Source organism: Jiangella anatolica, assembly GCF_003236295.1.
GTDB classification, from domain to species: Bacteria; Actinomycetota; Actinomycetes; order Jiangellales; family Jiangellaceae; genus Jiangella; species Jiangella anatolica.
The window spans coordinates 1-57,671 of record NZ_POTW01000016.1; the positions used below are offsets into that span (position 1 = coordinate 1).

48 protein-coding genes and 1 tRNA gene (1 of these 49 running past the window's edge) are annotated in these 57,671 nt (G+C 73.2%); 18 read left to right on the forward strand and 31 right to left on the reverse strand.

Features of this window, described 5'->3' with window-relative positions:
* Positions 1-229: 229 nt before the first annotated feature.
* The 12 genes from C1I92_RS08770 to C1I92_RS08820 form a co-directional block, all read right to left on the reverse strand.
* A complete protein-coding gene (locus C1I92_RS08770) occupies positions 230-982 on the reverse strand; it encodes a hypothetical protein (protein WP_146605064.1) in 753 nt (250 codons plus the stop codon).
* Positions 983-1,091: 109 nt separating this feature from the next.
* Positions 1,092-2,573 (reverse strand): 30S ribosomal protein S1, encoded by a 1,482-nt coding sequence (rpsA, locus tag C1I92_RS08775; RefSeq protein WP_111254292.1) that lies wholly within the window; start codon positions 2,571-2,573, stop codon positions 1,092-1,094.
* A 352-nt stretch (positions 2,574-2,925) separates the two neighbouring features.
* On the reverse strand, positions 2,926-5,193 hold the full coding sequence (gene pgfA / locus C1I92_RS08780; RefSeq protein WP_111254293.1) for a cell envelope lipid trafficking protein PgfA: 2,268 nt from the start codon (positions 5,191-5,193) through the stop codon (positions 2,926-2,928).
* A 174-nt stretch (positions 5,194-5,367) separates the two neighbouring features.
* Entirely contained in the window at positions 5,368-6,354 is a 987-nt protein-coding gene (locus C1I92_RS08785) for a TIGR03557 family F420-dependent LLM class oxidoreductase (protein ID WP_158564052.1), read from the reverse strand.
* Positions 6,351-6,926, reverse strand: a complete 576-nt coding sequence (locus tag C1I92_RS08790; RefSeq protein WP_111254295.1) for a type 1 glutamine amidotransferase domain-containing protein — start codon at positions 6,924-6,926, stop codon at positions 6,351-6,353. The genes C1I92_RS08785 and C1I92_RS08790 overlap by 4 nt, the downstream gene beginning before the upstream one ends.
* Entirely contained in the window at positions 6,854-11,299 is a 4,446-nt protein-coding gene (locus tag C1I92_RS08795; protein ID WP_111254296.1) for an alpha-(1->3)-arabinofuranosyltransferase domain-containing protein, read from the reverse strand. The genes C1I92_RS08790 and C1I92_RS08795 overlap by 73 nt, the downstream gene beginning before the upstream one ends.
* The gene (locus C1I92_RS08800) at positions 11,296-11,889 is read right to left on the reverse strand and encodes a class I SAM-dependent methyltransferase (RefSeq protein ID WP_233506895.1); all 594 of its coding nucleotides are present in this window, start codon (positions 11,887-11,889) and stop codon (positions 11,296-11,298) included. Before C1I92_RS08800 ends, C1I92_RS08795 begins: the two co-directional genes overlap by 4 nt.
* Before the next feature lie 159 nt (positions 11,890-12,048).
* Positions 12,049-13,224, reverse strand: a complete 1,176-nt coding sequence (locus tag C1I92_RS08805) for a glycosyltransferase family 4 protein (RefSeq protein WP_199521080.1) — start codon at positions 13,222-13,224, stop codon at positions 12,049-12,051.
* Between the two features lie 16 nt (positions 13,225-13,240).
* Positions 13,241-13,384: a hypothetical protein gene (locus C1I92_RS33715; protein WP_158564053.1), complete on the reverse strand. Its 144-nt coding sequence runs from the start codon at positions 13,382-13,384 to the stop codon at positions 13,241-13,243.
* Between the two features lie 31 nt (positions 13,385-13,415).
* The gene (locus tag C1I92_RS08810) at positions 13,416-15,167 is read right to left on the reverse strand and encodes an MmpA family trehalose lipid delivery protein (RefSeq protein WP_146605065.1); all 1,752 of its coding nucleotides are present in this window, start codon (positions 15,165-15,167) and stop codon (positions 13,416-13,418) included.
* Positions 15,168-15,282: 115 nt separating this feature from the next.
* On the reverse strand, positions 15,283-18,090 hold the full coding sequence (locus C1I92_RS08815; protein WP_111254300.1) for a hypothetical protein: 2,808 nt from the start codon (positions 18,088-18,090) through the stop codon (positions 15,283-15,285).
* Positions 18,087-18,665 carry a hypothetical protein gene (locus tag C1I92_RS08820; protein ID WP_146605066.1) on the reverse strand — a complete coding sequence of 193 codons (579 nt, stop codon included), beginning with the start codon at positions 18,663-18,665 and terminating at the stop codon, positions 18,087-18,089. The genes C1I92_RS08815 and C1I92_RS08820 overlap by 4 nt, the downstream gene beginning before the upstream one ends.
* A gap of 398 nt (positions 18,666-19,063) precedes the next feature.
* Between C1I92_RS08820 and C1I92_RS08825 the strand changes: the two genes are divergently transcribed.
* The gene (locus C1I92_RS08825) at positions 19,064-20,299 is read left to right on the forward strand and encodes a lipopolysaccharide biosynthesis protein (protein WP_111254302.1); all 1,236 of its coding nucleotides are present in this window, start codon (positions 19,064-19,066) and stop codon (positions 20,297-20,299) included.
* Here C1I92_RS08825 and C1I92_RS34350 read toward each other — a convergent pair.
* Positions 20,292-21,917, reverse strand: coding sequence for a lytic transglycosylase domain-containing protein (locus C1I92_RS34350; RefSeq protein ID WP_199521081.1), 1,626 nt, complete (start codon positions 21,915-21,917; stop codon positions 20,292-20,294). The two genes, C1I92_RS08825 and C1I92_RS34350, sit on opposite strands and share 8 nt — an antisense overlap.
* Positions 21,918-22,057: 140 nt before the next feature.
* Positions 22,058-24,748 (reverse strand): DNA polymerase I, encoded by a 2,691-nt coding sequence (gene polA, locus C1I92_RS08835; RefSeq protein ID WP_111254303.1) that lies wholly within the window; start codon positions 24,746-24,748, stop codon positions 22,058-22,060.
* 62 nt (positions 24,749-24,810) lie between these two features.
* Between polA and C1I92_RS08840 the strand changes: the two genes are divergently transcribed.
* The 6 genes from C1I92_RS08840 to C1I92_RS08865 all read left to right on the forward strand — a co-directional run bounded on the left by C1I92_RS08840 (position 24,811) and on the right by C1I92_RS08865 (position 30,264).
* Positions 24,811-25,233 carry a PaaI family thioesterase gene (locus tag C1I92_RS08840; protein WP_111254304.1) on the forward strand — a complete coding sequence of 141 codons (423 nt, stop codon included), beginning with the start codon at positions 24,811-24,813 and terminating at the stop codon, positions 25,231-25,233.
* Between the two features lie 7 nt (positions 25,234-25,240).
* Entirely contained in the window at positions 25,241-25,990 is a 750-nt protein-coding gene (locus C1I92_RS08845) for a DUF554 domain-containing protein (RefSeq protein ID WP_111254305.1), read from the forward strand.
* Positions 25,991-26,168: 178 nt separating this feature from the next.
* The gene (locus tag C1I92_RS08850) at positions 26,169-27,536 is read left to right on the forward strand and encodes a branched-chain amino acid ABC transporter permease (protein ID WP_199521082.1); all 1,368 of its coding nucleotides are present in this window, start codon (positions 26,169-26,171) and stop codon (positions 27,534-27,536) included.
* A gap of 19 nt (positions 27,537-27,555) precedes the next feature.
* Positions 27,556-28,545, forward strand: coding sequence for a branched-chain amino acid ABC transporter permease (locus tag C1I92_RS08855; RefSeq protein ID WP_111254307.1), 990 nt, complete (start codon positions 27,556-27,558; stop codon positions 28,543-28,545).
* Complete coding sequence (locus C1I92_RS08860; protein ID WP_111254308.1) at positions 28,535-29,488, forward strand: ABC transporter ATP-binding protein; 954 nt, start codon at positions 28,535-28,537, stop codon at positions 29,486-29,488. The genes C1I92_RS08855 and C1I92_RS08860 overlap by 11 nt, the downstream gene beginning before the upstream one ends.
* Entirely contained in the window at positions 29,485-30,264 is a 780-nt protein-coding gene (locus C1I92_RS08865) for an ABC transporter ATP-binding protein (RefSeq protein ID WP_111254309.1), read from the forward strand. Before C1I92_RS08860 ends, C1I92_RS08865 begins: the two co-directional genes overlap by 4 nt.
* A 71-nt stretch (positions 30,265-30,335) precedes the next feature.
* On the opposite strand, the gene C1I92_RS08870 is transcribed toward C1I92_RS08865, so the two are convergent.
* The 3 genes from C1I92_RS08870 to C1I92_RS08880 form a co-directional block, all read right to left on the reverse strand.
* Positions 30,336-31,622 (reverse strand): ABC transporter substrate-binding protein, encoded by a 1,287-nt coding sequence (locus C1I92_RS08870; RefSeq protein ID WP_111254310.1) that lies wholly within the window; start codon positions 31,620-31,622, stop codon positions 30,336-30,338.
* 144 nt (positions 31,623-31,766) lie between these two features.
* A complete protein-coding gene (locus C1I92_RS08875) occupies positions 31,767-32,909 on the reverse strand; it encodes an ABC transporter substrate-binding protein (protein ID WP_111254311.1) in 1,143 nt (380 codons plus the stop codon).
* 1 nt (position 32,910) lies between these two features.
* Positions 32,911-33,522: an ANTAR domain-containing response regulator gene (locus C1I92_RS08880; protein ID WP_233506896.1), complete on the reverse strand. Its 612-nt coding sequence runs from the start codon at positions 33,520-33,522 to the stop codon at positions 32,911-32,913.
* 67 nt (positions 33,523-33,589) lie between these two features.
* Between C1I92_RS08880 and C1I92_RS08885 the strand changes: the two genes are divergently transcribed.
* From C1I92_RS08885 to C1I92_RS08895, 3 genes are all read left to right on the forward strand, one after another.
* Positions 33,590-33,663, forward strand: a tRNA-Leu gene (locus C1I92_RS08885).
* A gap of 431 nt (positions 33,664-34,094) precedes the next feature.
* Positions 34,095-36,107, forward strand: a complete 2,013-nt coding sequence (locus C1I92_RS08890; RefSeq protein WP_146605067.1) for an NHL repeat-containing protein — start codon at positions 34,095-34,097, stop codon at positions 36,105-36,107.
* Positions 36,108-36,200: 93 nt separating this feature from the next.
* On the forward strand, positions 36,201-36,671 hold the full coding sequence (locus tag C1I92_RS08895; protein ID WP_111254313.1) for a GNAT family N-acetyltransferase: 471 nt from the start codon (positions 36,201-36,203) through the stop codon (positions 36,669-36,671).
* 15 nt (positions 36,672-36,686) lie between these two features.
* On the opposite strand, the gene C1I92_RS08900 is transcribed toward C1I92_RS08895, so the two are convergent.
* The 3 genes from C1I92_RS08900 to ykgO are packed head-to-tail and all read right to left on the reverse strand — an operon-like array spanning position 36,687 to position 37,636.
* Positions 36,687-37,280, reverse strand: a complete 594-nt coding sequence (locus C1I92_RS08900; RefSeq protein WP_111254314.1) for a DUF1707 SHOCT-like domain-containing protein — start codon at positions 37,278-37,280, stop codon at positions 36,687-36,689.
* A 38-nt stretch (positions 37,281-37,318) separates the two neighbouring features.
* On the reverse strand, positions 37,319-37,483 hold the full coding sequence (rpmG, locus tag C1I92_RS08905; RefSeq protein ID WP_111254315.1) for a 50S ribosomal protein L33: 165 nt from the start codon (positions 37,481-37,483) through the stop codon (positions 37,319-37,321).
* Positions 37,484-37,513: 30 nt separating this feature from the next.
* Positions 37,514-37,636, reverse strand: coding sequence for a type B 50S ribosomal protein L36 (gene ykgO, locus C1I92_RS08910; RefSeq protein WP_111254316.1), 123 nt, complete (start codon positions 37,634-37,636; stop codon positions 37,514-37,516).
* Between the two features lie 182 nt (positions 37,637-37,818).
* Between ykgO and C1I92_RS08915 the strand changes: the two genes are divergently transcribed.
* Positions 37,819-39,063, forward strand: coding sequence for an MFS transporter (locus C1I92_RS08915; protein ID WP_111254317.1), 1,245 nt, complete (start codon positions 37,819-37,821; stop codon positions 39,061-39,063).
* Between the two features lie 3 nt (positions 39,064-39,066).
* Here the strand turns inward: C1I92_RS08915 and C1I92_RS08920 are convergent, their stop codons facing one another.
* The gene (locus C1I92_RS08920; RefSeq protein ID WP_111254318.1) at positions 39,067-39,636 is read right to left on the reverse strand and encodes an NADPH-dependent FMN reductase; all 570 of its coding nucleotides are present in this window, start codon (positions 39,634-39,636) and stop codon (positions 39,067-39,069) included.
* A gap of 114 nt (positions 39,637-39,750) precedes the next feature.
* On the opposite strand from C1I92_RS08920, the gene C1I92_RS08925 reads away from it, so the two are divergent.
* Positions 39,751-40,674 carry an AraC family transcriptional regulator gene (locus tag C1I92_RS08925; RefSeq protein ID WP_111254319.1) on the forward strand — a complete coding sequence of 308 codons (924 nt, stop codon included), beginning with the start codon at positions 39,751-39,753 and terminating at the stop codon, positions 40,672-40,674.
* Here C1I92_RS08925 and C1I92_RS08930 read toward each other — a convergent pair.
* Entirely contained in the window at positions 40,616-41,197 is a 582-nt protein-coding gene (locus C1I92_RS08930; protein ID WP_111254320.1) for an NADPH-dependent FMN reductase, read from the reverse strand. The two genes, C1I92_RS08925 and C1I92_RS08930, sit on opposite strands and share 59 nt — an antisense overlap.
* Before the next feature lie 210 nt (positions 41,198-41,407).
* Here C1I92_RS08930 and thrS point away from each other — a divergent pair, with 210 nt between their 5' ends.
* On the forward strand, positions 41,408-42,655 hold the full coding sequence (thrS, locus tag C1I92_RS08935) for a threonine--tRNA ligase (protein ID WP_267896727.1): 1,248 nt from the start codon (positions 41,408-41,410) through the stop codon (positions 42,653-42,655).
* A gap of 261 nt (positions 42,656-42,916) precedes the next feature.
* Here thrS and C1I92_RS08940 read toward each other — a convergent pair whose 3' ends face one another.
* The 7 genes from C1I92_RS08940 to C1I92_RS08970 all read right to left on the reverse strand — a co-directional run bounded on the left by C1I92_RS08940 (position 42,917) and on the right by C1I92_RS08970 (position 52,306).
* Entirely contained in the window at positions 42,917-43,750 is an 834-nt protein-coding gene (locus C1I92_RS08940; protein ID WP_111254322.1) for a SigB/SigF/SigG family RNA polymerase sigma factor, read from the reverse strand.
* Between the two features lie 153 nt (positions 43,751-43,903).
* Positions 43,904-45,859, reverse strand: a complete 1,956-nt coding sequence (locus C1I92_RS08945) for a glycoside hydrolase 5 family protein (protein WP_199521083.1) — start codon at positions 45,857-45,859, stop codon at positions 43,904-43,906.
* On the reverse strand, positions 45,846-47,912 hold the full coding sequence (locus C1I92_RS08950; protein ID WP_111254323.1) for a hypothetical protein: 2,067 nt from the start codon (positions 47,910-47,912) through the stop codon (positions 45,846-45,848). The genes C1I92_RS08945 and C1I92_RS08950 overlap by 14 nt, the downstream gene beginning before the upstream one ends.
* Positions 47,913-47,914: 2 nt before the next feature.
* Positions 47,915-48,739 (reverse strand): carbohydrate ABC transporter permease, encoded by an 825-nt coding sequence (locus tag C1I92_RS08955; RefSeq protein WP_111254324.1) that lies wholly within the window; start codon positions 48,737-48,739, stop codon positions 47,915-47,917.
* Positions 48,736-49,662 carry a carbohydrate ABC transporter permease gene (locus C1I92_RS08960; RefSeq protein ID WP_199521084.1) on the reverse strand — a complete coding sequence of 309 codons (927 nt, stop codon included), beginning with the start codon at positions 49,660-49,662 and terminating at the stop codon, positions 48,736-48,738. The genes C1I92_RS08955 and C1I92_RS08960 overlap by 4 nt, the downstream gene beginning before the upstream one ends.
* A 2-nt stretch (positions 49,663-49,664) precedes the next feature.
* Complete coding sequence (locus C1I92_RS08965) at positions 49,665-50,951, reverse strand: ABC transporter substrate-binding protein (protein WP_111254326.1); 1,287 nt, start codon at positions 50,949-50,951, stop codon at positions 49,665-49,667.
* On the reverse strand, positions 50,948-52,306 hold the full coding sequence (locus C1I92_RS08970) for an FAD-dependent oxidoreductase (RefSeq protein ID WP_111254327.1): 1,359 nt from the start codon (positions 52,304-52,306) through the stop codon (positions 50,948-50,950). The genes C1I92_RS08965 and C1I92_RS08970 overlap by 4 nt, the downstream gene beginning before the upstream one ends.
* 203 nt (positions 52,307-52,509) lie before the next feature.
* Here C1I92_RS08970 and C1I92_RS08975 point away from each other — a divergent pair, with 203 nt between their 5' ends.
* From C1I92_RS08975 to C1I92_RS08995, 5 genes are read left to right on the forward strand one after another with little or no spacing between them, the layout of a single operon-like run.
* Positions 52,510-53,238 carry a GntR family transcriptional regulator gene (locus C1I92_RS08975; RefSeq protein WP_111254328.1) on the forward strand — a complete coding sequence of 243 codons (729 nt, stop codon included), beginning with the start codon at positions 52,510-52,512 and terminating at the stop codon, positions 53,236-53,238.
* Positions 53,239-53,255: 17 nt separating this feature from the next.
* Positions 53,256-54,218 (forward strand): phosphotriesterase family protein, encoded by a 963-nt coding sequence (locus C1I92_RS08980; protein WP_158564054.1) that lies wholly within the window; start codon positions 53,256-53,258, stop codon positions 54,216-54,218.
* Complete coding sequence (locus tag C1I92_RS08985) at positions 54,215-54,982, forward strand: sugar isomerase domain-containing protein (RefSeq protein ID WP_111254329.1); 768 nt, start codon at positions 54,215-54,217, stop codon at positions 54,980-54,982. The genes C1I92_RS08980 and C1I92_RS08985 overlap by 4 nt, the downstream gene beginning before the upstream one ends.
* A gap of 6 nt (positions 54,983-54,988) precedes the next feature.
* Positions 54,989-56,413, forward strand: a complete 1,425-nt coding sequence (locus tag C1I92_RS08990) for a xylulokinase (protein WP_111254330.1) — start codon at positions 54,989-54,991, stop codon at positions 56,411-56,413.
* Entirely contained in the window at positions 56,406-57,152 is a 747-nt protein-coding gene (locus tag C1I92_RS08995) for an SDR family NAD(P)-dependent oxidoreductase (RefSeq protein WP_158564055.1), read from the forward strand. Before C1I92_RS08990 ends, C1I92_RS08995 begins: the two co-directional genes overlap by 8 nt.
* Before the next feature lies 1 nt (position 57,153).
* On the opposite strand, the gene C1I92_RS09000 is transcribed toward C1I92_RS08995, so the two are convergent.
* Both C1I92_RS09000 and C1I92_RS09005 read right to left on the reverse strand, forming a co-directional pair.
* Entirely contained in the window at positions 57,154-57,543 is a 390-nt protein-coding gene (locus tag C1I92_RS09000; RefSeq protein WP_111254332.1) for a type II toxin-antitoxin system VapC family toxin, read from the reverse strand.
* On the reverse strand, positions 57,540-57,671 hold the 3' portion of the coding sequence (locus C1I92_RS09005; RefSeq protein WP_111254333.1) for a FitA-like ribbon-helix-helix domain-containing protein. It continues 117 nt past the right edge of the window; only the last 132 of its 249 coding nucleotides appear in the window; its start codon lies beyond the right edge, outside the window; its stop codon occupies positions 57,540-57,542. The genes C1I92_RS09000 and C1I92_RS09005 overlap by 4 nt, the downstream gene beginning before the upstream one ends.

Genomic DNA, 57,671 nt, shown 5'->3' on the forward strand with positions numbered 1-57,671 from the left:
CTGGTCGGCGGCGAGGACACCGGCACGGCGACGTCCGCGCCGACGTCCGCACCGACCGACGGCGCCTCCGCGACGCCGTCGGCCACCGCGCCCTAGCGTTCGCGCGCCCGCCAGCGGGGGGCGTGAACGCCAAGGGGCGACGGGTGAAGGGGTTGCACAACTGCGCCACCGCCGGACGCGGAGCCAAGCAACGGCGGGTGAAGGGGGCCGCCTGCCGGGCGCGCGAACGCTAGGGCGCGGTGGCCGACGGCGTCGCGGAGGCGCCGTCGGTCGGTGCGGACGTCGGCGCGGACGTCGCCGTGCCGGTGTCCTCGCCGCCGACCAGGTGCGTGGCCAGGGCGACCAGCACGACCGGCTCCGCGGCCGCCGTCACCACGCCGTGCCGCAGCGTGATCACGTAGGTGCGCACGTCGGCGGCCACGACGAACGAGACGTCCTCGGCGTCGGACAGCAGGAAGCCGTCGTGGCCGGCCACCGGCTGCGCCGTCACCACGGAGCCCGCGGCCTGCGCGTCGTCGACCGTGGACTCGATGCGGCCGGCGGCGGTCTCGGCGTCGGTGTAGCCGCTGACGGCGATCTCCAGCGGCACCGGCGGCGGCGTGGGCGGCGGCGTCTGCCCCTCCGGCACCTCGGGAACGCCGTAGCTGCAGGTCAGCCGCCCGGTGCGACCGGAATCGGGGAGGAACTCGTCGTTGTAGACGCGGACCGTCTCGCCCTGCATGGGCACCTGCAGGATCTGCGCGACGTCGCCGGCGGAGGCGAGGTCGCCGCAGAGCTCGGGGACGCCGGTCGTCGAGGTCGGCGACGCCGTCGGATCGCCGGCCGCCTCGGTGCCGTCGCCCTCCGTCGGCTCGCCCGAGGTCGGCACCACCGGCACCTCGGGCTCGTCGCCGTTCGAGCAGCCGGGCAGCACCAGGAGCAGCGGCAGGAACAGGGTCGCCGCCGTGGCCGGCCCGGTCGGCCGGCGGTCTCTGCTCGTCACGAGCACACCGTAACCTCCCGCGCCGCCGCGGGCACGCAGGCGACGCGCCGGGAACATGCGACGAGCCCCGCACCCGGGATGGGTGCGGGGCTCGTGCGATGCGGTCGGCTCAGTTGCCGGTGAGCTTCTCGCGCAGCGCCTGCAGCGCCTCGTCGGACGCCAGCGTGCCGGCGCCTTCCTCGGCCTCGCCCGAAGTGTAGGTGGACGGGTTGTCGGCCTTCGCCTCGGCGTCGGCCTCCTGCGCGCTCTCGATCTGGGTCTTGTGCGCCTCCCAGCGAGCGTGCGCCTCGGCGTACTGCCGCTCCCACTCCTCCCGCTGCTTCTCGTAGCCCTCGAGCCAGTCGTTGGTCTCGGGGTCGAAGCCCTCGGGGTACTTGTAGTTGCCCTGGTCGTCGTAGTCGGCGGCCATGCCGTACAGCGTCGGGTCGAAGTGCTCGCTGACGTGCGCGGCGGTGTCGCCCTCGTTGGCCTGCTTCAGCGACAGCGAGATGCGGCGACGCTCGAGGTCGATGTCGATGACCTTGACCATGACGTCCTTGCCGACCGTCACGACCTGCTCGGGCACCTCGACGTGGCGCTCGGCCAGCTCGGAGATGTGCACGAGGCCCTCGATGCCGTCCTCGACACGCACGAATGCGCCGAACGGGACGAGCTTGGTGACCTTGCCGGGCACGATCTGGCCGATCTGGTGGATCCGGGCGAACTGCTGCCACGGGTCCTCGAGGGTGGCCTTGAGCGAGAGCGAGACGCGCTCGCGGTCCATGTCGACGTCGAGCACCTCGACGGTGACCTCCTGGCCGACCTCGACCACCTCGGACGGGTGATCGATGTGCTTCCAGGAGAGCTCCGAGACGTGCACCAGGCCGTCAACGCCGCCGAGGTCGACGAACGCGCCGAAGTTGACGATCGAGGAGACCACGCCGGAGCGGATCTGCCCCTTCTGCAGCGTCTGCAGGAAGGTCGACCGGACCTCGGACTGGGTCTGCTCGAGCCACGCCCGGCGGGACAGGACCACGTTGTTGCGGTTCTTGTCCAGCTCGATGATCTTGGCCTCGATCTCCTTGCCGACGTACGGCTGGAGGTCGCGGACCCGGCGCATCTCGACCAGCGAAGCCGGCAGGAAGCCGCGCAGACCGATGTCGAGGATGAGGCCGCCCTTGACGACCTCGATGACGGTGCCGGAAACGACGCCGTCGGCCTCCTTGATCTCTTCGATCTTGCCCCACGCACGCTCGTACTGCGCGCGCTTCTTGGACAGGATCAGGCGGCCTTCCTTGTCCTCCTTCTGCAGGACGAGGGCCTCGACATCGTCGCCGACGGCGACAACCTCGGAGGGATCGACGTCGTGCTTGATGGACAGCTCACGCGAGGGGATGACGCCCTCGGTCTTGTAGCCGATGTCGAGCAGGACTTCGTCCCGGTCGACCTTGACGACGGTACCGGAAACGATATCGCCGTCATTGAAGTACTTGATGGTCTCGTCGATCGCGGCGAGGAAGGCTTCCTCGGACCCGATGTCGTTGACCGCGACCTGCGTGGTCGTCCTGGGGGCCGTCGAGGTAGGCGTCTCGGCCTCGATGCTGCTCGTCATGTGGAAGGGGACTCCGGACAAGGTTCGGTGGTGTGTAGTTCGCGCCAGGACCCTTGGATCGCTGTGCCATCACCGACCAGGTCCTACGTACCCCTGTGCCGCCAACCGACAATAACGAGCGCGAGCCTGCTCCGTCCGAGGTTCGCGCAGGCCCACAGCGCATGCATAGATTACCTGTACGCGACGACCAGGGTCAATCGGCGCAGGGTCGCGAGTTGATCACGGCAACGGATTCAGCTATGGCCTCACCTGACGTCGGGCCCCCGTTCGCTCGGCTCGGACCAGGATACTCCCGTCCGGCCGGATCGGCTGGAACGTATCGATGCTGGCCGGGACGGGTGCGCGGCCGTGGTCAGTAGCGGTGCAGGCTGCCGGCGGACTGGCCGTCCTCGTCGAACTCGTCGAACAGGCCGTCGTCGTCGCGGACCCGGCGCCGGCCCTGGGTGGGCGTGGCGGGGCGGCTGGTGTCGGACTCCGGCGCCGCGTGCTGGGGCCGCGGGGACGCCGGGCCGGTGGACTCGGCGGCGGGCTCGGACGCGGTGCCGGCGGTGCCGGCCTCGCCGGTGAGCGGCTCCGGGCGGGACGGCTCGGCCTCCTCCGGGCCGGCGGCCTCGGTGCGCCCGGGCTCGGTGCCGCCGGGCTCGATGCCGCCGGGCTCGGCGCGGCCGGCCTCCGTGCGGCCGGCCCCGGCCAGGTCGGGGTGCTCCTGCGCGAATCGGGCCAGCTCGGCACGGGCCTTCTCGAGCCGGGCGAGGTCGAGCTGGGCAGGCCCGGTCGACGGGTCGCCGGTCGCGGGGCTCGGTGGCTGGTCGGGCGGCGACTGACTCAGCAGCGAGTGTCCCGGCTGCGCCTGCAGCTGCGCCCGCCCCACCGGCGGACGGACGGCGGACGACTGCGGGAGGCGGCGGGGCAGTGGCTGCGCGGTGCGCTCCTCCAGCGGCCGCTCCCCCGGCGTCTCGGCGAGGGACTCGGCAGCCGACGACGCGCGTGCGGCATGGGTCGTCCGGTCGGCCGCGGCGGTGTCGGCCCAGCGGGCATCCTCGGCCCAGCCGGCGTCCTCGACCCAGCCCGCGCCCTCAGCCGAGGCCGGCGACGCAGCCGGCGACGCGTGGGCGGCCGGCGATCCGTGGGCATCCGGCGATCCGTGGCCGGTGCGGGTCACCTGGTCGAGACCGGCGTCGTCCGCCCAGCCGAGCTCCTCGGCGGGACCGGCGGACGAGGCGTCGTCGGCCCACCCGGCCCCGTCCGCCGCAGCCTGGGCGGCCCGGTCGGACACGCTGTCGTCGGCCCAGACGGCCGCTCCCGCCGGAGCGTGGGCGGTCGGGGCCGGCGCGCCCTCGGCGGACCAGACGGCCTCGTCGGCGCGGGCGGCCTGATCCGCGCGGGCGGCGTCGATCCGTGCGGCACGCGTGACCCTGGCCGGTCGGACGGTCTCGGTGTGCGGGCGCGGCGCCTCGGCGTAGGGGGCGGCCGCAGCATCGTCGACGGGGGTGTCGTAGCGGGAGCCCCGGAGGTCCGCGGCGGCGCTGACAGTCGGCGCCACGTACGGGACCGGTGTCACGGCACGTGGCCGCACCGGCTCCTCCTCCGTCCGCGCGAAGACGCCGGAACCGCCTGGCCCACCGGGGCCGAGGTCGTCGTCCGGCAGCGGCGCCCGCCGCTTGCCGGTGTACGCGCCGCGCCGGGCCAGCAGCAGCCCGAACACCACGAACACCAGCCCACCCGCCGCGGCCGCCACCGGGATCGTGTCGCGCACCAGCGCCAGCCGGTCGGCGGTGGAGGAGAACTCGTCGACGTTGGCGCTGACCTGGTCGCGGGTGTACTCGATGGTGCCCTGGACGATCGTCGGGCCGCGGGTGCCCTCGAAGTCGAGGTAGGAGTCCTGCTGCTCCTCGCCCTTGATGATCGCGCCGGTGCGCGGCTCGACCCAGATGGTGCGGGTGTTGCTGTACATCCGGTCCGCGACGATGGAGCCGGGCTGGCCGAACAGCGCTCCGGGGATCTCCAGGGCCGACACCGGCGTCGGCTCGATGACCTGCTCGAACACGTAGACGGGCAGGCCTTCGAGGGTGGTCTCGCTCTGGAACTCCATCGGCCGGGTCTCCTGGATGGTGGAGTCCCAGAACGGGTACGAGCGCTGCTCGGTGCCGAACGGCAGCTTGAAGTAGTAGCCCTCGTGGTCGACCTCGACGCGGTCGGCGCGCTCGCCGGTGGGCGTGTAGTACTGGTCGAAGCCGTCGACGGCGTCGCCGCCGCGGCGGTCGAAGGCGACCCGCTCCTCGAAGTAGGAGAGGACGTTCTCCTCCGGTGTCGCGCCGGCGCCCTGCTCGTCGAACGTGGTGACGCTGGTGTCCCAGACAGCGGTGTCGTCGGTGCTGTCGCCCTGGTCGGGGATGATCCGGCGGACGGTGCGGACGTCGGTGACGCGCTCGACCTCGGCGTCCTGACGCACGACGGCGCCGAGGTCGAGGACGGTGACGCCGGCGCCCGTCGAGACCCGTTCGGCGACGTCGTTGGGCACGACCGCGAGGCGCGGATAGGCGTACCAGCGGGACAGCGGCGCGAGCACCAACATCAACACACCCAGTCCCACCAGGACCAGGCCGATACTGCGCCGCATGGGCAAAGCCTTCCGGATCGGGGTCTCCGCGCGGCCCGTGTGTCACCACCGCCGGGCGCGGCCCCGGGGCGGCACAGGGGCTCCCCGTGAACCTACCCTCCGAGCCGAGCCCGTGCATGCCACTCGGCAAGATCGCCCCCGATCAGAGCCCCGGACCGGCCCGGACGAGACCGGTCAGCCGCCCCGCAGCGCGGGCAGCACCCGCTCGCCGTAGACGTCGAGCGCCGCCACCGGATCCGCGCCGGACGCGTTCTGCAGGCACACCACGGTCGCGCCGAGCTTCTCGACCTCGCGGATCCGCTCGACGTGGACGTCCGGGTCCGCCGACAGGGCGTAGCCGGCCGCGAGCTGCTCGTCGGAGACGGTCTCCTCGCCGTGCCGGTACATGGCGGCGGGGTCGTGCCAGTCGTCGGAATAGTGGTCCGGCGGCTGGGCGCCCTTCCAGACCCGGGCGGCCTCGAACGCCGCCGAGTCGTCCGGCGCCCAGGAGAACCCGGCCTGCAGGATGATCTCGCCCGGCTCCTTGCCGAGGTCGTCGCAGGCCGACCGGTACGCGTCGATGATCGACGGGGCCTGGTCCGGCTTCGCCAGCGTCCAGAGGCCGTCGCCGAAGCGGGCGGCCAGCCCGGCCGCCTGGTCGCCGAACGCGGAGACGTAGACGGGCACCCGCCGCCGCGGCATGGAGTGCAGCCGGGCGGCGACCGTGCGGAACCACTGCCCGTCGAAGTCGACCGCCGAGCCGTCCAGCAGCCCGGTGATGATCTCCAGCGCCTCGGCCATGCGGTCCAGCTGCTCGTCCGGCGGCGGCCAGTTCATCCCGCACGGGGTCTCGTTGAGGCTCTCCCCCGAGCCGATGCCCAGGAACGCCCGCCCCGGCGCGAGCAGCTCGAGCGTCGCGAACGCCTGCGCCACGACCGCCGGGTTGTACCGGTACACCGGTGCGGTGACGCCGGTGCCCAGCGGGACCCGGGACGTCGCGTGCGCGATCGCGCCGAGCACCACCCAGGCCTGCGGCGACTCCCCCGGCTCCCACCACGGCTGGTAGTGGTCGCTGAGGTTGACGGCGTCGAAGCCGGCCCGCTCCGCCGCCACCGCCTGGTCGACGAGCGACGACGGGCCGAACTGCTCCGTGGCGAGCTGGACCCAGTACCGCGCGGTCACGGCGCGGACGAGGTCTGGGCCGGGTGCCGGCCCTCGGCGAACTCCTCGACCATCTTCGCGCAGAAGGCCGGGAGGTCGTCGGGCTTGCGGCTGGTGACGAGCCCGTGGTCGGTGCAGACCTCCTCGTCGACCCAGGTGGCGCCGGCGTTGCGGAGGTCCGTCTGAAGGCTGGGCCAGGACGTCAGCGTGCGGCCGCGCACGACGTCGGCCTCGACCAGCGTCCACGGGGCGTGGCAGATCGCGGCGACCGGCTTGCCGGCCGCGAACATCGCGCGCACGAACTCGACCGCGTCGGGCGACATCCGCAGCTGGTCCGGGTTCACGACCCCGCCGGGCAGCATGAGCGCGTCGTAGTCGTCCGGGCTCGCCTCGCCGACGCCGCGGTCGACCTGGAACGTGTCGCCCTTGTCCAGGTGGTTGAAGGCCTGCACCTCGCCGGGCTGCGGGGCGATCAGCGACGGCCGCCCGCCGGCGTTCTCGATCGCCTTCCATGGCTCGGTCAGCTCGACCTGCTCGACCCCCTCGTTCGCGACGAGGACCGCGACCCTCGTGCCGTCGATTCGCTCAGCCATGTCGATTCCCTCCCGTTCTCGGGTTCGGTCGTCCTTACGGGCGTCCCGTACCCAGCCACGGGGTCGAGCATGGCGTCGATCCGGACGTACTCGTCGTCCTCGGGGACCGAACCGGGTCGCTGCCAGGCGACCGAGCCGACGACGGCGAGCGCGATCGCGACCAGGACCAGCCCCTGCGCCAGCGCCGAGTGCGCGCCGGGATCGGGGCCCGGCCACGGCCGCAGCGCGACCACGATGCCTGCGAGGAGAACGCAACCCGCGGCCAGCGCCGGCGCAAGCCGGGTCAGCCAGGGCCGCCGCGGACCGGCGAGGAGGACGACGGCGCCGACGGCGGCCGCGGCCAGCCCGGCCGCGCCGCCGAGCAGCACCAGCACCCCTGCCCCGAGCAGGATGACCGGCGCGGCCCGCTGCCGGCGGTGCCGCGCGGTGACCGGCGCCCGATGCGGCCCCGACGGCGCCAGCGGCACGGTCCGCCGGGCCCGCCGCCCCGCCGGAGCCGACGCGTCCAGCGGGAGCCGCTGCGCCGGTACCGCCGACGGCGTCAGCGGAACCCGGGTGCCCCGCCACGCCAGCACGCCCACGACCAGCACGAACCCGATCCCGGCCAGCAGCGCCCACCGGTACGGCGCGTCCGGCCCGTACGTCAGCTCCACGACGCCGGCCGCGCCGACCGGCAGCACGAACCCCTGCGACCAGCCGTCCAGCCGGACCGGCTCCAGCGACTCGCCGTTCAGCGTCGCCGACCAGCCGCTGTTGAGGTTCTCCGCGACGGCGAGGACGGCGGGCCGGTCGCGGGCCGGCACGACGACCTCCCGCTCGGCCGCGCCCCAGGTCTGCACCGTGATGTCGAGCGGCGCCGGCGCCTCCGGCAGCTCACCGGCCGGGCGCAGTGTCAGCGACTCCGGCCGCACCGCGCCGGCCGACGCGACGGCGACGGTGTGCGACCCCGCCGCCAGCGGCACCGGGCCGGCGCCGTCGCCGCAGGGCCGGACGTCCAGCCGCCGCCCGTGCAGCAGGTCGCCGACGGTCGTCTCCACCCGCGTCGAGACCGACGTCCCGTCGACGACCAGCGCCGGCCCGTCGCCGCATGCGATCGAGACCGGCCGCGCCTCGTCCACCGGCAGGCGCAGGTCGTCGGCGCCGAGCACGACCACCTCGGACACGCCCGCCGGCAGCACCGAGCGCAGCCCGAACGCCGGGTCGCGGTCCTCCACCTCGGCGACCTCGACGATCTCGATGGTCAGCTCGTCGGTGCGGACCGGCTCCGGGAACGTCACCGTGCCGTCATCGTCGACGCCCGCCTGGAACCGCGCGTCGCCGGCGCGCACCTCGACCAGGCTGGGCCGCGACGCCGCCAGCCACGGCTGGACCTGCAGCCGCAGCCCCTCGACGGTGCGCCGCGGCCCCCAGGTCAGCGTGAGCGCCGGCGCCTCGTCGCCGGGCGCGGCCACCCAGCCGGTGCCGGGGTCGCGGTCGACGGCGGCCTGCGGACGGCCCAGCGGGTCGGAGACGGCGCGCGAGCCGGCCGTCGCGACGATCGCGTCCGGGTCCTCCGGCGCGAGCAACGCCTCCAGCGACCGGCCCGGCCGCGGCCGCCCGGTCAGTTCCGCCGAGTACTCCGCGGCGGCGGACAGCTCGACGGCGCGGCGCAGCTCCCGGTTCTCCTCGCCTGGCCGGGCCAGCTGCCGGGCGCACCGGGCGACGTCGGTCTCGCCGGACCGGGTCGCGACGCACTCGCCGCGGCGCCCGTCCGCGACGGCGAACACGAGCGTCGCCGGGGCCACGTCGCCGGATGCCGCGCCGCCGAGATCGGCCTCCGTCACCTCCGGAACGTCCAGCGTCCGCGTCACCGTCAGGTCCGGGACGGTCAGCTCGCGGATCCCGACGCCGCTGACGGTGCCCTCTCCGAGGCCGACGACGGTCACCCGCAGCGTGCGGGTCTCGCCGGACGGGACCGCGAGCACCTGCGGCTCGTCGCCCGGCTGCAGGTCGCTCTCCAGGACGCCGGTGTCGGTCTGGACGGCGACGCGCTGCAGCGGCGCGCTGACCGGCCCGCCGACCAGCGGCGTCAGCTCCACCGACGGCACCCGCCGCGGCTCGTCGAACTCCAGCTCCAGCCACTGGCCGACGGCGCTGCCGTACTCCCCCGACACCCAGCTGGTCGCGTTGTCGCCGTCGACCGCGGCCCACGGTGAGTTCTCCGCGCCGCGCGCCATCGTCGCCCGCGGGTCGGACCCGGACGACGACGCCGTCACGTCGGCGACCCCGGACACGACGGCCACGGTCTCCCGGGAGACCGAGTCGACGGGTAAGAAATCGCGCACCACTCGCCCCAGCCCGCCGGACTCGTCCGCCGCCAGCACCTCGGTCGTGTTGTCCCGGCTGACGCCGAACCAGACGGCCCGGCGGCGCAACCCGTCGGTGACGACGGGGACCGGCGCGGGGTCGGCCACCCCGGCGCCGTCGCCGGCCACGAACGCCGCCCGCCCGTCCAGCAGCCCGGCGTCGCCCGCCGTCAGCAGCGACTCCGGCCCGCCGGACAGCCGGAGCGTCCCCTCCAGCGGATACGCGGCGACGCGGTGCTCCTCGACGCCGGGGTCGGCGATCGCGAAGACCTCGACCGCGGGGTACTGGACGTCCAGCCGCGAGTCCGACGCGGCCGCCGGGTCGTCCGTCGCGCCGGTCTTCGGGCCGAACGTCGCGACCCGCTCCGCGCCAGGCAGGTCGGCGATGGCCTGGTGGACGAGCGCGGCCCGCGGCGCGTCGGTCCGGGCCCGGTCCAGGTCGTTGCGGACGACCAGGTGCGTGACGCCCGCGCGGCGCAGCGCGTCGACGACGCCCGCGCCGCCCTCGCCGGCGGCCAGCCGGGTCTCGACGGCGTCCAGCAGCCGGATGTTGCCCGCCGACGAGAGCGGGACGGAGTCGCGCACCGCCCACGCCGTGTCACCGAGCGCCTGCAGCGGCTCGTCGCGCGGCCCGCCCCACGTGTACTCGGCGAACGACGTGCCCGGCACCAGCAGCGCCCGCCCGGTGCCGGCGTTCTCGTCCAGCCAGTCCGACGCCTCGTGCCAGTAGTCCGGGATCGCCTCGTAGGACCCGGCCTGCGGCAGCCGTCCGGCCAGCGCGGGCGTCGCCACCCCGGCGATCACAACGACCGCGAGGCCGACGACGAGCACCCGGAACCGGCGCACCGAGATGGCCGGCACCCGCAGCATCGCCAGCGCGTGCGCCAGCCCCAGCGCCAGCGGCAGCCGCAGCACGACGTCGAACTTGTGCACGTTCCGGAACGGCGCCAGCGGCCCGTCCAGCAGCTCGCGCACGGTCGACGCCAGCGGGCCGGCGGCGGCGCCGACGTACCCGGCGGAGACCAGCGCCAGGCCGAGCACGGCCGAGGTCAGCAGCACCCGCCGCCCGGGCAGGTCGCGCCGTGCCAGCCCGCCCAGCCCGATCGCCGCGATCAGCACCGTGTGCAGGATCAGCACCGGCTCGCTGGCCAGCAGCCAGCCGGCCGGCCACTGCGGCCCGCCGGCGACGGAGAGATAGGACAGCCAGTGGTCGTTGCCGCGCAGCACCTCGATCAGCGACGTGTGCTGGGTGGTGTTGCCGGCCGTCTCGATCCAGTCCAGGAACGGCGGGCTGTGCGATCCCAGGAGCAGCAGCGGCACCCACCACCACACCGTCACGGCCGCGCAGCAGCCCACCCACCACGCCGCGAACCGCCACCGCCCGGGCCAGTGCGGCGCCAGCAGCAGCCACAGCCCGGCCGGCACGACGGCGGCGGCGGTCGCGGCCGCGTTGACCCCGCCCATGCAGAGGACGGCCAGCGCGGACAGCGCCGCGTTCCGCACGACCGGACCGCCGCGCCAGGCCCGGACCAGCGGGATCAGCGCCCACGGCGCCAGCGCCGTCGGCCACGCCTCGACCGACACCGCGCCCAGCGACACCAGGATCCGTGGCGCCAGCGCGTACACCAGCCCGCCGAGCAGCCGGGTCCATGTCCGCCCGATGCCCAGCTCGCCGGCCAGCTTCACCACGCCGAGGAACGCCGCGACCAGGATCAGCGACCACCACAGCCGCTGCACCATCCACGCCGGCAGCCCGGCCAGCTCGCCGGCCAGGTGCGCCGGCCCCATCGGCCACAGGTAGCCGTAGGCCTGGTTCTGCAGCTGCCCGAATGCGGCGGCCGGCTCCCACAGGTGCAGCGCGCGCTCCAGGAACCCGCCCGGGTCGGCGGTGAGGTCGACCTTGGTGTCCGGCACGATCAGCCCGGGCGCCTGCCGGAACGCCAGCGCGACCAACCCCAGGCAGCAGACGGCGAGCTGGACCCGCCACGCCGGCAGCCGGCGGCGCGGCGCGCTTCGATGTGCGGTCATCGGCGGCGCAGCACCACCGCGAGGTTCCACGTCGCGAGCTCGCGCAGCCCCGGCACCCGGACGACGGCGCGCGCCCAGCGCGGGTGGTAGCGCGGGAACGCGTCCAGCAGCTGCCCATGCGGCGTGTGCCGGGCCCACAGCAGCGCGTCGGCGACGGAGACCGGGAACAGGCTGGTCCCGTACCGGTTCTTGGGCTCGTGGCCGTGCTTGCGGACGTAGCGACGGACGGCCGCCTCGCCGCCGAGGTAGTGCCACGGCGCGGTCTCGTGCCCACCCCACGGCGACAGCCAGACGGTGAAGGAGAGGAACACGACGCCGCCGGGGCGGGTCACCCGCAGCATCTCCTCGGCCATCGCCCACGGGTCCGGCACGTGCTCCAGGACGTTCGACGAGTAGGTGACGTCGGCGGCGCCGTCGCGGATCGGCAGCGCCATCCCGCTGCCCATGACGCTGCCGGGCTCGGGCCGGCCGCGGGCCGACAGCTCGCCCAGGTCGCTGTCGACGGAGACGTACCGGGCGCCGGCCCGGCCGAACGCGGCCCGGAAATAGCCCGGCCCGCCGCCGACGTCGAGAACCAGCGCTTCGCGCAAATCGGCATAATCGGACAATTGCGCGACCGAGTCAGCGGCGAGCACGCCATAGAAATGGTCCGGGTCACGCTGTTCGGAGAGGAATGCCCGGAATAGCCGCACCGAACGGCTGAGGGTCGCACTACGGCCCGGGGAATCGGTGAGGAGCACGTCGGCACATTACGTCAGTTGACGGTGCAGTTGGGCCGATTCGTCACGACTGGCGGAAAACACGGTGCGCCGCAGCAGCGCGTCCCACGAGCGGACGGTCTGGTCCCAGGTGAACGTGGCCGCGCGGGCGGCGGCGGCCCGGCCCAGCGCCTGCCGGTAGACGCCGTCGGCCAGCAGCTCGTCGGTAGCCGCGGTGAGCCCGTCCAGGTCGTCGGCGAGCAGCCCGGTGACGCCGTCGACGATCGACTCGGCCAGCCCTCCGGCGGAGCGGTAGCCGATGGTCGGGACCTGGTGCTGGGCCGCCTCGACGACGGTGAGCCCCCAGCCCTCCTTGACCGACGGCGCCAGCATGACCCAGCTGCGGGCCAGCTCCTCGTGCTTGGCGCGCTCGTCGACGAAGCCGAGGAAGTCGGTGATGTCGTCGACGCCGAGCTCGGCGGCGGCCCGGCGCAGCCGCGGCTCCCACCAGCCGTCGCCGATGACGCTGACCCGCAGGCCGGGCCGGCTCGCGCGGAGCCGGGCCGCGACCTGCAGGGCGTGTTCGACCCGCTTGTGCGGCACGAGTCGGCCCAGGACGCAGATGCGGGGGGTGTCCGCGCGCTGCGACGTCGTGGCCGGTGCCGGTGCGGTGCCGTTGTGGACGACGTCCACTCGCCCGGGACCGACCCCGAGCGTGACGAGCTCCGTCCGGGTGATCTCCGAGACGGTGACGTACTGGGAGCGCCGGTACACGCGCGGCGCCAGGCGAGACTCCAGCCACCAGCCCAGCCGGGCGGCGGGCGGGCCGTAGACGACCCCCCACTGCTCGCGGTGGACGTGGTGGACGAGGACGACCACGGGGCACCGGACGGCCAGGCGGCTCCAGAACGGGATCCCGTTCTGCACATCGACGATCACGTCGGGCCGTCCGAGTGCCCCGCTGGCCAGCATCCGGATCGCGTGCGCATAGACGGTGAACTTGCCACCGCGCCGCACGATCCGGTAGCCGTCGCGCCGCTCCACCTTCGGCGCGCCCGGATGGGCCGCACAGAAGAACGTCACGTCGTGCCCGGCGGCGGCCAGGCCCGCGGCGACGTTCTCCACGTAGCGTTCCGAGCCGCCACCCTCCGGGTGGGTGGTGTCGCGCCAGTTGAGCAGCACGACGCGCAATGGGCGCGGCTCGACCAGGGTCTCGGGGGAATGCACGGTTGTCGGGGGTGAGTCAGTTGTCGTCGTAGTTGATCAGCTCTTCGTGGCTGACCTCGCCGGCGTCGCTCGGCTGGCTCACGTTCACCGCGGTGACGACGGTCAGTCCGGCGAGCACCACGCCGACAATGGCGGCGACAACGCCTCCGAAATTGCCCATGAACGAAAGCACTCCTCGTGCGGTGTGGAAATCACGACATGAGGGAGCGTAACGATCCGCGGCGACGAGAGAAGGCGTTACGGGCAAGATCGGCCGATGCGACGACGAGAATGACCGAAAAGACGATATCGGCGGCGATGACTGGCGGAGCGGGCGGAATTCTGGTCCATGTCCCGATGTCGCCGGAAACGCGATAGAGGTCGAGAGTCCCGTTGATTTCGACCGATTCGAGCGATTCGAGCAGTCCGTCCGGGAGCTCGCCCGGGGTGTCCCGCTCGACGGCGACCCAGCCGACGCCGAGGGTCGCCAGCTCCTCGGCCGCGTCGCCGGTCTCGAGGGCGGCCGCGACGGCGGCGGCCCGGCGGTCCTCCCCCGGCACGACGGTGTCGCCGCCGACCGGCAGCGCGTCCGGGACGACGGCCTCGACGCCGAGGTAGCGCGGCGCCGGATCGAGGACGGTCCGGTCGCCGGCCCACGGGAACCGGCGGAACGGCTGGTAGGGCAGGACGACGAGGTCGCCGCCGTCGCCGTCGATCGCCGTGCGGACGTCCGCCCAGGCCGCCGGGTAGCGGGACGGCTCCAGCCGGCCGGCCGCGCCCCAGGCGAGGTCGGGCAGGGCGGCGATGGGCGCCAGGGCGGCCGCCACCATGATCCCGGCGGCGACGCGGCGACGAGTGACCGCACGGGCCAGCCGGGCGGCGCCCGCGGCCGCCGCCAGCGCGACCGGCAGCGCGTACCAGGCGAGGAACTTCTGCCCGTCGCGGATCAGCCCGCCGCCGGGGACCTCGGACACGAGCCACTCCAGCACCGTGTCGCCGCCGGGCAGGGCGCTGCTCGCGGCGACGAGCAGCCCGGCCGCGGCGAGGACGCCCAGCACCGTCAGCTCCGTGCGGCCCAGGTGGCGACGCAGCTCCGTCACGCCGGCGGCCGCGAGCGCCAGCAGCAGCACCGTCAGCACGACGGCCGACGCCAGCTCCCTGCTGTCCGGCACCGCGCCGTCGTTCCAGATGCCGCCGAGCGTGAGCAGGCTGCCGAGCAGGCCGAGCGGCGAGTCCGCGGCGGCGGCGAACGCGGCGACGCCGGCCGGGTCGGAGACGGCCGGGTCGGGCCGCAGGACCGACGGGACCACCCACGGCGCCTGCAGCAGCAGGACGGCGGCCGCCGCCACGACGCGCGTCCGCGTCGGCTGCCGGCCGCCGGGAGCGAGCACCAGCGCGCCGAACAGCGCCGCCGCGAGCAGCCCGCCGGTCGGGGTCAGCGACGACACGCCGACCAGGAGCACGGCCGGCGCCAGCGCCGTCGTCCGGCCGGCCCGGACCCGGCGGCCGAGGATCAGCAGCCACGGCAGCGCCGCATACGCGATGAGCGTCGGCCAGTGCCCGATGACCAGCCGCTCGAACATGTAGGCGTTCCATCCGTAGGCCGACGCCGCGACCAGCCGGGTCCCCGTCCGCACGTCCGGCAACGCCCGCCCGGCGCCGAGCGCGGCGCCGAACACGATCGCGGCCAGCGCCAGCTTCTGCAGCACCTGCCCGGTGAGGACGTCGTCGAGGATCGCGACCGCGGCGTCCAGCGGGACGGCTCGCGGCATCGCGCTGCTCAGGCCCACCGACGACGGCAGCAGCGCCTGGTCCGGCACCGCGACCATGTCGTAGGACAGCACGTAGCCCGGTCGCGCCAGCGGCCCCAGCATGGCGACCGTGAGCAGCGCGCACCAGGCCAGCAGCACCCGGTCGCCGCGACGCGCCCGCCGATGCCTGGCGACGGTCGGCGCAGCGCTCACCGGCGCGAGCATAATCGCCGCCACCCCGGCCGCACGCCCGAATCGTTCACACACCGCCGTCCGCTCACGGTGAGGGACGGGGCGGCCGCCGGGGGGCTGGCGGCCGCCCCGGGTCTCAGGTGCGGCGGCTCCGGAGGAGCGTCGCCGCGGCGGCCGCGGCCGCGAACACGCCGAGCGCCACCACGCCGCGGGTGAGGTTGCGGCCGCCTTCGCCGCTGACCTCCGGGATCTCGAACATGAACGCCGTCTTCAGCGTGGCGCCGTCCGGCGCGCCGTTGACCAGCGGCTCGTTCTTCACCCGCTCGGCGCCGGCCTCCAGCATGGCGTACCGGGTGCCGAAGTCGGCGGCGGTCTCCTGACCGGCGTCGGCCAGTTGCGACGCGCCCTCGGTCGAGAGCCGCTGGGCGCCGTCGACGAGCTGCGGTGCGCCCTGGGCGGCCTGGAGCAGGCCGTCGTAGATCTGGACGGATCCGTCGGCGGCGGCTTCCAGTCCGGTGGCCAGCACACCGGCCCCGACGGCGGCCTCGTCGGCGCCGTCAGCCAGCTGACCGGCGCCGTCGGCGATCTGCCCCGCCCCGTCGGCCGCCGCGCCCGCGCCGTCGGCGAGCTGACCGGCGCCGTCCTCGATCTGACCGGCTCCGTCGGCGGCGTCGCGGGCGCCGTCCTCCAGCTGCCCGGCCCCGTCGGCCAGCCGGCCCGCGCCGTCGGCGGCGGCCGCCGCGCCCGCGGCCAGCTCCCCGGCGCCGTCGGAGATCTGCAGGTTGCCGGCGTGCAACTGGTGCGCGCCGTCGGTGAGCTGCAGCAGCCCGGCCAGCAGCGCGTCGCCGCCGGCAATGATCTGGTCGACGCCGTCGCTGAGGCCGTTCACGCCGCCACGCAGCGTCTCGTCGGCCGGGGTGTCGTCCGGTTCGCCGACGCCGCCCTGCACCGACTGCACGACGCCGCTGACCAGCTGCTCGATGCCGCCGTCGAGCAGGTCGAGGCCCTGCAGCAGGCCGGGCCGGTCCTGGTCGCAGATGCCGCGCTCGTTGGACAGGCCGCACTGCAGCCGCACGAGCCCTGACAGAATGCCGTCGCCGCTGGTGATCGCGTGCGTCAGCGAGTTGAGCCCGCCGTAGAGCGTCTCGCGGTCGCCCGGGTCCTCCGGGTTGGCCAGCCCCGCCTGCCCGTCCTCGAGTTGCGTGATCAGCGACTCCAGCACGACGGTCCGGGTGACGACGTCCAGGCTGGCCGGGACGCCGACCCGGGCCGCCGTCAGTGCCGCCGCCTCGGCCGCGCCGTAGCAGACCGGGTCGAAGCCGCTGTTCGCCTGGTTCTGCAGGTCGGTCAGCACCGTGATCGCACAGCCGAGGCGCTGGTAGGCGCCCATCTCGTCGCGGTTGTCAGACTCGTTGTAGACGCCCTCGGCCATCTGCTCCAGCGCCGGGACGGCCTGCTCCTCGAGGCCGAGCCGGATCGTCTCCAGGCCGCCGAGCAGCGTGCCCTCCTCGTCGACGTCGCCGATGCCGGCGCGCAGCCGGTCGATGCCGTCGGCCAGTGGCTGCGCCTGCGCGGGCAGCCCGCCGATGCCGTCGTAGAGCCGGGTCAGGCCGGCGTCGACGCGGTCCAGGCCGGACCCGACCTGCTGCAGGCCGCCGATCAGCTCCGGCGCCCGCTCGCCCGCGGTCTCCAGACCCTCGGCCAGCCGGCCCGCGCCGTCGGCCGCATCGGAGGCGCCGTCGGCCAGCTGCGACGCGCCCGGCGCGAGCTGCCCCTGCAGCCCGGCGGCCAGCTCCTCGCCGCCGTCGGCCAGCTGGCCGGCGCCCGGCACCAGCCGCTCCGCCAGCCCGTCGGCCAGCACGCCGGCGCCGGCGGCCAACTGCCGTGCGCCCGGGGCCAGCTCGCCGTTGACGCCCTGGTAGAACTCCTGCGCCCCGGCGTTCAGCTGACGCGCTCCCGGCGCCAGCTGGTCGCCGAGCCCGTCGGCCAGCTCGCGGGCGCCCGGCGCGGCCTCGTCGGACAGGCCGGTGCTCAGCTCCTGCGCGCCGTTGCGCAGCTGGATCAGCCCGCCGAGCAGGTCCGCCGCGCCGTCGCGCAGCCGCAGCAGGTTCTCGTCGATGGTCATCGCGCCCTCGGTGAGCGCCGTGCCGGACTCGATGCCGCCCTGGTAGCCCGCGACGCCACTCGCGTAGGTGGGGCTGTCCAGCGGCGAGACCGGCAGCGCCGACAGCGTCGCCCGCGGGATCACGCCGTCCTCGATGACGGCGGTGTAGCCGAACTCCTGCTCGGCCGAGCCGATCGGCGGGAACAGCGTCAGCGCGTACGTCAGCCGGGTGCCGCCGCGGCCGTCGCCGCCCATGTTGGCCTCGTCGGAGCGGACGTCGGTGAACGACGACGGCAGCGTGGTGGTCATCGTCCCGACCATCGGGACGTACACCTCCTCCTCGGCGGTGACGAGGTTGCCCGTGCCGTCGTCGTACTCGATCTCGCGCGACTCACCGGTCTCGTTGACGACCCGGTACCGGACCTCCAGCTCGCCGGACTCCCCAACCACGTCACCGGCGTCGACGACCTCGCCGTTCAGCCGGTACTCGATGGACACGGACAGCGGCAGGTCGCCCTCGAAGTCGGACACCGTGCGCCGCCGCTGCTCCCCGTCGACGTCGGTCTCCAGGATCGCCTCGCCGTCCTCGGTGTCGGTGTCGCCGAAGCCGTCCAGGTTGCGCAGGCCATCGGTCGTGACGGGGTTGCGCAGCTCGACGCTGCCGGTGCCGGTGAGGTCGAGCTGGTCGTAGACGCGGGCCCGATCGACCCCGCCGTCGCTGTTCAGGTAGACCTGCACGGTCTCGGTGTTCGTGATGTCGACGTCGGCGGCGGCGGTCGGCGCGGCCACCAGCACGAGGGTGACGGCGCCGGCGGCCGCCGTCATGATCCGGCGGCTCATCGAAGCGCCCTTTCCCAGAACGGGCCCCGTGCGGTCTCGCCGTCGGGCTCGGGTTCGGGCCGCACGGCGTCCGGCTCGTCGTCGGAGGCGTACCGGCCGCGCTCGCGGTCACGCTCCTCCTCGATCGTGTTGCCGAGGAAGACGGTGGCGAGGAAGCCGAACGCGGCCGCCAGCAGCACCGTCGTCAGCGCCGTGGGCGAGGTCTCGACGAACTCCGGCGGAGCGGCCGTGTAGGCGACCTCGTACGCGCCGACGACCGCTGCCGCCCCGATCAGGAAGGACCACAGCGGCAGCCGGCCGGAGGTCAGGAACGCGATGAGCAGGCACGCCAGCACGACCAGCATCGCGGCGACGCCGCGTCCGGCGGACGTGTCGGGAAGCCAGGCGGCCCGCAGCGCGTAGCCGAGCCAGGCCAGCAGCGCACCGGCCAGCAGGCCGGCCGCTCGCTCCCACGGCTGCCGATCCGGTACGACGCCGGTCGCGCCACCGAGCGCCGCCCCCAGCAGGGCGACGTGCTCGAGTTCCAGCCCGAGCCAGTCGCCCCCGAAGACCAGTACGCCGGTCGCCACAGCCAAGAAGACCCCTGGCAGGAAATAGCCCCTCATCGCTTCCTCTCCGGCGGACGTCCACGGCCACCGCGTCAATGAGGAGACTTCTTACCAGCCAGTAACAAGAAGGTCCAGTACTTTCAGCAAGAAACTTGGTCATGCAAGCACAACCGTGACATGAGGGACACAGCGAGCCGGAGGAGGCCAGCGCAGACGACCCCAGCAGAGTCGGTAGCCGACCCCGAGCGGACCAGAAGAGGCCAGCGAACCGGCAGAACAGCGAGGCCAGGAGCCAGGGCCCATCTTCCGGCGCCCCCGACACTGGAAGCAGCAGGGGGCAGGCCAACGTGGCAAACCCAACGAACGAGCGCCCGGCCAACGCAAGCCCGGCCACCGAAGCCCGCAAGCCTGGCACGATAGGGCGCGTGCCGCAGCTCGTCAGACGCCTGCTCGGCGCCGGTCGCAGCTCCGCGGGGCTGCTCGCTCTCGGCACGAGCGTCGGCAACCTGCTCGGATACGCCCTCACGGTCGCCGGCGCCCGCCGCCTCGGCCCGCACGAGTTCGGCGCCTTCAGCGCCCTCCTCGCCCTCATCATCGTCGGCAACGTCGCAGCGCTCGCGGTCCAGGCGACCACGGCCCGAGCAGCGGCGACCGGCCGTCCCGTTGCCCCGGCAGTCCGCTCCGGCCTCATCCTCGCCATCACGATCGGCATCGCGCTGACGGCGCTCAGCCCGGCCGCCGAGTCCGTGCTGCAGCTGCCGTCGCCGACGCCGGCAATCGCTGCCGCCGTCGCGATCGCGGCGCTCACCGCCACGGCGCCGTCGCTGGGGATCGTGCAGGGCCGGGAGCGGTTCGGACTGCTCGCGGCGCTGGTGACGATCCAGGCGGCGCTGCGCGTCGGCGGCGGGCTGGCCGGGATGGCGCTGGAGCCGACCGCGACCAGCGCGCTGATCGGCATCGCGGCCGGGTTCGCCGCCGCCGGCGTGGTCGCCTGGCTGGCCGCGCGGCCGGCGTCGCTGTTCTCGCGGCGCGGCGGGTTCGCGGTTCGCGCGACGCTGTCGTCGGGCGCGATGCTGCTGGGCTTTGTCGTGCTGACGAACATCGACGTGATCCTGGCCCGGCACGTGCTGTCGCCCGAGGTCAGCGGCCTCTATGCGGCCGGGTCGATCTTCACCAAGATCGCCTTCTGGCTGCCGCAATTCGTCCCGCTGCTGGCCTTCCCGGCGCTGGCCGACCCGCTGCGGCGGCGCTCCGCGGTGACGCTCGGGGTGACGGCGGTCGCGGTCAGCGGCGCCGCGCTGACGGCGCTGTGCTGGGCGTTCGCCGACCCCGCCGTCGACCTCGTCGCCGGACCGTCCTACGACGACGTCGTGGCGTGGGTGCCCGGGTTCGCCGGGCTCGGCGCGCTCTACGCGCTGGCGCACCTGCTGGTCTACGCGCACCTGGCCCGACGCGACCGCTGGACGACCGGCGTGCTGTGGGTGGTGCTGGCGGCCTACGTGCTGACCGTCGAACTGTGGGCGACGACGCTGGCGGGCGTGCTGGTCCCGGGCCTGGTCGCGGCCGCCCTGATCGTGCTGTGGGGCCTGGCCCGCGAGCGGCTCGGCACCCCGTCCCCGGTTGAGGGAACGGAGAGCGCGGTCGCTCCGGCGACTACCTGACCGGCCGGCCGAACCAGCGGCGGCGGCTGGTCGTCCGCGCCGCCGGGGTCGCGGTGTTCGGCGTCTCGGCCGCGGTCGGCTCCGGCGCGGACTCGGTCGGCGTGCTCTCGGCCGTCGGCGGCTCCGTGGACGGCTCCTCGGTCGGCGCCGGGCAGTCCGGGTCGGTCTCGGGGGTGCCCTCGGCCGGGCAGACGCCGTCCTCGGTCGGCGTCTCGGTGCCGTCCTCGGTCCCTGCGGCGTCGCCGGTCTCGGTGCCGCTGGCGTCGCCGGTCTCGGTGCCGCCGGTCTCCGTGCCCGTGTCGGTCCCGGTCTCGGTCCCCGTCTCGGTCCCGGTCTCGGTCCCCGTCTCGGTCCCGGTGTCGGTGCCCGTGTCCGTTCCGGTGTCGGTGCCCGTGTCCGTTCCGGTGTCGGTGCCGGTGTCCGTTCCGGTGTCCGTGCCCGTCTCGGCCCCGGTATCGGTGCCCGTGTCCGTCCCGACGTCGGTACCCGTATCGGTGCCGGTCTCCGTTCCGGTGTCGGTACCCGTATCGGTGCCCGTGTCCGTCCCGACGTCCGTGCCCGTTTCGCTACCGGATACGTCGCCACCACCGTCATCGTCACCGGGCGGCGTGGTCGGAGGCTTCGTGGGCGGCGGCGTGAAGACCGGCGGCGTCGTGGCCGGAGGCTTCGTCGGCGGCGGGGTGGTCCCCGGCGGCGTGGTGCCGGGCGGCGTCGTCGGCTCCGGGTCCGGCGGGGTGGTCCCCGGCGGGGTCGGCGACGGCGTGCCGGACGGGTTCGGCGCGTCGGTCGACGCCGGCGGCAGCGGCGGGCCGGCCGGGCCCGGGCCGGGCGTCTCGGTGATGTAGCCGTTGCCGTTGTCGTAGGCGCGGATCCACGACATCACGTTGTTCGCGTACGTGGTCGACGGGTTGTAGCGCATCAGCGCGGCCCGCAGCTGCGCCTCGTCGGCCAGGTTCCCGCCGCCGGCGCACAGGTACTTGGCGGCGGCGAGCGTGGCGTCGAAGACGTTGTGCGGGTCGACGGAGCTGTCGCCGTTGCCGTCGGCGCCGTAGGCCTTCCAGGTGCCGGGGATGAACTGCATCGGGCCGACCGCGCGGTCCCAGACCGTGTCGCCGTCCCACCGGCCGCCGTCGCTGTCGCCGATGGAGGCGAAGCCGTTCCCGTTCAGCGCCGGGCCGACGATGCGCGGCTGCACGTCGCCGTTGGCCGCGACCTGCCCGCCGTTCGCGTGCCCGGACTCGATCTTGCCGATGCCGGCGAGGATCTCCCAGCGGATGCCGCAGCCCGGGTTCTCCAGCGTCAGCTGGGCGGCGGCGTTCTGGTACGCCTCCAGGACCAGGCCCGGGATGCCCAGACCGCTGGCGAGGGTCTGTGTGACGACGCCCGGCGACGCGCCCGGGCCGAGCATGAACCCGCCCGCGATCGCGGCCGCGTTGTCGGCGACCACCGTGACCGAGGCCTGGCCGTCGGTGTGGTCGCTGGAGACGATGGCGTCGCCGCGACCGTGGTAGATGTCATCGGACTCGCCGTCGGGATAGTCCGACGACGCCGAGACCAGCGAGGTCGGACCCGGAAGTCCCGCTGCTCCCCCAAGGCACAGGACCCCCGAAGTCGCCACGACGGCTCCAGCGGCTCGCAACACAGGGCGCAATGCGGACTCCCGTTCTCACGACGTCCCCACGAGCCTCGCATGCGATCGTCCGTTCGGTCTACCCCACAGTGCAAACAGATGACCAACGTGTGGTTTACACGGAGGGATCAGTGGCCCGCCTCGTGCCAGGTACGCCCGATTCCGACCGAAACGTCCAGCGGCACCCGCAGCGGATAGGCATCGCCCATCTCGCGCCGGACCAGCTCCTCGACCTGCTCGCGCTCCCCCTCGGCCACCTCGAGCACCAGTTCGTCGTGCACCTGCAGCAGCATCCGCGAGGACAGCTTCTGCGCCGCCAGCGCCTGGTCGACCTTGAGCATCGCCACCTTGACGATGTCGGCCGCCGACCCCTGGATCGGCGCGTTCAGCGCCATCCGCTCGGCCATTTCGCGGCGCTGCCGGTTGTCGCTGGTGAGGTCGGGCAGGTAGCGGCGCCGGCCCAGCATGGTCTCGGTCCAGCCGACCATGCGGGCCCGCTCGACCACCTCGCTGAGGTAGTCGCGCACCCCGCCGAACGTCTCGAAGTACTCGTCCATGAGGCTCTGCGCCTCGGCCACCGCGATGTTGAGCTGCCGGGACAGCCCGTACGACGACAGGCCGTAGGCGAGGCCGTAGTTCATCGCCTTGATCTTGGCCCGCTGCGCCGGGCTGACCTCGTCGGCCGGCACGTCGAACACCCGCGACGCGGTGACGGAGTGGAAGTCCATGCCGGACGCGAACGCGTCGATCAGCGCCTGGTCGTCGGACAGGTGCGCCATGATGCGCATCTCGATCTGGCTGTAGTCGGCGCTGAGCAGCGCCTCGCACTCCGGGCCGACGACGAACGCCTCGCGGATGCGCCGCCCCTCGTCGGTGCGGATCGGGATGTTCTGCAGGTTCGGGTCGGTCGACGACAGCCGCCCGGTGGCGGCGATGGTCTGCACGAATGTGGTGTGGATGCGGCCGTCGTCGGAGACGGAGCTCAGCAGCCCCTCGACGGTGACCCGCAGCTTGGACGCGTCGCGGTGGCGCAACAGCGCGGCCAGGAACGGGTGCTCGGTCTTCGCGTACAGCTCGGCCAGCGAATCCGCGTCGGTGGTGTAGCCGGTCTTGGTGCGCTTCGTCTTCGGCATGCCGAGGTCGTCGAAGAGGATCGCCTGCAACTGCTTCGGCGAGCCGAGGTTGACGTCGCGGCGGCCGATGGCGTCGTAGGCGTCGTCGGCGGCCTGGGCGACGTTGCCGGCGAACTCGGACTCCAGCGCCTGCAGGTGGTCGAGGTCGACGGCGATGCCGGCCCGCTCCATGCCGGCCAGCACGCCGACCAGCGGCAGCTCGACCTGCTCGAGCAGCGTGTGGCCGCCCTTCTTGTCCAGCTCGGCCTCCAGCGCCTCGGCGAGGTCGAGGACGGCCCGGGCCCGGACGGTCTCGTCGGCGCCCAGCTGCTCCTCGTCGCCGCCGTCGAGGGAGAGCTGGACGGCGCCGCCGGCGTCCTCGGCCCGCAGCTCGCGGTTGAGGAAGCGCAGCACGAGGTCGGCGAGGTTGTAGGACCGCTGGCCGGGCAGCGCGAGGAACGCCGTCAGCTCGGTGTCGGCCGCGAGGCCCTGCAGCGGCCAGCCGCGGGCGGCCAGCGCGTGCATCGGCCCCTTGGCGTCGTGCATGACCTTGCCGCGGGCCGGGTCGGCCAGCCAGCCGGCGACGGCGGCGTCGTCCTCGGGCGTCAGGCCGGCGGGCTCGAACCAGCCGCCGGCGCCGTCGCCGGTCGCGATGGCCACCTCGGTGATCTCGCCGGTACCGCGCGACCAGTGGCCGCGCACCGACAGCCCGGCCCGGCCCTCGCCCAGGTGCTCGGCGAGCCAGCCGGCCACCTCGCCGGGGTTGAGGTGCACCGCATCGATCTCGAAGCCCTCCTCGGCCTCCGGTGCGGTGTCGGGCTCGAGGTACTCGTAGAGGCGGTCGCGCAGCACCCGGAACTGCAGGGTGTCGAAGAGCTGGTGGACGGCCTCGCGGTCCCACGTCTGCCGGATGAGGTCGTCGAGGCGGACGTCGAGCGGGACGTCGCGGACCAGCTCGGTGAGCTGCCGGTTGGTGAGCACCTGGCCGAGGTGGGCACGCAGCGCGTCGCCGGCCTTGCCCTTGACCTCGTCGACCCGCTCGACCAGCGACTCCAGGCCACCGAACTCGACCACCCACTTGACCGCGGTCTTCTCACCCACGCCGGGGATGTTGGGGAGGTTGTCCGACGGGTCGCCGCGCAGCGCCGCGAAGTCGGGGTACTGCGCCGGGGTGAGTCCGTACTTCTCCAGCACCGACTCTGGCGTCATGCGGTTCAGGTCGGACACCCCGCGACGCGGGTAGAGCACCGTCACCCGGTCGGTGACCAGCTGGAAGGCGTCGCGGTCGCCGGTGCAGATGGAGACGTCGACGCCGTCCTTCTCGGCCATGCTGGCCAGCGTGGCGATGACGTCGTCGGCCTCGTACCCGTCCTTCTCCACGTACGGGATCTTGAGCGCGCCCAGCACCTCCTTGACGAGGTCGAGCTGGCCGCTGAACTCCTCCGGCGACTTGGTGCGGTTGGCCTTGTACTCCGGGAACGCCTCGCTGCGGAACGTCTTGCGGGACACGTCGAAGGCCACCGCGACGTGCGTCGGCGCCTCGTCGCGCAGCACGTTGATGAGCATCGACGTGAAGCCGTACACGCCCTCGGTGTGCTGGCCGGTCGTCGTGACCAGGTTGGCGTCCTTCAGCGCGTAGAACGCGCGATAGGCCAGCGAGTGACCGTCGAGGAGCAGGAGGCGGGGAGTATCGGATGCGGCAACCACGCGGCAACAGTAGTAGCCGCCTCCGACAATGTCGCAGGGTCCGGGGAGATATCGTCCGGGCCATGACCGACTCCGTCGCCGCGTACAACCGGCAGCCCGGCCTGCCGTCCTCGTCGCTGGACTCGAGGATGGGCATCGAGTACCTCGAAACGAGCGCCGAGCGGGTCGTCGCCCGGATGCCGGTCGAGGGCAACACCCAGCCGTTCGGCCTGCTGCACGGCGGCGCGTCGGCGGTGCTGGCCGAGAGCGTGGGCTCGGTCGCGGCCAACCTGCACGGCGCGCCGGACCGCTACGCCGTCGGCGTCGACCTCAACGCCACCCACCACCGCGGCGTCCGGTCCGGTCACGTCACCGCGGTCGCCACGCCGGCGCACCTGGGCCGCAGCTCGGCCAGCTACGAGGTCGTCATCACCGACGACGAGGACCGGCGGGTCTGCACCGCGCGGCTCACCTGCTTCCTGATCCCGATCGAGCCCGGCGACTGACGGCGGCATGTTCCCGGGGTTCGGCACCGTCCTCAACGTCGTCACCGTCGTCGCCGGCTCGGCCGCCGGCCTGCTCGTCGGCCACCGGCTGCCCCAGCGCACCCGAGACGTGGTCACCGACGCGCTCGGGCTGGTCACGCTGCTCATCGCGGCGCTGTCCGCGGCCGCCGTCCTCGACGCCGGGTTCGCCGAGTCCGTCGGCGACTCCGCGACCGTGCTGATCGTGCTGGGCGCGCTGCTGATCGGCGGCATCGCCGGCTCGCTGCTTCGGATCGAGGCCCGCATCGAGGACGTCGGCGCCGGCCTGCAGCGGCGGCTGTCCCGTGACGGCGACGGCGAGGCCCGGCGGCGCTTCATCGAAGGCTTCCTCACCACGTCGCTGCTGTTCTGCGTCGGTCCGCTGACGATCCTCGGCTCGCTCTCCGACGGCATGGGCCTGGGCTACGACCAGCTGGCGCTGAAGGCGACGATGGACGGGTTCGCCGCGGTCGCGTTCGCGGCGTCGTTCGGCTGGGGCGTCATGGCCTCCGCGCTCGCCGTCCTCGTCGTCCAGGGGCTGCTGACGCTGGGCGGCGTGGCGGCCGGGAACCTGCTCGGCGACGCGTACGTGTCCGCCATCACAGCGACGGGCGGGCTGCTGCTCGTCGGCGTCGCGCTGCGGCTGCTGCGGATGAAGCCGCTTCCGGTCGGCGATCTGCTCCCCGCGCTGCTCGTGGCTCCGCTACTTGTCAGTATTGTTGCCGCGATTAGGTCCTGACGTGCGGGAACGCGTTGACGTCACCATGTGGTATCGGTCCGGACTCGGGCCCCTCGTAGCCTCGGAGACGTCCCAGAAGCGAGTTATGCTCCGGCACGAACGTCTGACGATCGGACGACCGATCTGACGTGTGGCTGCCACACGTGAGCCGGTCCTGGGAGCGGGAGGTACATCACACGTGCAGAAGCTGGCCAGATGTCTGGGAGCGCTGCTCGCTGTCCTGGCCGCCGTCCTGCTCGCCGCGCCCACCGCGGCCGCCCAGGGCAGCGGCGAGACGATCCATGGCACGCTCACGTACCAGGACGCGCCGGTCGCCGGCGTCACCATCACCGTCTCCTCCGCCGACGGCGACGAGATCGGGACCGCGCAGACCGCGGCCGACGGCACCTGGGAGGTGCCGGTGCCCGGCCCGGGCGACTACACCGTCGTGCTCGACGCGGCCACGCTGCCGTCGACGGCGCCCGGCGTCGCCCGCGACACCATCGAGACCACCGTCAACCCGCAGCAACGCAAGGTCGTGCTGTTCCGCGTCGGCGCCCCCGAGGGCGGCGGCGATCAGCCGTCACCATCGGCGACCTCGCCGTCCGAGGGCGGCGAGGAGGAGGGCCAGGCGCCCGGCGAAGGCAGCGCGGAGGCCGAGGCCGGCGAGGACATCACCGCCACCGCCGGCAACAACCAGCTGCTGCAGCTGTTCGTCAGCGGCATCCGCTTCGGGCTGATCCTCGGCCTGGCCGGGCTGGGGCTGTCGCTGGTCTTCGGCACCACCGGTCTCACCAACTTCGCGCACGGCGAGCTGATCGTGTTCGGCGCGGTGGCGGCCTTGCTGATGAACCAGGCCGGCGTCCCGATCCTGCTGGCGGCGCTGCTGGCGACGCTGCTCAGCGCCGTGTTCGGCTGGGGCCAGGATCGCGGGTTCTGGCGGCCGCTGCGCAAGAAACCCACCGGCCTGATCGCGCTGATGATCATCTCGATCGGTGTGTCGCTGTTCCTGCGCTACCTGACGCAGTTCATCATCGGCGGCGGCCGCGAGACCTACGACCAGTACACGTACCAGAGCCCGGTCTCGATCGGCCCGCTCAGCATCACCCCGCGCGACCTCATCATCATGGGCATCTGCGTGGTGCTGCTGGCCGCCGTCGCGCTGGCGCTGACCCGGACCCGCATCGGCAAGGCCACTCGCGCCGTCGCCGACAACCCGGCGCTCGCCGCCGCGTCCGGCATCAACGTCGACCGCGTCATCACCGTCGTGTGGACCGTCGGCACCGCGCTGGCCGGCCTCTCGGGCATCTTCTTCGGCATGATCCAGGGCGTCGACTACCTCATGGGCATGCGGATCCTGCTGCTGGTGTTCGCCGCGACGGTGCTCGGCGGGCTCGGCACCGCCTGGGGCGCCATGGTCGGCGCGCTGGTCGTGGGCGTGTTCATCGAGGTCTCCGCCTACGTCGTCCCATCGGAACTCAAGACGGCCGGTGTGCTGGTCGTGCTCATCCTGATCCTGCTGGTCCGGCCCCAGGGCATCCTGGGCCGCCGCGAGCGGGTCGGCTGAGGCGGAAGGAGCAACGACCATGGACTGGGGAAACATCCTCGAGCTGTCGCTGCGCGAGCTGGTCGGCGTCCAGGCGATCGTGTTCGCCCTCGCCGCCATCGGCATCAACGTGCAGTTCGGCTACACCGGCCTGCTCAACTTCGGCCAGGCCGCATTCGCCGCCGTCGGCGGGTACGGCGTCGCCGTCATCGTCACCACGTACGGCTGGTCGTTCTGGCTCGGCCTGGTGGTCGCCGTCGCGGCGGCGGTCGTGCTGGCCCTGCTGCTGGGCGTCCCGACGCTGCGGCTGCGCGCGGACTACCTCGCGATCGTCACCATCGCCGCGTCCGAGATCGTCCGGCTGGTCGGCAGATCGGCGTGGGGCCGCGACGTGTTCGGCGGCTCCGACGGCATCACCGGCTTCAGCAGCGCGTTCTACGACCTCAACCCGTTCACCGAACCACTGGAGCTCGGCCCGTTCGAGTTCCGCGAGCGGGTGCTGTGGGTGCTGGCGGTCGGCTGGGCGCTGGTGGCGATCTGCACGCTGGTCGTCTGGCTGCTGATGCGCAGCCCGTGGGGCCGCGTGCTCAAGGCCATCCGCGAGGACGAGGACGCCGTGCGCAGCCTCGGCAAGAACGTCTACGCCTACAAGATGCAGTCGCTGGTCATCGGCGGCGTCATGGGCGCGTTCGCCGGCATCGTCTACTCGCTGTTCCAGGGCGCGATGCAGCCGGACGTCTACGCCACCAACTTCACCTTCTTCGCCTACGCCATCCTGATCCTGGGCGGCGCGGCGACCGTGTTCGGCCCGGTGCTGGGCGCCGCGATCATCTGGTTCTCCTTCCAGTTCATCGACCTCGCGCTGCGAGGCGCCATCGGCGAGGGGTACATCCCTGACTGGCTGATGGATTCCAACGACACCGGCGCCGTACGATTCATGTTGACCGGCGTCGTCCTGGTGCTCCTGCTGGTGTTCCGCCCGCAGGGCATTCTCGGCGACCGGAGGGAGATCGCGCTCGATGCCCGCTGACGACCTGACGCCCTCGGCGTCTCTGACGGCCAAGCGCGAAGCCGCCGTGGCCGCACTGGCCGACGTCCCCCGCGAGCCGGGGGCCAAGAAGCCCGACCCGATCCTCGTCGCCGACGACGTCAAGCGGCACTTCGGCGGCCTGCTGGCCGTCGACGTCGACCACGTCGAGATCCAGCGCGGCTCCATCACCGCCCTGATCGGCCCCAACGGGGCCGGCAAGACGACGTTCTTCAACCTGCTCACCGGCTTCGACCGGGCCAACTCCGGGTCGTGGTCGTTCAACGGGCGGTCGCTGCACGGCACGCCGCCGTTCAAGGTGGCCCGGGCCGGCATGGTGCGCACGTTCCAGCTGACCAAGGCGCTGTCGAAGCTGACGGTCATCCAGAACATGCGGCTGGGCGCCACCGGCCAGCGCGGCGAGTCGTTCTGGCGCGCCATGCTGCCGTTCACCTGGCGCGCCCAGGAGACCGCCATCACCGAGCGGGCCGAGGAACTGCTGGCCCGGTTCAAGCTCGACACCAAGCGCGACGACTTCGCCGGCTCGCTCTCCGGCGGCCAGCGCAAGCTGCTCGAGATGGCCCGCGCGCTCATGGTCGAGCCGGAGCTCGTCATGCTCGACGAGCCGATGGCCGGCGTCAACCCGGCGCTCACCCAGTCGCTGCTGCAGCACGTGTCCAACCTGCGCGAGCAGGGCATGACGGTGCTGTTCGTCGAGCACGACATGGACATGGTCCGCGACATCGCCGACTGGGTGGTCGTCATGGGACAGGGCAAGATCCTCGCCGAGGGCCCGCCGGAGACCGTCATGTCCGACCACAAGGTCATCGACGCCTACCTCGGCGCCCACCACGACCAGTCGCTGGCGGAGCTGGAACAGGAGCTCGAGGCGGGCACGCTGACCGAGGAAGAGCCGGCCGCGGCCGAGACGGGGGACGGACGATGAGCCAGCGCGAGACCACCACCGCGGCCGACCGCTCGGTCCACGTGGACGCCGCCGAGGGCGCCGTCCTGCGCGCCGACGAGGTCGTCGCCGGGTACGTCGAGGGCGTCAACATCCTCACCGGCAGCGACCTCTACTGCCAGCAGGGCGAGATCGTCGGCATCATCGGCCCCAACGGCGCCGGCAAGTCGACGCTGCTGAAGGCGCTGTTCGGGCTGGTGCGGGTGCGCTCGGGCACGGTCACGCTCAAGGGCGAGGACATCACCAACCTGCCCGCCAACGAGCTCGTGTCGCGCGGCGTCAGCTTCGTGCCGCAGACGAACAACGTCTTCCCCGGCCTGACCGTCGAGGAGAACCTCGAGATGGGCGTCTACCAGGCCCCGAAGACGTTCGCCAAGCGGTTCTCGTTCGTCACCGACCTCTTCCCCGCCCTCGGCGACCGGCGCAAGCAGCGCGCCGGCTCGCTGTCCGGCGGCGAGCGGCAGATGGTGGCGATGGGCCGGGCCCTGATGGCCGACCCCAGCGTCATCCTGCTCGACGAGCCGTCGGCCGGCCTCTCCCCCGTCCTTCAGGACGAGGTGTTCATCCGCACCCGCGAGATCAACCGGGCCGGCGTTTCGGTCGTCATCGTCGAGCAGAACGCCCGCCGCTGCCTGCAGATCTGCCACCGCGGCTACGTGCTCGACCAGGGCCGCAACGCCTACACGGGCACCGGCCGCGAGCTGATCAACGACCCCAAGGTGATCGAGCTCTACCTCGGCTCGCTGGCCCGCGTCTGACGGTCGTCCAACCGCAGCAACGAAAGAGGCCCCGCCGGGAGATCCCGGCGGGGCCTTCTCGTTGGCTCAGTTCACTCCGACATGGTCCGCTCGACGAAGTCCAGCGGGGTCAGCGTGTTGTCCGGGCCGTACTGGTAGACGCCGATGGTGGCCGTCTCCGGGTCACCGGCCTCGGTGAACTCGATCGGGCCGGAGACACCGTTGTAGTCGATGTCCTCGCCGTCGGCGAGCAGGCCGGCGCACTCCTCGAACGTCGTGCACGCGGTGCCCTCGCGGGACACGTCGACCAGGTTGTCGGCGATGTCACGGCTCTCGACCGACTCGGCTGCGATGGACGCCAGCGCCAGCAGGACCGTCGCGTCGTACGACTCCGGGCCGTAGTTGAAGTCCTGCAGCTCCGGGTCGATCTCGAGCATCTGGTTGCGGAAGTCGTCGCCGATCTCCGCGCCCGGCTGGGTGCCCTTGTTGCCGTCGAGCAGGCCGGCGGGCAGCTGGTCACCGTAGTTCGACAGGTTGCCGTCGACGAAGTACAGCGGGATCTGCTGCGGGCCGATGTTCTGGTTGACCAGCTCGGGGATGATCGTGACGGTCTCCTCGAAGCCGATCAGCGCGATCGCGTCAGGCGCGGCCGCGGCGATCTGGCTGACCTCGGACGTGTAGTTCGAGGCCTGCGGGTCGTACACGATCTGCGCCGCGACGGTGCCGCCGCCGCTCTCGAGCGTCTCGGTGAGGTACTGCGCGAGGCCGTTGCCGTAGGCGTCGTCGAGGTTCATGATCGCGACGTTGGCGTGGCCGTCACCGAGGATCGTGTCGCCGAGCACCTGGCCCTGCAGCACGTCGGACGGCGCGGTGCGGAAGTACAGCCCGTCGTCGTTGTACGTGGTGAAGTCGGGCGAGGTGTTGGCCGGCGAGAACATGATGGTCTCGTCCTGGACGATGCGGTCGAGCACCGTGAACGACACACCCGACGAAGCGGCGCCGATGATGGCCGCGACACCCGCGTTGAGCAGCGAGTCCGTCGACTGCTGGGTGACGGCCGTGTTGCTGGCGTCGCTGGAGTCGGTGTGCGTGACCTCGACGTCGTGTCCGAGGACGCCACCGGCCTCGTTGATCTCCTGGATGGCCAGGTCGACGCCGGCGAACTCCGGCGGGCCGAGGAAGGCGAGGTTGCCGGTCTCGGGGAGCAGGGTGCCCAGGCGCAGCGGGTCCTCGCTGGTCGCCTGCTCACCACCGTCGCCGGTCGCGGCCGGCGACTCGTCGTCCGAACCGCCGTCGTCGTCGCCACCACAAGCAGCCAGCACGAGCGAGGCCGCTCCGGCGACGGCAAGAGACCGCCACAGTCGCGATGTGCGGGTCATGAGATTTCTCCTTCGCCGAGCCGGCGCCGTCCCCTGGCGCCGGTTGGGTCTGCGATGATTTCCGAAACCTATGCCCCGGAGGGGACAAACGCAGTAGTCGTGCGCAACCAGGATCATCTTGTTAGGACACTGTGACCTTGCACATCATCCGTCGGCGGCGGCGGATTCCCACCTATCGTCCCGCAGGACGCTGAACCGGACGCTGCCCCCGCTGCGGTCGCCGTACTCGTCGAAGGACACCTCTCCGGTGGCGCCGGCGAAGTCCAGCTCGCTCAGCTCGCCCAGGCAGCCCTTCCGCGCCGACGACGCCGAGCTGGCCGGCGGCAGGCAGCGCGCCAGCACCGTGCCGACGGCCGTCGCGGCGTCGTAGGCGGCGGCGCCGAACTCGCCCAGCGCGACGCCGGTCTGCTCGGCCAGGCTGCCCGAGCGGATGCCCGCCGTCGCGTCCAGCTCAGCCGGCTCGGCCCGGACGGCGCCGTCCGGGCCCGTCTCCGCGAACTCGCCGCCGAACGCCGTGGCGCCGAGCAGGGTCGCCTCCAGCCGGGCGGTCCGCACCTGCTCGCTCACCTGGACCGCGACCTCCGGGTCGCCGGCCACGAACACGGCGGTCGCGCCCTCGGTCTTCGCCTGCGCGACGACGGCGGCGACGTCGGCCCCGCTGGCCACGATCGCCCCGCCGGCCGCGTCGACGGCGTCGGTGAACGCCCGCACCTCGGCCGGGTCGCCCCCGTCGATCACCGCGACGGTGTCGGCGCCCAAGCCGCTGACGGCGTAGCGGGCCAGCGCCGCGGCCGGCGGCTCGGCGCCCACCGCCGTCCGGTAGTAGGAGCGGTACGGACGCAGCGGCGCGGCCGGGTCGGCGCCCAGCGTGTGCGCCGGCACCACGTCGGCGGGCGACACGAACAGCACGTCTTCGTCGTCGAGGATCGGCTGCGCGGCCCGCACCCCCGGCGTCGTCAGCCCGCCGATCACCGCGACCGCGTCGCCGTCGGCCAGTTCCGTCACCGCCTCCGCGGCGGCGTCGCCCTTCTCGCCCTCGTCGACCGCGACGACCTCGACCGTCCAGCCGCCGATGTCGCCGGCCCGCTCCTCGATCGCGGTGCGCACCGCGGCCACGACGCCCTCGCCGTCGGCCTGCTGCCAGCCGCTCTGCGGCACGAGCACGCCGACGGTCGCCGTCTGTGCCCCGGCGTCCTCGTCCCCGAGGGCGCCGACCATCCCGCAGGACGGGAGCAGTGCGGCGGCCGCCGTCAGCGCGGCCCACCCCGCGCCACGACGCAACGACATGTCAGCTCTTCGGCTCGCCCTCGGACTCGGACAGGACGACCTTCGCCACCTCGCGCATGGACGTGCGCTTGTCCATGGCGGCCTTCTGGATCCACCGGAAGGCGTCGGGCTCGCTCAACCCGTAGCGGGTCTGCAGCAGGCCCTTCGCCCGGTCGACCAGCTTGCGCGTCTCGAGCCGCTCGTTGAGGTCGACGACCTCGTTCTCGAGCTGGGTGAGCTCCTCGTGCCGGGACAGCGCCATCTCGATGGCCGGCACCAGGTCGGCCTTGCTGAACGGCTTCACCAGGTACGCCATCGCGCCGGCGTCCCTGGCCCGTTCGACGAGGTCGCGCTGGGAGAAGGCGGTCAGGATCAGCACCGGTGCGATGCGCTGCTCGACGATGCGGGCCGCGGCGGAGATGCCGTCGAGCACCGGCATCTTCACGTCCATGACGACGAGGTCGGGGCGGTGCTCCTCGGCCAGCCGGACGGCGCTCGCGCCGTCCGCGGCCTCCCCCACCACCTCGTAGCCCTCTTCACCCAGCATCTCGATCAGGTCGAGGCGGATGAGCGACTCGTCCTCGGCCACGAGAACACGTCGGGCGGGCGCGGCTGGCGTAGGCGTTTCGGTCACCCGGGAAGCCTACTCGGCGCATGTTACGGAGAAAGGTAGGCTAGGCCCCTGTCGTGGCCGAGAGCCCGGCCCGGTAGGCAAATTGGCAAAGCCGGCGCACTCAAAATGCGTTGTTTGCGGGTTCGAGTCCCGCCCGGGCTACCCCTTCTCCTCCCGCAGTCACCGGCTCATCCGGCCGACGGGACGGCGCGCTCAACCGAAGCTCGGGTGGTGCGGTCGGCATGCGGCTGAGCAGAACCGCAACGTCTCCTACGGCGCCGAGCTCGAAGACCCACGCGTCCTGGCGTTCGTCGAAGTGCTCGCTCGAATCCCGCACTCCGCGACTCAGCACGGCCGAGGCAGCGTCCAACTCGAGCTGATCCCGCAACCTCTCGCCCCGCAGCATGCGCCTGTCGTACGCAGCACACTCTCGCCGGGTCGCCCTTCCTCATTGCTGCCGCGGAAGCCCGGCAGAGGTGGGAGGCGTGGATCGTCGGCGCACGAGTCGAGTCCCCCGGCAGAGCAAGATCGGCTCGGGGTTGCGCAAGAAGGCGGCCCACAGGCGGCCCGGCCGTCGCCGAGCATTCGTCAGTATGGGTATTCGTCGCGTTCCGGCCGCGGTGGCGGCCATCCTGCTCGGCATGACGACGCTGGCCGGGCCGGGCCAGCAAGAGGCGGTGGCGCTCGGGCCGATCGAGGACCTCGGCACGCCGGTCACCGACTACAGCGTGCTCGACGTCGAGGTCGGGACCGACAGCCTGGGGAACCCCCGGCTGTACGGCAGCACGTACGCGATCGGCGCCAGCCCCGGCGTCGTCTTCTTCGGCGTCGACCCCGCCACCGGCACCGTCACCACACAGAAGTCGATGGCCGGCTCCTACGGCGGCTACCACGTCGCCCGGCGGGCCAGCGACGGCTCGATCTTCCTGCCGACGATCTCCTCGGACTCGATCGGCCGGCTGTGGCGCTACGACCCGGCGGCCGACGCTGTCTCCGTCGCCGCGTACCAGCAGGAGCCGGCCTACTCGTTCTTCTTCGGCATCACGGCGACGTCATGGAACAGCATGTACGTGGGCGGGTATCCGTCGGGGCACCTGAACGAGTTCACGACGGCAGGCAACCTGGTCGACAAGGGGCTGGTGTCCAGCGGATCGACGTACCCGAAGGGCATCGCCGAGGTGTCGTCGAGTCCGAAGACGGTGCTCGTCGGCGGCGGATCGCCGGCCAAGGTCACCGTCGTCAACCTCGACACCGGCACCCGCGCCGAGGTGCTCCCCTCCGCCTACGCCGGCTACTCCTTCGCCTACAACGCCTACCGCGCCGGCTCGGACATCCTGGTGCAGCTGGTGACGCCGGACACCAAGATCCTGCGCTACACCGTCGGCGGCAGCACTGTGACGTTCGCCGGCGAGCTGCCAGGACTGACGAACGCCTGGACGCTGCCGATCACCGGCAGCCAGGTCTACGGCCAGGGCAGCTGCGGCGGCAGCACCGGCCTGATCCGCTACGACCTCGTCACCCAGACGTGCACGTTCCAGGTCGCCGGCGGCCAGTGGCTGGGCAGCCGGATGCACTACGTGACGATCGGCGGCCAGCAGTGGATCGCCAGCGTCGGCGCCAAGGGCATGTTCGGCCGCTGGAACCCGGTCACCGGCCAGGTCGTCACGAACCAGCTCAGCCTGCCCGGCCACCCGACCGCCATCACCGCGCTCGCGCAGGGCCCGGACGGCAAGCTCTACGGCGGCACCTACGAGACGAACGCGCTGTTCCGCTACGACACGACGACGACGGTGCTCGGCAAGGTCCCCGGTGGTGGCGGCGAGATCCTGTCGATGGCCAGCGCGAACGGCAAGCTGTTCATCGGCGCCTACACCGGCGCGGCGATGAACGTCTACGACCCGGCGCTGCCGTGGAACCCCGGCTCGTCCGCCGGCAGCAACCCACGCTTCACCGGCGCGATCGGCAGCCAGCAGGGCCGCCCCTGGGACATGACGGTCGGCAGCGACGGTCGCATCTGGACCGCGACCGGCGCCGAGTACGGCCAGCTCTCCGGCGCCATCACCGCGACGAACACGACGTCGCCGTTCGCGAGCCAGTCCTGGCGCGGCGTCTTCGGCGACCACAACATCTTCTCGATCGCCTCCGGCGGCGGGAAGGTCTTCGTGGGCACCACCAAACACGGTGACGGCGTCAACGCGACCGGCTACGAGCAGTTCGGGGTCTGGGACATCGCGACACAGACGCTGCAGTTCAGCGCCGCCATCGACTTCGTGTCGGACTACTTCTACGCGCTGTGCTACGCGTCCAACGGCATCCTGTACGGCTCGACCGACAGCGGCCAGCTGTTCCGCTACGACCCGGCGACGAACACGATCTTGTCGTCGGTGAGCTTCTCGTACGGTCCGGTGCTCGGCATGATCAACGGGCCGGACGGGAAGGTCTACGGCCACACCGGCAGCACGATCTTCTCCATCGACCCGGTGACGAACACGACGACGGTGCTCGCCACCACGCCGACCAGCTACTACCGGACCCTGGCCTTCGACGCCAACGGGTACCTGTACTGGGCGAACGGCCCTCGGCTGATGCGGATGGACGTGCTGTAGGGGGCTCAGGCCGGCCGGCAGGCGCCGGTCTTGCGCGCACTCCGCGGTGTAGCTAAGGTACCCCTACCGGGTATCTGTACCAGAGGAGCCGACATGAGCACGCAGCAGGTGGACATCGCGCCGGCGACGATCGCGGAGACCGACGCGCTGACCACGATGGTCCGCACCTCCGCCGCCTACTCCGGCGAGTACCGGACGATGGTCGCGAACCAGACAATCGACGCCGCGTACATCGAGCGGCACGTCGTCCGGGTCGCGCACGGCCCGGACGGCGAGCTGCTCGGGTTCGCGACGCTCCAGGTCCCGGGGCGCGGCGGGCCCGGCGAGGGCGAGGTCGACTTCATGTTCGTCGCCGACGGGCTGCAGGGCCGCGGCATCGGCCGGCTGCTCGTCGACGACCTGCGGCGCGAGGCGGCGAAGCTCGGCCTGGTCCGGCTGCACGCCGTCTCGCACCCGCCGTCGGCCGGGTTCTACCGCAGCTGCGGCTTCCGCGACGTCGGCGTCATCGAGCCGTACGGGCGGATCGGCTGGAGCCGACCGCACCTGATCCTGACGCTGGACTGACGGCGACGGTCTGAGTCAACGAGCCCGCAGCGCCTTGCGCAGTTGCCGGCGACGACGCCAGCCCGGCCGCCGGGCGCTGACCGAGCCCATGCTCGCCACGCCTGTGACCTGTACGACCGCACGCGGACCGGCCGGCGGCGGCACCCTGACGTCGACGGCGGAGAACCGGCTCTCGACGTCGACCTCGATCGCGACATCCTCGGGCACCACCAGCTGCAGCGACGAAGCGGACAGGTCCACCTCGATGTGGCAGCCGCGGCCGGCGAACTCGGCCTCGGTGAAGTCGAGCACGACCGCCGACATCGACGCGGTGACGGTGAGCCGCTCCGGCGCCACCCAGTGGCCGGTGCGCTGCCCGGGCGACCCCTGGGCGCGGATCGCCACCGGCTCCCCCGCCGGGCGCGCCGCCACGCCGTCGTCCAGATCGGCGATGACGGCGTCCAGCTCGCCGCGGGTGCGCGCGGCCAGCGCCGAGCCGAGCCGTTCGTCCAGCTCGTCCAGGCCCAGCCGCCCATCGGCGGCCGCCGCCCGGACCCGCTCGGCGACCTGCTCCCGCTCGGCGTCGGAGACCCGCTGCAGCGCGCGCCGGGCGGCGTCGTCATCGGCCATGGCGCGATCCTATGACCCGCCGCCCGGCGCACAGAGGGTCAGCGCTCCTCGCGGAACTCCACGTGCCGCTGCGCGACCGGGTCGTACTTGCGCAGCACCAGCCGGTCGGGGTCGTTGCGGCGGTTCTTCCGGGTGACGTAGGTGTACCCGGTGCCGGCCGTCGAGCGGAGCTTCACGACGGGGCGCAGTTCGGTGCGAGCCATGGGTGTCCTTTCAGGTGGTTCGGACGGCGGTCAGCCCTGCCGGGCCTTCAGCCGCGGGTTCTGCTTGTTGACGACGAACAACCGGCCACGCCTGCGCACGACCTGCGAGCCCGGCTGGTTCTTCACCGACCGGAGCGAATTGCGGACCTTCATGACGACACCTTCCTTCTGAGAACGCTTCTCATAACACCCTCAGTGCCGCCGCTGTTCCCCACCTCGACTCAGCGCGGTTTGACCCCTCCGCCGAGCGGCCGGTAACGTTCCCCACCCCTGAGCGACGCCTCTGTCGACTGGCGGGTGGGGCACTGCCCGCCCGACTCGACGGAGGCTTCTTCGTGTCCACCGCTTCCCCACTCCGGCAGCGCGACTTCCGCCTGCTTCTGCTCGGCCAGACGACGAGCCAGTTCGGCGCTCAGGTCAGCGGCATCGCGATCCCGCTGCTCGCCGTCCTCACGCTCGACGCGTCGGCCCTCGAGGCCGGGCTGCTGGCCGCGGCGTCGACGCTCGCGTTCGCCGTCATCGGCCTGCCCGCCGGCGCCTGGATCGACCGCGCCCGCCGCCGCCCCATCCTGATCGCCGCCGACGCCGCCCGCGCCGCGTTGCTCGCCACGGTCCCGCTCGCCGCCGTGCTGGGCGTGCTGACGATGACCCAGCTGATCGTGGTCGCGCTGCTGACCGGCGTCGCCCGGGTGTTCTTCGACATCGGCTACCAGAGCTACCTGCCGGTCGTGATCGGCCGCGACCGGGTGCTGGCCGGCAACTCCGCCATGGAGACCGTCCGCGCGTCGGGTCAGTTCGCCGGCCCGGGCCTGGGCGGCTGGCTGACCGGCCTGCTCGGCGGCGCGGCCGTCGTGCTGGTCCAGGCCGTGACGTTCGTCGTGTCGGCGATCGCGCTGGCCGCCATCCGCACCCCCGAGCCGGCCCCGTCACGGACCGCGCGCACCCACCTGCGCGCCGAGATCCGCGCCGGGCTCGCCTTCGTCCGGCACACGCCCGCCCTCCGTGCCACGGCCCTGACCAGCGCCGTCGCCAACTTCGGCTTCGCCGTGGCCGCCGCGGTCTCGATGATCTTCATGACCCGGACGCTGCAGTTGCCCCCGTCGGCGATCGGCCTCGTCGTTGCCGCCGGGTCCGCGACAGTCATGGCCGCGGCGGCGGTGACGCCGTGGCTGTCGCGGAGGGTGGGGTCGGCCCGGATCGCCTGGCTGTGCCTCGTCGTCACCGGCCCGGCCGGCCTGCTGGTGCCGCTGGCCGAGCCCGGCTGGACGGCGATCGCGTTCCTCGTCGTGGGGATCGGCGCGGGCGAGGCCGGCCAGGTCGTCTACGCGATCGCCAGCGTGAGCCTGCGCCAGCGGATCACCCCCGACGCGCTGCTCGGCCGGGTCAACGCCACCATGCGGGTGCTGATCATGGGCGCGTTCCCGCTCGGCGGCCTGGCCGGCGGTGTGCTGGGCGAGCTGGCCGGGGCGCGGGCGACGCTCTGGGTGTGCGGCGTCCTGACGCTGCTCACGCCACTGCCGCTGTGGTGGACGCTGCGCCGTGTCCGCGACGTCGACGACCTCACCGCGGCCGCCTCGTGAGCATCATGCGACGGTCGCGGCGCGCAGCGGTGCCAGCGCGCCGGCCCAGGTGACCAGTTCGTCGAGCATCGTCGCGGCGAGCGCGGCCTGCCGCTCGCGCGGCGCCGGGCGGACGAAGTCGGCGAAGTCGTCGTAGAGGGAGAGGGCGACCTGAGCGCGGACGTCGGCGACGAGGAGCATGCCCATGACGCCGCGGAGGTGCTCGACCGCGCGGATGCCGCCGTCGGCGCCGTAACCGACGAAGCCGGCGGCCTTGTGGCGCCACTCGGCGTAGACGAGGTCGATCGCGGTCTTCAGCACGCCCGGGTAGGAGTGGTTGTACTCCGGCGTCACGAAGACGAACCCGTCGAACGCCGCGACCGTCTCAGCCAGCCGCAACGTGTGCGGACGGGAGTACTGGCCGGTCGACGCGGGCAGCGGCTCGTCCAGGTGCGGGAGGTCGAAGTCGGCGAGGTCGACCAGCTCGTACTCGGCGTCGCCGCGCTGTTTGGCCAGGTCGAGGAGCCACTGGGCGACGGCCGGGCCGACGCGGTCGGGCCGGGTGCTGCCGATGATGATCGCGATGCGTGTCATGTCCTCGACGCTAGGAACGAAACCCGGCCGGGGGTATGGGCGCGCGTCTCGCCGTCCTGCGCGATCGTCTCGCGGCCGGCGGCGAGGCGAGACGATCGCCGTACGCTGGACGGCGTGGACCCCTTGAGCCAGGTCGTCGCCGTCATGCGGACCGGACGGCCGCACTCGCTCCGGCTGCAGGCGGCCGGCACGTGGGGCTGGCGGTACCCGGAGGTGCGCGGCGCGGCCTTCCACGTCGTGCTGCAGGGATCGGGCTGGCTGCGCCCGGACTCCGGCGACCCGGTCCGGCTCAGCGCCGGCGACGTCGTCCTGTTCCCGCACGGCACCGGGCACGGGCTGTCCTCCGGCCCGTCGACGCCGCTGACCGAGCTGTGCGAGGGCGATTCCGGGCACCGGGTCCTCGCCGCCGGGACGCAGGCGGACGCGCCCGAGCTCGTGGTGCTGTGCGGGCAGTACCTGCTCGACCGCGACCGCCCGCACCCGATGCTGGCCGCGCTCCCCGACGTCGTGCTGCTGCCGAACCGGCTCGGCCGGCACCCGTCGCTGCACGCCGCGGTCGAGCTGCTCGGCCGCGAGGTCGAGGCGCCGGAGGCCGGGTCCGACCTCGTCGTGCCGGCCCTGCTCGACGTGCTGCTGCTGTACGTGCTGCGGGCCTGGTTCAGCGGGACGGACTGCGCGGGGACGCACACGGCCGGCTGGGGCGCGGCACTGAGCGACGACGCCGTGGCCGCCGCGCTCGCCGTCATCCATGCGAGCCCGGAGCGGCCGTGGACGGTGGAGTCGCTGGGCGCGGTGGCGGGACTGTCGCGGGCGGCGTTCGCGCGCCGGTTCAGCGCGCTCGTCGGCACCGCGCCGCTGGCCTATCTGACCTGGTGGCGGATGACGACGGCGGCGCGGCTGCTGGCCGAGACCGACCTGCCGGTCGGCGCCGTCGCCCGCCGTGTCGGCTACGCCTCGGAGTTCGCGTTCGCAGCCGCGTTCAAGCGTGAGTACGCCCGGCCGCCGGGCCGGTATCGCAGCGAGCGGACGGCCGCCTGAGCTCGGTGACGGCGGCAGCCAGCAGGCCCGCGTGCCGCACCGCCCACGCGTCGGCGAGCACCGCGACGTCGGCCAGCTCACCCTCGTCGACGACGAACGACGCGACCGGCAGGGCCGCGCCAAGGCTGTCCAGGACGGGGCGCAGCTGCAGGTCGGCGGCTCGGCGCTCCGACGGCGTGCGCGAGAGCGTCACCGGGACGACGACCGTGCCGCCGAGCGCGGCGTCGGGCAGCCGGTCGAGGAACAGCTTGAGGACGCCGGTGTACGACGCCCGGCTGACCGGCGTCGCCAGCACGACGACATCGGCGCCGATCACCGTGTCGACCAGCTGCGCGACGCCCGCGGACGGGACGCCGACGAGGTCGGGCACGTACGCCGTCAGGTCGACGACGTCGCGCCAGACCGGCGGCTGCGGCAGCCGGCCGGCCAGCTCGACCGCGAACGCCGCCGCGACCGCCCGGATCCGCGACGACGGCGCCGTCCCGGCCGTCAGCACCACCAGGTCGACGGGGCGATCGGGCATGACGGCTCCTCGGTCGGGCGGCGGCGAGGCTTTATCCTATCAACTCAGTAGGATTTAGCGGGACGCGAAAACTCGCGCGCGAGCCGCGGCCGCCGGATGTTACCGTCGGCCGCATGCAGCGCGCTGACGTGACGACGACGCCGGAGACGGTCCCGGCGCGCTGATTCCTGTCCACCGACGCCCGGGGCGAGTGCCCCGGAGCGCCGCCGCGTGGTCCACTCGCCTCGAACACCTGAGGAGACCACGATGCACGACCATCGCAAGCTCGGCCGCGAGCTGGAGCTGTTCGGCTCCGACCCGCTGATCGGCGCCGGCCTGCCGTACTGGCTGCCGGCCGGCGCTGCCGTCCGCCACGCGCTGGAGGAGTACGTCCACGCCGTCGAGCGACGGGCCGGCTACCAGCACGTCCACTCCCCCGTCCTGGCCAAGCGCGAGCTGTACGAGCTGTCCGGCCACTGGTCGCACTACCGCGACGACATGTTCGCGCCGATGCCAGCCGGCGGCGAGGAGCTCGTGCTGCGGCCGAGCCTCTGCCCGCACCACGCGCTGATCTACCGCTCCCGCGGCCGCTCGTACCGCGAGCTGCCGCTGCGGATCGCCGAGCTCGGCGGCATGTACCGCGCCGAGGCGTCCGGCGTGCTCGGCGGGCTGACCAGGGTGCGGGCCATCCAGCTCAACGACGCGCACATCTTCTGCCCGGTCGACGCCGCCGCGCAGGAGGCGGCCGCCGCGCTCGCGCTGATCCGCGACGCCTACGCGGCGATGGGCATCGAGCCGGCCCGGGTCCGGCTGTCGCTGCCCGGCCCCGGCGGCAAGTACGCGGGCTCGTCCGCGGCGTGGGAGCGCTCGGCCGAGCTGCTGGTCGAGGCGCTGGCCGTGTCGGGCCTCTCGTACGAGGCGGAGGAGGGCGAGGCGGCGTTCTACGGTCCCAAGATCGACGTGCAGATCGTCGACGCGGCCGGCCGCGAGTCGACCCTGTCCACCGTCCAGATCGACTTCCACCTGCCGGAGCGGTTCGGCCTGGAGTACGTCGGCGCCGACGGCGAACGGCACCGGCCGGTGATCGTGCACCGCAGCATCGTCGGCAGCCTGGAGCGGGCGGTCGCGCAGCTGATCGAGGTGCACGGCGGCGCGTTCCCGGCCTGGCTGGCGCCGGTGCAGGTGGCGATCGTGCCGGTCGCTGCCGGGCAGTCCGCCGCGGCCGAGGCTGTGCTGGCGCGCTGCCTCGACGCCGGACTGCGGGCGGAGATCTCCGGGGCGGACGACGGCAGCGTCGGCGCCCGCGTGCACGCCGCCAGGCTGGCGCCGTACGTCGCCGTCGTCGGCCCGCGGGAGGCGGCGGATGACGAGGTCGCGCTCCGGCTGCGTGACGGCGGGCGGCTCGAACCGCTGGCTGTTGTAGAGGCGGTGGCGCGGATCGCCGCGCGGGTCGGTGGCCGGTCGGCGGAGCTCTGGTGACGATGCCGGGGTTCTCGTGCGCCGGGCTCTCGTTGGTTGGGTTCGCCACGTTCGGGTGCCCCCCTCGCTTGCCCATTGTCCGGTCTCGGGACCACGCCTCAAGTCCGCGCGCCCTGGCGGCGCTTGGACTTGACCCGTGATCCCGAGACCGGGGGCAAGACTCGGAGGGGGCCACCCGGAGAAGGGGCCCTGGCTCTCGGGCTCGCTGGGCTTTTGGTTCGTTGGCCGCTTGCGGTTCGCTTGTGGGCTTTCTTTTGTTGGCTACCGGCTTCGCTGTCCTCTGTGTTCGCTGGCCGCTGTCTGGTCGCTTGCTGTGCTCTGTTCCAGGGTGTCGATCTTCTTCTTCAGGCGGCGGAGGATGCGGATGATGAGCCGCGAGACCTGCATCTGGGTGACGCCGAGCTCATCGCCGATCTCTTGCTGGGTGCAGCCGCGGAAGTAGCGCAGGTAGAGGATGCGGCGCTCGCGCTCGGTGAGCGTGCGGCAGGCGGCGGCCATGGTCAGCACGGCCTCGACGCGGAGGTAGGCGGGGTCGGAGACGCCGAGGAGGTCGCCGAGGGTGGCGCCGTCGCCGTCGGAGTCGAGGGCGGGGTGATCCAGGGAGACCGTGGCGTAGCAGTCGGCGGCGCGGGTGGCCTCGAGGACGTCCGTGAGGTCGGCGCCGAGGTGGGCCGCGAGCTCGGCGGGGCTCGGGAGGGTCCCGCGGGTCTGCGAGATCTCCTCCGCCGCCGCGCTCATCGCCGAGCGGAGCTCCTGGACCCGCCGGGGTGGACGGACCGACCACGCGTGGTCGCGAAAGTAGCGTTTCACCTCGCCGACGATGGTCGGGACGGCGAACGAGACGAAGTCGTCGCCGCGGTCGGCGTCGAAGCGCTGGGCGGCGGCGACCAGCCCGGCGCTGGCCACCTGGGTGAGGTCCTCCGCGTCGACGCCTCGACCCAGGTAGCGCCGGCTGATCGCCTCAGCCAGCCCCAGGTTGCGGACGACGACGTCCTGGATGGCCCGTTGACGGTCGGGACCGGACAGCCGGGCGGCCCGGCGGAGCAGATCGTTGGTGAGCTCGTCGTGCTCGCGGCGCTCTTGCAGAGTCGGCATACGCACACCCCTTCGCATCCGAAGCAGGTGGCACGCTGTCTGACCACGGGCTCCAGGCCAGGGATGTCATGGTCATCCCGAGCCTTGTGAGAATTCAATCCACTCGCATTTCCGGCCCGATGTCAACCGATACGGCCACATCCGTCCGGCCGCTCACGACGACGCGACGAGCTCGGCCACCACCACCCCGAACGACGGCAGCGTCACCTTCGTGGTGAGGTCGGCCCGGTCCAGGACGCTGGTCAGCCGGTGGCCCGCGGGCACCCGGCACCCGGCCGTGACCTCGTCGGCCGAGAGGTTGACCAGCCAGACGTAACGGCGGCCGCTCTCGTGGGTGAGACCGTCGACGACCACGCGGGCATCGTCGACGGTGACGGCGGGAGCGGCGCCGGCCGCGTGGGCGAGGGCCCGGTACAGCCGGTGCACGACGTCGTCACGGTGGGCGTCGGGCCGAGCGGAGCCGAAGTACTCGACCGGGTACGTGCCGACGTAGACCGCGCCGTCGCCGACCGTGCGGCGCAGCAGCGCCGGGCGGCCGCGCTGGTCCCGGGCCAGCACGACGGTGCCGGCGTCGGGCGACGGCTCGGCCAGCGGCAGCATCGCCCGCGCCTGGTCGGTCCCGGCGAACGGAAAGGCGAGCGTCGTCCCCGCCGCCAGGTCGCCGAGGCCGGCCTCGAACCGCCACTCGACGACGTCGTCGACCTCCTCGCGCAGGCCGTAGCGCAGCGTGTGCCGTGCTCCGGTGACGCCGTCGACGTCGGGCCACCAGGAGCCGCGGTGCGCGCCGCTCACGCCGGCGAACCAGGACAGGTACACATGGCTGCCGGCCCGGGCCCAGTCCTCCAGCAGGTCGAACGCCGGCGCCGTCAGCAGCTTGTTCGACGGGACCAGCACCAGCCGCGGCCGCTCCCCCGGGTCCAGCGACTCCTCCCGCACCACCGCCGGTGCGAGATCCGCGACCTTCGCCGCGAGATAGGCATGCTCGGTGATCGGCGTGATGCAGCGCCGGTCGGCGTCCGGGATGCGCGGATGCAGATCGAGGTACGACGGGAGCACGATGGCCGTCGCCGTGTCGGTGCGCCGGCAGCCCGCCACGTCGACCGCGTCGAGCACCGACCGGAACGCCGCCAGCTCACGCAGCGGCGCCTTCGGCGTGCCGTCCGGCAGCGTCAGCCCGAAGCCCAGCTCGAACGGGTGATGCCGGTACGGGTCCTGCGCGGTCAGGTCGAAGTCGGTGTTGTTCCAGGCGATCCAGCCGGTCGCGCCGGCCAGCAGCGACGAGTGCAGCGCCTGCCGGTAGAAGTGTGCGGCGTTGGCCTCGGAGCTGAGCGCGTTCGGCACACCGAACTCCTCCAGCACGACCGGCGGGCCGAAGTGCGACAGCTCGCAGGCCAGCGCCGCCGCCCAGTGCACCCGGGCCTGGTCGTTGCCCATCGGGTAGCTGTGCGGGCCGGCGAAGTCGACGAGGTCGAGCTGGCGGCGCAGCCGGAACCCGTTGTCGGTCCCGTACAGCTCCTTCGTCCACGCGCCGTCACCCAGCGACACCGGCAGCGACGACCCGCCGGCCCGGACGGCCTGCGTGCACACGATCGCCCACGCCCGCACGTCGTCCGGCTCGGCCGTGCCGGCGTAGTTGGTGAACTCGTTCGAGATCAGCCACCCGGCGATCGCCGGCGACGAGCCGAACCGGCGCACCGTCTCGGCGATGAAGAACGCCTGCTGGCCGAGCATGAACCCGTCGGTGTAGAGGTCGCGCCCGTGCCGCCATGCGACGTCCCAGTCCTCGCCGGACATGTGCCCGACGAGGAACGTCGGGATGGTCCGCACGCCTTCGTCGGCGCAGGTGTCGAGGAAGCGCTGGTAGCGCCCGCAGAACGCGTCGTCGACGACGTCGGGCGCGGGCTGGAAGTCCGGCCAGAACAGGAACGACCGGGTCAGCTCCAGGCCGTGCTCGCGCAGCACCCGCAGCTCGCGGCGCACGACGGCGTCGTCGTAGTCGCGCCACATGAACGGCCCGCCGGCCGCGGACCAGTAGTTCGCGCCCAGCCAGGTGGCGCCGGCCAGGCGCGGGCTCGGCCGCGCGATCGTGCCGGGATCAGGCGTGCTCAACGATCCAGCCCTCCAGTCCGGCGTCCAGGCCGGGATCGGTCGAGGTGAGGTCCAGGACGCCGTCGGCCCAGCTCGGGTCGACGGCGGCGGCGCGGCCCTCGCGCCACTGCGAGACGGCCACGGGCGGACGGGCACAGGGCAGCCGCAGCGTCCCGGCGCCGATCGGAACGACGGCGACCCGGCCGGCCGCCGGCGCGCTCAGATCCACGTCGTCCAGCGCGACGACCGCCCAGCGGCCGGTGTACTCGACGCCGGCCGGCGCGGCGCCGTCACGCAGGCACAGCGCCGTCAGCACGCCGTCCTCCAGCCGGCCCCAGGAGCGCACGTCCGGTTCGGCGGCGAGCGACCCGACGGACGAGCTCAGCCACAGCGGCCGCCACGACGCGGTGCGACGGTGCCAGCGGTTCAGCGCCCGCCGCCGGGCCAGCGCCCGCACGTCGCTGGAGGACGGCAGCACCGCGCCCGGCACCCCCAGCACCGCCGTGTCCAGCAGCACCTCGTCGTCCTGTGCCCAGTCGTAGCCGCTGGACCCGTTGACGGTGACGCCGACGCCGCCGGCCAGCGCCGCCCACACGCTCCAGTGCCGGTGCCCGGCGCCCTCGTGCGCCGCGCCGTGGTCGCCCATGTCGTCCATCGCGACGACGTCGGCCAGCGCGAGGTGCAGCGGGTGCAGCCCGTAGACCAGGATCGCGACGTCCGGGTCGGCGCGCCGGGCCGCCTCGGCGACGATGCGGTGCAGCTCCTGGCTCAGCCGCTCGCCGCGCAGGGCCGGGTCGGCCGGCACGGCGACGTCCGGGCCGGGCAGGCCGTAGCCGAAGTCCAGCTTGAGGATCGCCGGGCGCTGGTCGCGCACCAGCGCCTCGGTCCGCTGGGCCAGGAACGCCCGCGTCCGCGGTGAGCTGGGGTCCAGGCACCAGTGCTGCGCCGGGTCGCGTGGGTCCTGCGCCCAGTTGGCCCGGCGCGGCCGGCCGTCGGCGCCGCGCAGCAGGTCGTCGTCGGTGAGGCCGACGGCGGCCGGGTCGTCGATCCAGCCGACCGACTGCCAGAACCCGACCGCGAGCCCGTCGGCGCGGGCCGCGTCGAGGTCGGCGGCGAAGTCCGGGAACCGGCCCAGGTGCGGCACGCCGCTGGACACCATGGTCTCCCACTGGTCGTCCAGGACGAGCGCCTCGCACTCCAGGTCGCGGGCGACGCGCGCCGCCCCCGGCAGGTCGTGCGTCCCGGACCGGAAGTCACCCCACGTGTTCCAGACGCTCAGCGCGGCCCGTGGCGACCGCGTCCGGTCGGGCCGCGGGAACGAGGCGAAGTACCGATCGTAGGCATCCCACGCGGTGTCACCCCAGGTCAGGCGCAGCGGCGCGGTCCACGTCCGGACGCCGCCGGGAGCGCCCCACAGGTCCTCGCGGTACGACCAGCGCAGCCCGAAGTTCGCCGACCGCGCCTCCAGCGTCAGCGCCGCGTCCGGGACAGAGCCCGCGCCGGCCAGTAGCCAGCCGCGGTCGTCGCCGAACGCCGCCGCGTAGAGCGGCCGCGGGAACGCCGCCGCGTACGGGGCTCCGACGGCCGGGCCGAACGCCCCCAGCGGCACGGTCGCCTGGCCGAGGTCCCAGCTGCGGAAGAAGCTGGCCGCCGGTGCCGGCCGGCCGCTCGGCACGCACACGCCGCCGGCCCGCCAGTCCGGCCAGTACGGGACGTCCGCGGGCGCCGCCGCCCGCTGCTCGGGCGCCAGCGGCGACGCGCCGAACCACAGGTCGACGATCCGCACGCCGTCGGCCAGGTCCAGCGACAGCGACAGCGACGCGAGGTCGAGACCCGACTCGGTCTCGGTCCACTCGGCCTCGCCGGAGCCGGCCGCACCCAGCGACAGCGTCACGCGGCCACCGTCCACCGACGTCCCGTGCGCAGAGAGGAACGTGTGGGAACCGTCCGGCAGCACCGCCCACAGCGACGGGTACAGCGTCCCGGACCACACCTCCCCGAGCTGCGCGAACCCGGTCGACAGGTCGACGGACAGGACGTGGCCATGCCGGGCCACCGCGAGCGAGTGCTCCACCCTCATCCCTTCATGGCCCCTGTCACCAGCGCGTTCTCCATCCGGCGGCGCAGCAGCAGGTAGGCGGCGTAGATCGGCAGCAGCGTGATCACGGTGCCGGCCGTCAGCAGGCCGTATTCGGCCGACACGTTCGTCACCAGCGTCGGCAGCGCGACCTGCGCCGTCCGCACGTCGGTCGACGGGCCGGCCACGACCAGCGCGATCAGGTACTCGTTCCAGATGTTGATGAAGGTCAGCAGCATCACGGTCGCGACGGCCGGCATCGCCAGCGGCGCGTAGATGCGCAGCAGCACCTGCAGCCGGTTGGCGCCGTCGAGCCGGGCGCTCTCCTCCAGCTCGCGCGGGATCGTGCGCATGTACTGGGTGATCAGCACGACCGACAGCGGCACCGACGTCCCGACGTAGTAGAGCACCAGGAACGTGCGGGTCTGGTAGAGGTCCAGCCAGATCGCCAGCAGCACCGTCGGCACCAGCGCGGCGAACCCGGGGATCAGGAAGCCCAGCGCCAGCGACCGCTCGACGAGCTTCCCGAGCCGGCCGGAGTTCGTCGCCAGCGCGTACGCGGCCGGGACGACGACCACCAGCGCCAGCGCGATCGCGGCCACCGTCACCAGCGCCGAGTTCGTCAGCCCCTTGCCCAGCGAGACGTACTCCCAGGCCAGCCGGTAGTTCTCGAACGACCAGCTCTCGGGCAGGCCGAACGCGTTGGTGAAGATCTCGGTGTTGTCCTTGAACGACGACATCAGCAGGTAGTAGAGCGGCAGCGCGAGCAGCAGCGCGTACACCCAGACGAGGACGTGGCTGACCAGCAGCCCGGGGCGCCTCATACCCGGCTCCGCAGCGCCGAGCGGATGGCGACGGCTCCGGCCAGCCCGAGCACGAACAGCACCACGCCGACCGCCTGGCTGTAGCCGATGTCGGACTGCTGGAACGCCTTGCTGTACACGAGGTACGACAGCGTCACCGAACTGGTGCCCGGCCCGCCCGACGTCAGCAGCAGCACCGTCGCCGCGGACAGGAACAGCGTCCACAGGTACTGCAGCATCGCCACGATCCCGACGAAGCCGCGGATCATCCCGTACGCGACGTGCCACATCGACCTCCAGTGGCCGCACCCGTCGATGCGGGAGGCCTCGATGACGTCGGCCGGCAGCGCGGTGAGCTGCGCGCCGAACAGGACGGCCAGGAAGCCGACCCCGGACCACAGGTCGACGGCCATGATCACCGGCAGCGTGGTGGCCGGGTCGGCCAGCCAGTTGCGCGCCAGCGTCTCCAGCCCGATCGTCTCCAGACCCTGGTTGACCAGGCCGTCCGGGGCGAGGATCGCGTAGAACACCATCGCCTTGGTGGCCACCGACAGCAGCGCGGAGGTGAAGAACAGGATCCGCAGCAGCCCGGCCAGCGGCGGCCGCAGGAACAGGTAGTAGCCGAGCATGAACCCGAGCACCACCATGACCGGCACCACCACGCCGACCTGGACGGCGGTGTTGCGCACCGCCATCCAGAACACGTCGTCGCCGAACATCGTCCGGAAGTTCTCCAGGCCGACGAACTCGCGCGGCGCGATCAGTGTGGTCGCGTTGGTGAGGCTGACGACGAAGACGCTGGCCAGCGGGCCGACCAGGAACACCAGGTACCAGAGGAACGCCGGCATCGCGAAGATCATCGGGGTGTCCCGGTGACGCGATCTGCGCTCGGCCCGCCGGGCCGGCCCCGGTGCGCCCGGCGGCGCCTGTACCAGCGTGGTCACGCTCAGCTCCCGTAGGTCGTGTCCAGCGCGGCGCAGATGTCGTCCGCTGAGGTGCCGTCGGTGAACGCGACCGCGGTCTCGCGGATGACGCTCTGGCTGATCGCACCCGGGATCCAGCGGTCCGGCAGCACCGCGTAGTCGACGATCTCCGGAAGCTCGGCCTGCGCCTGGGTGAGCAGCGGCTGGACGTCGCCGAGGTCGGCGTCGCCGGCGCTGACGGCGGTGATCATGTCGGCGTCGCGGACGAAGGTCGCCACGGTCTCCGGCCGGTACATGTACTCGATGAACTCGCGGACGGCGTCGAGCTTCTCCGCGCCGTTCTTGCTGACCCAGAAGCCGTTCGAGGTGCCCTCGTACGCGGTCGGACGGTCGTACGCGCCGCCGTCGGGCACCGGCAGGCCACCCAGCGCGATGCTGTCGGTCAGCTCCGGCGGGACCTGCGCGAACTCCCAGGAGCCGGCCGTCATGATGGCCGCCTCGCCGGACATGAACTGGGCCACCATGCTCTGCGCCTCGTAGCCCTCGGCGTCGTCGACGAACACGCCGGCGTCGCGAAGCTCGGTGAACAGCTCGACGCCCTGCATGGTCTCGGGGCTGGCGCACCAGCCGCCGTTGGTGAAGATCTCGCGGGCGGCGTCGGGCTCCAGGTAGGACTGGGCCAGCTGGAAGAACAGCTTCTGCCCGCTCCAGTCGTTGCCGCCGATCGCGAACGGCTGGATGCCGGCGGCCCGTAGCGCGTCGGCCGCGGCGATCAGGTCGTCGGTCGTCTCCGGCAGCTCGGTGATCCCGGCCTGCTCCAGCAGCGCGGTGTTGTACCAGACCGGCCACTGGTAGCCCTCGAACGGAAAGCCCTGGACCTGGCCGTCGGCGCGGGTCCACTCCTCGATCGCGCCGGGCGAGAGCCGCTCGCGCAGGCCCCACTCGTCGAGGTAGTCGCCCACCGGCACGACCACGTCGTTGTCGATCCAGGTCAGCGGCTTGTCGACGGGATTGATGTGGACGATGTCGGCCTGCTGGCCGGCCGCCACGGAGGTCTCGAACACCGTCGGCAGGTCCTCGCCGGCCACCTCGACCTGCACCTCGATGCCGGTCTCCTCGGTGAACTGCTCGATCACGTCGCGCAGCACCTGGCCACCCGGCGAGCTGGGCGCGGCCGGCGTCAGCAGCGTGAGGCTGTCCGCGCTCTCGGCCTGGTCGTCCCCCTCGCCGTCTCCGCCGGAACACGCGGCGGTCGTCAGCAGGACCGCGCTCGCGATCAGCCCGGAAGCCCACTTCGTCGTGCGACTCATCTCCAACTCCGTTCGTAGGAAAGGTTGTGGTCCACGGCGACCGCGGCGTCTGGGTCGACGATCGCACCCTGGTCGCGGAGCCGGCCGCGCAGCCACGCCGCGTCGACCTTCCGGACCTCGCCGTGGTCGCGGGCGGCGGCCGCCGCCTCGCCCGCCGCCTGCCCCATCGCCATGCACTGCGCCATCGAGCGGACGGCGGCATGCGCGCCGTGCGTCGCGGAGAAGCAGCGCCCGGCGACGAGGACGTTGACGGCGTCCCGGGGAACGAGCGTCCGGACGGGGATGCCGACGACTCCGCCGTCCGGGATGTGCTGCCACGCGGTGTCGGCGCCGTCGTGGTGGTCCTCGATCGGCGCCCCGCACAGGCCGATCTGGTCGTCGAACTGGGTGGCCGCGAGGACGTCGGCCTGGTCGAGCCGGTAGTCGCCGTAGACCCGGCGGGTCTCGCGGACGCCGATCTGGCTGCTGAACGAGGCCAGCTCGGCCCGCTCGTAGCCGGGGACGCGGTCGCGCAGGAACCGGACGTACTCCAGCGCCTGCTCCCGGCCCTGCCGCTCCCGTTCGGAGAGCAGCTCGGGGTCGGTCGCGGTGACGACGGCGCCGGCCCGCTCCTCGGCGGACGGCAGCCGCGTCATGATGGTCGCGGTCATGCCCTCGACCGCGGCGCGGTGGTCGCTGCCCTCCAGGCGGGGCAGCGCGTACTCGCCGGTCGCGGCCGCCGCCCGCATCAGCGCCTCGAGCTCGGGGCGGCCGACGGTGGCGCGGCGGGCGAGATCGACGTTGACCATCTTGAACGTGGTGGTGAGCGTCTGCGCGGGACTGTCGACGCCGGCCAGCTCGTAGCCGAGGCCGGCGAAGTGGCACAGGTCGGCGTCGCCGGACGCGTCGACGAAGATGCTGCCGCGCACCCGCCACAGCCCCTGCTTGGTCGCGACGGTGACGGCGGTGACGACCCCGTCGCCGTCGGTCTCGGCCTCGACGAGGCGCGAGTGCAGCAGGATCCGCGCGCCCGCCTCGGCGACGAGACGTTCCCAGACGACCTTGAGGTACTCCGGGTGGTAGGTGACGCCGGTGCCGGCGCCGAACGAGTTCGGCCGGTGGATCGTCCGGCTGACGGCGGCCAGCCCGGCCAGCACGTCGTCGCCGATGCCGCCGACCACCTTCCGCGGGGTCTGGCCGGGCGTGAAGAAGCCGTAGAACGTGTCGAGGACGGCCGCACCGGTGCCGCCGAGGAAGCCGTTGGCGTCGATCAGCAGCACGTCCGCTCCGGCCCGTGCCGCCGCCGTCGCGGCCGTGGCGCCGGCCGATCCGCCGCCGACGACCACCACCCCGGCGGTCAGTTCCCGATCCGTCATCGCCACCCTCAAATTGGTTGCGCTTTGGTTGAATTGGTTGTGGCGGCGACTGTACGCGGCACCACATTGACGGTCAAGCGATGACGACCGAACCGTTACATCCAGGTATCGTCCCAGCTCAGTTGGTTCAGTCTTGACGTGCCGCGCTCCACAGGCGTAGCGTTCGCGGCCAGACAATTGGTCTACTCGGAAGGGTGTGAGGCGTGCTGACCCGGCTGGCGCAACAACTCGCGGCCACACTGGAGGCACAGATCCTCGACGGCCGCTGGAAGGTCGGCGACCGGCTGCCGCCGGAACGGGAGCTGGCCGGTCAGCACGAGGTCAGCCGGACGGTGGTCCGCGAAGCCCTGGAAGACCTGGAACGATCCGGGCTCATCCTGCGCCACCAAGGCCGCGGCACCTTCGTCGCCCCACGCCGCCTGGAGCAGTCGCTGCTCGGCCACTTCTCCATCGTCGAATCACTACGCGCCTCCGGACAGGCGGTGTCCACCCGGCTGCTGGACGAACGCGTCGTCCCCGCCACCCGGACGATGGCCCGCGAGCTCGACGTCGACCCCGGCGCCCACGTCCTGCACATCGAACGGCTGCGGCTGGCCGACCGCGTCCCCTTCATGGTCGAACGCACCTGGCTCCCCCTGAGCCGGCTGCCCGGCCTGGACACCCTCGACCTCACCCAACGCAGCCTCTACGAGGCACTGCGTACCGAGTACGGCGTCGTCCTGGAGCGCGCGGTCGAGTCGTTCGAGCCGGTGCTGCTCACCGCGTACGAGGCCGACGCGCTGGACCGGCCGGCCGGGTCACCGGCGCTGCTGCTGCTGCGCACCACGTTCGACGCCCGCGACGTCCCCGCCGAAGCAGCCCGCGCCGTACTCCGCGCCGACATCGTCCGGCCCCTGGTCGAACGCAAGGTCCACGAGCCGGTCCGGTTCTGAGGCATGGAGAGTTCGAGTTGATCGTCACCGTCCTGGGCGAGATCGCGCCCGCCGAGCTGGGCCCGGCCGACTGTCACGAGCACCTGCTGATCCGCGGCGGGCTGCCCATCGTGCTGGAGCCGGACTTCGCGCTGGACTCCGTCGACGCCGCGGTCGCCGAGGTGGGCGAGTTCGTCGCCGCCGGCGGGCGCGCGCTGGTCGACTGCATGCCGCTGGGGGTCGGCCGCGACGCGCGTGGGCTGGTCGAGGTCGCGGAGCGGTCCGGCGCGCACGTCATCGCGACGACCGGTTTCCACAAGGACCGCTACTACGCCGCCGACCACTGGGTGCACACGTACTCCGTCGAGGCGATCGTCGAGCTGCTGGTCGCGGAGTTCACCGAGGGCCTGGAGGTGTCCGGGTACGGCGGGCCACTCGTGTCGCGGCTGACCGCGCGGGCCGGCGCGATCAAGGTCGCGACCAGCGGGCCGATCCCGACGGCGACCGAGTTGCGGCTCGTCGAGGCGGCCGGGCACGCGCAGGTGCGCACCGGGCTGCCGGTGCTCACGCACACCGACGACGCCGGCTCGGCCGACGTCCAGCTGTCCGTCCTGACCGCGTGCGGTGTGGCGCCGTCGTCGATCGTGTTCGGGCACATGGACCGGCACGCGTCGGTCGCGGCCCTGGCGGCGATCTGCTCGACCGGCGCGTCGGTCTGCCTGGACTGGATGGGCCGGCACGACCGCCGTCCGGACTCCTACATCGCCGACCTCGTCGCCGCGCTCGCCTCGGCGGGGTATCTGGAGCACGTCGTGCTCGGCCAGGATCTCGCCCGCCGCGCCTACTGGCACGCCTACGGCGGCGGACCGGGGCTGGCGAATCTGATGGAATCCTTCCCGGCGTTGCTGCACAAGGCCGGGCTGAGCGACGACCAGATCGATCAGGTGCTGGTCGGCAACCCACGTCGTGTACTGAACCGGACGGAGACACCACTCGCATGAGCCTTCGCTACGCCGCCGTCGCCCGCGAGATCATCGACCGGATCGAGCAGACGCAGGAGGAGCCGATCCGCGCGGCCGCGGACCTGTTCGCGTCCTGCATCGCCGACGGCGGGCTGGTGCACCTGTTCGGCGCCGGGCACTCCCGGATGGGCGTGGAGGAGATCTTCCCGCGCATCGGGTCGATCGTCGGCTACCACCCGATCGTGGAGATGTCGCTGTCGTACTACACGAACGTCGTCGGCACGATGGGGCTGGCGCAGTCGCTGTTCCTGGAGCGGGTGGACGGCTTCGGCGAGGTGCTGCTGGACAACTACGTGTTCGACCCGGCCCGCGACGCCGCACTCGTCATCTCGTCGACCGGGATCAACAACGTGCCGGTGGAGGTGGCGCTGGGGCTGCGTTCCCGCGGGCTGAAGGTCGTCGCGATCACCAGCGTCGGGCACTCGTCGTCGGTGCCGTCGCGGCACCCGTCCGGGCAGCACCTGTACGAGGTGGCCGACATCGTCATCGACAACTGCACACCGCCCGGCGACGCGTCGATCCAGGTGGAGGGCGCGGACTTCCCGGTGTCGCCCACGTCGACGCTGGCCACGACCACGATCGTGCACAACCTCAACTACCTGGTGGCCGAGGGCATCGTGGCGCGCGGGCAGAAGCCGCTGGTACTGGGCAGCCCGCACTTCACCGACCAGGAGGCGGCCCGGGCGAACCTGCGCGAGTACTACGCCGAGTTCCGCCGCCGCACCGCCCGGCCAGGGGTCTGACCCGGCATGCGGACCGGCCCGGTCGTCGGCGTCGACCTCGGCACCAGCTCGGCGAAGGTGGTGGTCTTCGCCGCGTCCGACGGCGTGCTGGGCGAGGGCTCGGCCGAGCATCCGACCCGGGTGCCGCGGGCCGGCTGGGCCGAGCAGGACCCGGCGTCGTGGTGGGAGTCCGTGGGTGGCGCCGTGCGGGCGGCGCTGACCTCCGCCGGGGTGGCGGGCAGAGACGTGACGGCGCTCGCGGTCAGCGGGCAGGGCGCGGCGCTCGTCGCGCTGGACGAGGCCGGTGCGGCGGTGCATCCGGCGCTGATCCACCAGGACCAGCGCTCGCCTGCGCTCTCGTCGGCGTGGCGGCGCGACGCGGCGCACGGGCCGTGGAACGTGGCGGCGAAGCTGTCGTGGCTGCGGTCGGAGTCGCCCGCGGCGTTCGCACGGGCGGCCGTGTTCACGTCGGCGTCGGGCTACCTGCTGCGCCGGCTGACCGGGACGGCGTGGCAGTCGCACTCCGACGCCGGCATCTCCGACCTGTATGACGCGTCATCGCGGGGGTGGTCGGCGGCTGGGCTGGCGGCGGTCGGGGTGGGTGTGGAGCGGCTGCCGCGGCTGGCCGTGTCGACGGCTGTCGTCGGGTCGTTGCGGCCGGAACCGGCGGCGGAGCTGGGGCTGACGCCGTCGTGCTGGGTGCTGGCCGGCGGCGAGGACACGTCGAGCGCGGCGCTGGCGGCCGGGGTGACCGGGCCGACAGAGGGCTTCGTCAGCCTCGGGTCGGCCGCGGTACTGGGGGTGGCGGTCGCGGCCGCGGCGGACGGTCCGGCGCCGGTCCTGCGGTTCCCGCACGTGCTGGCCGGGCTGGACCTGCTGTCCGGGTCGACGGCGACGTTCGGTGCGGCGCTGCGCTGGCTGTCCGGGCTGCTGGGGCAGCCGGTGGAGGAGCTGCTCACGCTGGCCGGCGGCGCGCCGGCCGGTGCCGACGGCGTCGACTTCCTGCCCTACCTGGCCGGCGAGCTGCACCCCGTCGCCGATCCGTCGGCGCGTGGCGTGTTCGCCGGGCTGTCGCTGGCGTCCGGGCCGGGCGCGCTGGCCCGTGCCGTCGTCGAGGGGACGGCCGCGGCGATCGCGCACAACCTGGCCGCCTGCCGGTCGGCCGGCGCGGCACCGGACGCGCTGGTCGCCGTCGGCGGGCCGGCCCGGTCGGCGCTGTGGTGCCAGGCGATCGCCGACGCGTGCGGGCTGCCGGTGCGGGTCGCGTCCGGCGCCGGCGCGGCGGCCGGCGATGCGATGCTGGCGGCGAGTGAGGACGACGACGAGGCCCGCGCGCTCGTCGCGGCGCACCTGCGGACAGGACGGCGGTATGACCCCGACCCGATCGAGCACGAGCGAGCCGGCGAGCGGCTCGAACGACTCCAGCGGCTCTACGCGGCCACCCGTGGCTGAGGGCGGCGTTGCTGGCGCGGCTGGCCGCCACGCACTCGTCACCGGCGGCGCGTCCGGGATCGGCGCGGCGGCGTGCACGGCGCTGCTGGCCGACGGCTGGACGGTCACCAGTCTCGACCTGCGCCCGTCGCCGCTGGCCGGCGTCGCGTCGGTCGTCGGGGACGTGACGGACGAGGCCGGGCTGCGTGCCGCCGTCGCCTCGACCGGTCCCCTGCACGCGCTGGTCTGCTCGGCCGGCGTGTCCGGCAGCTCCGTCGGCGACGGCCCGGTGTGGTCCGCCGACGCGGCCGCCTTCGACGCCGTCCTGGCCGTGAACCTGCGTGGCGCGTTCCTGGCCGCCGGCGCCGCGTGGCCGGCGCTGGTGGCGCAGCCGGGTGCGGCGATCGTGACGGTGTCGAGCGTGCTGGGCTTGACCGGCGGCGGCGGGCCGTTCCGGTCGCACGCCTACATCGCGGCAAAGGGTGGGCTGGTGTCGCTGACGAAGGCGCTGGCCGCGGCCGGTGCGGAGCACGGGCTGCGCGCCAACTGCGTCGCGCCCGGGCTGGTGCGCACGCCGCTGGCCGGCCGGGTCAGCTCCGATCCGGCCCTGTCGGAGTGGGTGGCCGCGAAGCAGCCCCTGCTCGGCGACCTCCTCGACCCCGCCGACGTCGGCGGGCTGATCGCCTTCCTCTGCGGTGACGCCGCCCGCGCCGTCACCGCCCAGACCATCGCCGTCGACGCCGGCTGGCAGCTGGACTGACTCACACCACCTCGACGCGCGCGCTGTGGCCGGCGGAGCGGCCGAGCCGGGCGTCGCGGGTGACCAGGGGGCAGTCCAGCGCCTCCGCCAGCGCGACATACGCGGCGTCGTAGGCCGAGAGGTTGTGGCCGAGCTGCAGGGTCCGTCGGCGCAGCGCGTCGGATGCCTCCCACCGCTGGATCGGCAGATCCTCGAAGTCCGTCAGCGCGTCGCTGGCCCGTGCCGCGCCGAGATGGCCGCCGAGCACCAGGCCGCGCAGCGCCGACACGACCTCGTAGTCGAGCAGGTGCGGGGCGTGCAACTCCTCGATGGCAAGGCGGTCCCGGAGTGGCTGGGCTCCGGCCTTGACCGTCAGCGCGTCCACCACGGCCGCGCAGTCGACGACGATCACCGCGTGGGGTACTCGCGCTCGCGCTCGGCGCGCGCCTCCGCCAAGACGTCGACCGCCGACGCCGTCGACGACTCGGCCCGGGCAGCCGCCCGCTCGAAGACCTCCGCCGCCGTCGGACGCGAGACCTC

Bases quoted from the DNA above. Each gene is read 5' to 3' on its own strand.
- pgfA (WP_111254293.1), bottom strand. From the start codon at position 5,193: ATGCGGCGCAGTATCGGCCTGGTCCTGGTGGGACTGGGTGTGTTGATG.
- C1I92_RS08985 (WP_111254329.1), top strand. From the start codon at position 54,215: ATGAGCCTTCGCTACGCCGCCGTCGCCCGCGAGATCATCGACCGGATC.
- C1I92_RS08875 (WP_111254311.1), bottom strand. From the start codon at position 32,909: ATGTCGTTGCGTCGTGGCGCGGGGTGGGCCGCGCTGACGGCGGCCGCC.
- C1I92_RS33715 (WP_158564053.1), bottom strand. From the start codon at position 13,384: ATGGGCAATTTCGGAGGCGTTGTCGCCGCCATTGTCGGCGTGGTGCTC.
- C1I92_RS08940 (WP_111254322.1), bottom strand. From the start codon at position 43,750: ATGCCGACTCTGCAAGAGCGCCGCGAGCACGACGAGCTCACCAACGAT.
- ykgO (WP_111254316.1), bottom strand. From the start codon at position 37,636: ATGAAGGTCCGCAATTCGCTCCGGTCGGTGAAGAACCAGCCGGGCTCG.
- C1I92_RS08845 (WP_111254305.1), top strand. From the start codon at position 25,241: ATGTTCCCGGGGTTCGGCACCGTCCTCAACGTCGTCACCGTCGTCGCC.
- C1I92_RS08790 (WP_111254295.1), bottom strand. From the start codon at position 6,926: ATGGCTGAGCGAATCGACGGCACGAGGGTCGCGGTCCTCGTCGCGAAC.
- C1I92_RS08895 (WP_111254313.1), top strand. From the start codon at position 36,201: ATGAGCACGCAGCAGGTGGACATCGCGCCGGCGACGATCGCGGAGACC.
- C1I92_RS08920 (WP_111254318.1), bottom strand. From the start codon at position 39,636: ATGACACGCATCGCGATCATCATCGGCAGCACCCGGCCCGACCGCGTC.
- C1I92_RS08870 (WP_111254310.1), bottom strand. From the start codon at position 31,622: ATGACCCGCACATCGCGACTGTGGCGGTCTCTTGCCGTCGCCGGAGCG.
- C1I92_RS08890 (WP_146605067.1), top strand. From the start codon at position 34,095: ATGGGTATTCGTCGCGTTCCGGCCGCGGTGGCGGCCATCCTGCTCGGC.
- C1I92_RS08990 (WP_111254330.1), top strand. From the start codon at position 54,989: ATGCGGACCGGCCCGGTCGTCGGCGTCGACCTCGGCACCAGCTCGGCG.
- C1I92_RS08855 (WP_111254307.1), top strand. From the start codon at position 27,556: ATGGACTGGGGAAACATCCTCGAGCTGTCGCTGCGCGAGCTGGTCGGC.
- C1I92_RS08955 (WP_111254324.1), bottom strand. From the start codon at position 48,739: ATGAGGCGCCCCGGGCTGCTGGTCAGCCACGTCCTCGTCTGGGTGTAC.
- C1I92_RS08930 (WP_111254320.1), bottom strand. From the start codon at position 41,197: ATGCCCGATCGCCCCGTCGACCTGGTGGTGCTGACGGCCGGGACGGCG.
- C1I92_RS08965 (WP_111254326.1), bottom strand. From the start codon at position 50,951: ATGAGTCGCACGACGAAGTGGGCTTCCGGGCTGATCGCGAGCGCGGTC.
- C1I92_RS08840 (WP_111254304.1), top strand. From the start codon at position 24,811: ATGACCGACTCCGTCGCCGCGTACAACCGGCAGCCCGGCCTGCCGTCC.
- rpsA (WP_111254292.1), bottom strand. From the start codon at position 2,573: ATGACGAGCAGCATCGAGGCCGAGACGCCTACCTCGACGGCCCCCAGG.
- C1I92_RS08795 (WP_111254296.1), bottom strand. From the start codon at position 11,299: ATGACCGCACATCGAAGCGCGCCGCGCCGCCGGCTGCCGGCGTGGCGG.
- C1I92_RS08865 (WP_111254309.1), top strand. From the start codon at position 29,485: ATGAGCCAGCGCGAGACCACCACCGCGGCCGACCGCTCGGTCCACGTG.
- rpmG (WP_111254315.1), bottom strand. From the start codon at position 37,483: ATGGCTCGCACCGAACTGCGCCCCGTCGTGAAGCTCCGCTCGACGGCC.
- C1I92_RS08900 (WP_111254314.1), bottom strand. From the start codon at position 37,280: ATGGCCGATGACGACGCCGCCCGGCGCGCGCTGCAGCGGGTCTCCGAC.
- C1I92_RS08970 (WP_111254327.1), bottom strand. From the start codon at position 52,306: ATGACGGATCGGGAACTGACCGCCGGGGTGGTGGTCGTCGGCGGCGGA.
- C1I92_RS08815 (WP_111254300.1), bottom strand. From the start codon at position 18,090: ATGAGCCGCCGGATCATGACGGCGGCCGCCGGCGCCGTCACCCTCGTG.
- C1I92_RS08860 (WP_111254308.1), top strand. From the start codon at position 28,535: ATGCCCGCTGACGACCTGACGCCCTCGGCGTCTCTGACGGCCAAGCGC.